The following is a 57,193-nucleotide window of genomic DNA, read 5'->3' as shown; positions in this document are numbered from 1 at the left end:
TTGTCAGACCAGAGCTTGAAGCCGAGGGCGATGAACTTGCCGTTGTCGTCAGGCTTGGCCTCAATGACGGTGTCTGGCTCATCAACGACGGTGCCTTTCTGCGCTTCGATGTCGAGAGGGCCGGGAAGATAGTCGATCACGGCGTCGATCAGATACTGCACGCCTTTGTTTTTGAAGGCTGAACCACCAGCCATCGGGATGATCTTGTTGGCGATCACTGCGCGGCGGAGGCCGGCTTTGAGCTCCACAGGGCCAATGGCCTGTTCTTCGAGGAACATCATGCCCAGCTCTTCGTCAGCGCTGCAGACGGCGTCAAGAAGCTCATCATAGGCAGCCTTCGCGGTGGCCACTTCGTCACCTTCAAGCTCACGCACCGTGTACTTGGAACCGAACTTTTCGTCGTCAGAGTAAATGATGGACTTCTGGTTCACCACGTCGATCTGGCCGATCAGATTTTCTTCAGCGCCGATCGGGATGAGAATCGGGAACGCAGGAGCGCCGAGCTTGGTGCGGACGTCTTTCACCACGTTGGCAAAGTTGGCACCCGTGCGGTCCATCTTGTTCACGAAGGCAATGCGAGGCACACTGTACTTTTCCGCCTGGCGGTAAACCGTTTCAGACTGGGGCTGAACGCCGGCCACGCCGCAGAGCACGAAGATCGCACCGTCAAGCACACGCAGGGAACGTTCCACTTCAGCGGTGAAGTCCACGTGTCCAGGGGTGTCGATGATGTTCACGCGAATGTCTTCCATTTCGCGTGACTTGTAGATGCCGACTTCCTTGAGCTGCTTCCAGCGTGCGGTCACAGCAGCGGAGGTGATGGTGATGCCGCGCTCTTTTTCCTGCTCCATCCAGTCGGTGGTCGCAGCGCCGTCATGCACTTCGCCGATCTTGTGGATCATGCCGGTGTAGAACAGAATGCGCTCGGTCAGGGTCGTCTTGCCCGCGTCAATGTGGGCGCAGATCCCGATGTTACGGGTGCGCTCAAGCGGATATTCGCGGTTGGGGGAGTTGGGGTTCGACATGGGGGGTCGGAAAAACGTGAAGTGGACGGAAAAAGAAAAGTGGGAACGATTAGAAGCGGAAGTGGGCGAAGGCGCGGTTGGCCTGAGCCTGCTTGTGAACGTCGTCACGCTTGCGGACGGCATTCCCCTGCCCCTGTGCGGCATCCTTCAGCTCATTGGCGAGGGCGCGGTGCATGGCCTGACCTTTACGGCCACGGGCGAAACCAACGATCCAGCGCATGGCGAGGGATTCCTGACGGCGAGGAGAAACTTCGAGCGGCACCTGATAGGTGGCACCACCGACACGGCGGGCTTTGACTTCCACACGTGGCTTGGTGTTCTCAATGGCGCGATTGAAGAGCTCAAGAGGATCGACACTGTCGGTCTTGTCGTTGAGCGTCTCAATCGCGGAATAGACGATGCGCTCTGCGAGCGACTTCTTGCCATCAAGCATGATGTTGCTGATGAGCGTTGCAACGAGTTCGCTGTCGTAGCGGCTGTCCTTGCGGGCTTCTTTGGTGTAAACGCGTTTTCTGCGGGCCATGGCTTGATGAGATAAAGAGTGAGATCAGCGGAAATTATTTCTTCTTCGCAGCAGCGGCGGCAGCACCTGCCTTTGGACGCTTTGCACCGTATTTGGAACGGCCACGACGGCGGGCATCAACACCAAGGCAGTCAAGGGTGCCGCGAACGATGTGGTAACGCACACCGGGCAAGTCCTTCACACGTCCACCGCGCACCAGCACGATGCTGTGTTCCTGAAGATTGTGACCTTCACCACCGATGTAGGCGATGACTTCGTAGCCGTTGGTCAGACGCACCTTGGCCACCTTACGCAAAGCGGAGTTGGGCTTTTTAGGTGTGCGAGTCATCACCTGGAGGCAGACGCCACGGCGCTGCGGGCACTTGGCAAGCGCAGGAGACTTCGACTTTACCGCTTTATCTTTGCGGCCGTGTCTGACGAGTTGATTGATGGTGGGCATGGTGTGAAAGAGCTGTAAACCTCGGCTTTGTTCGAAGCCGGTTCCGGGGGACAGCGCGCCATGCTCACAGTGAGCATACGCAGACTTTTCCGGTTCTGGTTCCGATAATGAAGAACCTCCGTGGAGGATCTTGATTTGCCGGTCTCGTTGAAGAGGCCGGGCCTTGGGGAGCGCGCATTCTGGCGAGTCCCCGGCAGCCCGCAAGCACTATTTCACACTTTTTGAAATAATTATTCACATTGCCTCTCAGTTGTTCACAGCATGACGCGTTCATTCTTGCGTCAGGCCGTGCTCAATTCATCGCAATCCGTGCATTTGCGTCAACGCCTCTTTACGCCACACTGTGGGCCATGCGCACGCTCATCTGCCTCCTGCTACTTACGGCCAATCCCCTGCCCGCCCAGCAGCCCGTCGCGCCAGAGCGCAAGCTTGAGTCCCTCCTGCTTATGCCGGAGCCCAAGGCCATGCGTGGCGCCTATTCCATCACTCTGCCAAATGCGCAGCAGACCGTTTTCACGTGTTACAGAGAAAGCACCAGTGCTGTCAGCGGGGTCGAACCACACTCCGCCGATACCTTCACAAAGCTCGGCCTCAGCGTCGAGTCCTTTGCCGCACGCGCCAAGGCCGCCGCAGACAAACGGCTGCTCCAACTCAAGCCCGAACTCATCAAAGGCGGAGACGGCAGAATCGCCTACGCCGTTTATCGCGGGGATTCCCCACTCTACGCCACACTGCTCATCGCCCCTTCACTGCCTAAGATTTTTGCGGAACTTTTCGGCCCGGAGATCTGGGTGGTCACGCCCGACCGCCACTCCCTCTACATCTTCCCCGCCAAGGCCGAACTGCTCGATGAGTTTGCCGCCGACCTCGCCGAGCGCTACACCTCCGACCCCTTTGCCGCGAGCAGCGAAATCTTTGCGCTCAAGGCGGGTGCCGAGCCAAAAGTAATCGCCACATTCACAGGCGAAGTCCCTTAGCCGCTTCACCCAAGGCGGCCGCAGGCCCGGCCAGAGAGCACGTATTCTCCTCTGTGTGCAGTCCAGGCCTTCACGGCCCGTCAAACACCACACGATCGTCAGCCGCCTCTTTGGCCGCCCCTTTTTTATGCTCCAGCCCCTCGGCACGCCGGCGGCGGGCTTCGGCAAAGAACTCCTTCAGGATGCGCACGCAGTCGTCATTGAGGACCCCCGGGGTGATCTCGGTGCGGTGATTGAGATTCGGAGCCTGCAGCAGGTTCCAAAAGCCACCCGCAGCACCGCCTTTGACATCAGGGCAGCCGAAGATGACACGGCGGACACGGCAGTGCATGATGGCGCCGGCGCACATGGGACAGGGCTCCTTGGTGACGTAGAGATCACAATCCGTGAGCCGCCAGTCGCCCAGCGCACTCTCCGCCTGGGTGAGCGCCAGCATTTCGGCGTGGGCCGTGGCATCCTTGAGCGTCTCCACCTGATTCCAGGCACGGCCAATGACGCTGCCCTGATGAACGATCACCGCCCCGATGGGCACTTCGTCCTGCCTGGCGGCCTTGCGCGCCTGGCGCAGCGCATCGCGCATGTAATACTCGTCGTCGAAGGGATTGATGATCAGGGGCTCGTCCACGGCGCTTTATAAACGCAGTCCGCATCAACTCAAACCTTGAACTTTAAACCCTGAACCTTATCTCAGGGCATGGATCACACGACGAACCTCATCCTCCCCTCCCTGCTGGCCTCCGACTGGTCCAAGATCGACGTCGAAGTCAAACGAGCTGCGGCTGCAGGGGCGCAATGGCTGCACCTGGACGTGATGGACGGGAACTTCGTGGACAACATTTCCTTCGGCCCGCAAATGGTGCAGGTGGTGCGCAAATGCACGGCGGACATGTATCTGGACGTGCATCTCATGATCCACCGCCCGGACCACTATCTGGAGCGTTTCATCAAAGCGGGAGCCCAAAACATCACGATCCATGTCGAGGCCAGCTATGACACCAGCGTGCTCGAAACACTGAAGCGCATCCGTGCGGCCGGTTTGCACTGCGGCATCGCCCTGCACCCCAGCACGCCTTTTGAAGCCGCACTCCCCTTTGTGAACGACATCGACCTCCTGCTCGTCATGACCGTCGTCCCCGGCTTCGGCGGGCAGCCCTTCATGGAGAAGGAAACGATGCCAAAGCTCGCCGCCGCACGCGATTACCGCGATGCCCACGGCTTGAAGTTCCACCTCGAAGTGGATGGCGGCATTTACACCCACACGGCCCCCATTGCGAAACAGCACGGCGCCAACCTGTTCGTCTGCGGCACCTCGTCTTTCGGCCCGCCGGACATGAACCAGTCGATGCGCGATCTGGCGGCCTCGGTGGCGTAAAAAGAAAAAAGGGCAGGACTCGCGTCCTGCCCTTCGTGGTGAGTTGAGGTTATTCAGCCGGCGGCGGCGCGGCCTGTACCGGATGCTCGTCATGGTCGTCGCCAAGATGATCATCGTGGTGATCGTCATGAAGGTCGTCGTGCTCATCATGCTTGTCCTCACGCGGATCGTGTCCTTCGTGATGCTCGATGTCCTTGTGTTCAGTGACACCTTTGAGGTGCGTCTTGAACTTGCGCTGGCGCTGGCGCTCCGGCAAGGGACTGAGCTGCATGTTGATGTTACGGCCTGCCATGCGCGGATCCTGATCAACGTGGCCCATGGTCAGCAGGTCTGCCTTGATCTTTTTCGCAAGCAGGTGACCAAGCTCCTGATGCGCCATCTGGCGACCACGGAACTGCAGCTGGATGCGCACCTTGTGGCCTTCCGCGAGGAAGTCTTCAGCATGCGTGATCTTGATCAGGTAATCATGCGGGTCGATGCCGATGCGGAATTTCATTTCCTTCACCTTGCCGCCCTTCTGATGCTTGTGAGCCTCCTTCTTGTGCTTCTCCTGAATGTACTTGTACTTGCCGTAATTGACAATCTTGCACACGGGCGGATCGGCGTTCGGAGCCACCTCCACCAGGTCAAGCCCACGCTCTTTGGCGATGCGAATAGCCTGCGAAGTCGGGATGACGCCAAGCTGATGCTGACCATCTTCCTCGACGACGCGCACCTTCGGCGCACGAATGCGCTCATTGACACGGGTTTGATCTACAAAACGACCGTTGGGCCGGTCACGACCGCCTGGACGATTGCCACCACCACCGGGACGAAACGCTCCACTGGAACCTTGGTAGCCTCCTGCTGGACGGGCCGGTCCTGCGGGCCTCGGTGCTCCTAGGGCGGGTCCGGCGGGTCCTGTGGGACGCGCTCCGGGACCAGGAGCTGAATTGGCGGGGCCGGCTGGACCCGCAGGCCTCGGTGGGCCGCCTGTGCCTTGGTTTTGCTGGGGACGTGGCGCAAAATTGCCACCGCTCAACTGCTGGAATGGATTGCTTATAGGATACCTCCGGGTGTGTTCGAGACTCCAGGCCGCCTTATGGCAGGCACCTGGAAAATGGGTGGGGAGAGGCGCGCTGAAAAAATCATATCAGCACGGACTCGGTTCCGACATGCACGCGCCTGCTCCTGCCCGATCATGCGGGATGTGTGGACGCGACAAAGAAAAAATCATGCGGAGAAAGTCAGAAGAAAAAGCGCTTTCATTAGAAAGCCGCTGGCGGAGCCGTAGACTCAAACGCTGGACATAAGTAACGACTTTCAAGAGATTCAGCAAGCCGATTTATTTTCCTACGTCAAATCTCAGGGAAACACTGATAAAAGCAAGGCTTCGAAAAAAGCTCTTTTCCCACCTCCTCACCGCCCCCTCTGGAATGCGGGTAAATCGGCAGGAAATCAACGAGCCAGCGTCTCAGTTGAGCTCCCACCAGCCGGTGGTTTCATGGTCAGATCAGTGGTCATTTCCACACACCTTGCAGGCAAAGCGGTTTCCACCACCAGGAATTTCGTAGCTTTTCCAGCCGCAGAACGGGCAGCTCACCGCCACGCAGTTCCTCACAAACCGGCGCGTGATCATTCCCACCACCAGCCCTCCCACCAGCATCGTCACCAGCGGGGAGATGTGGTGGCGCTCCAGCCAGCTCCAGAGGAGCAAAATGAACCCGCAAAAGACTCCGCCAGCGACGACAGGCCCAAAAAAGCTGAGAACAAAATGGCGCGAGGAACTCATGCGACCCCGCCCTATCTCACTCCATCACGGCTTTCCGCAAGCCCTCACGCATGACTTCCAGCGGGGCCGGGCGGTCGAACCAGTGCTCAAAAGAGATCGCCCCTTGGTGCAGCAGCAGAGTGAGCCCATCCACGGTGCGTGCCCCAACCTGCCTGGCATCCGCCAGCAATGGGGTCTCCCCACCTGCGCGATAAACCATGTCAAAGACGAGGTGGCTTGCCTGAAGCGCATCCGCTGGCAGCAACTTAGAGTCATTAGGCTTCATGCCTAGTGAAGTAGCATTCACGATCAGGTCGGTGTTCGCCAGAGCATCTCTGAGAGAGTCATCATCCCATAGCACCACGCTCACATCAACATTGCCGCCAAGCGCCTGAATCTCGCTGGCCACGGCTTCAGCCTTGGCCTGGGAACGGTTCACGAGCTGCAGTTTCTGACACCCGCTGAGGGCGCTTTGCACCGCCACCGCACGCCCGGCGCCACCGCCTGCGCCGAGGATGAGCACCCGCAGATCTTGGATGTCTGCTCCAAAAGCCTCCTTCACGCTGCGCAAAAAGCCAGGGCCATCGCTGTTGTAGCCATGCAGTTTCCCATCGCGGATCGCCAGAGTGTTCACCGCACCGAGCTGCCGCGCCAGCGGATCGAGCTCATCCACCGCATCCAGCGCTTCAAACTTGTGCGGGATGGTGATGTTCACGCCGAGAAAGCCGCAGGCGGCAAACTGCCGGAACGCCTCGGCCACACGGCCCACCGGCACCTGCACCCGGATGTACTGCGCGTCGATACCGCAGGCCTGCAGTGCCGGATTGTGCATCTGCGGGCTGCGCGAGTGCCCGATCGGATCACCGATCACCGCCAGCCGCGCAGGCGGCGTGAAGCGCCGGGCCACAGCATCCCAGCCCATCAAATCTTCGAATGATAAAAAATCTCCCACGCCCCAGACATGCCGCAGAACCACGGCCTGTCAAAGCTGCCCGCAATTTTCCCGCTCGACATCCCGTTCCTTCCGCGCTGCAATCAGCACTCTCGTTACAACCACTCACCAACCCCATGCGACTTTTCTTTCCCCTGCTCACCCTCGCCGTTTCTGCGGCCCTCTTCCTTGCCCAGGCCGCCGACACCGCCGTCAAGCCACTGCGCGTCCTCATCGTCGCCGGAGGCTGCTGCCATGAGTATGACAAGCAGCACCTCGTGCTCAAAGAAGGCATCGAGTCCCGCATCAACGCCATCGTGGATGTCGCCTACAACCCCGACAAAACCACAAAGGCCACCTTTGAAATCTACAAGGCCAAGGACTGGGCCAAGGACTTCGACGTCATCATCCACGACGAATGCAGCGCCGATGTGACGGATCCCTCCTACGTCGCCGCCATTCTCGATGCCCACAAGGCCGGCAAGCCCGCCATCAATCTCCACTGCGCCATGCACAGCTACCGCTGGGGCAACTTCCGCGAACCCGTGAAAGCCGGTGCCGACAATGCCGGCTGGTATGAAATGATCGGCCTGCAATCGACCGGCCACGGCCCGCAGCAGCCCATCGCCATCACCTTCACCGACAAAACCCACCCCATCACCCAGGGCCTCGAAAACTGGACCACCATCAACGAAGAGCTCTACAACAACATCCAGGTCCTCACTGGCAAGCCCCTCGCCTCCGGCGTGCAGATCGTGCCACCAAAGGCCAAGAAGGGCGAAACCCTGCCCCCTGACGCCAAAGCCACGGAAGCCACCAGCGTCGTCGCTTGGACGAATGAATACGGCCCGAACAAGACCAAGATCTTCTCCACCACCATCGGCCACAACACCGCCACCGTCGGTGATGCCCGCTACCTTGACCTGATCACCCGCGGCATCCTCTGGACCACCGGCCACATCAACGAGAACGGCAAGGCAGCGCCTGGATACGGCAAATAAGCCTTCTCTCCCTCAACTTCACGAATGCCCGGAGGCTCCCTCCGGGCATTTTTATTTTCCAACTGGACACAGTTTCTCATCCCGATCAGCGTTTGAATCACCTTCCCATGCGCCACTTCATCGCCACCTCCCTTTGTCTTGCCATCGCGTTTCACGCCTTCGGAGACCCTGGCCACTCCGCCAATGGGGAAGCTTTCAACGAAGGCCCACGTCAGGCAGCAGTGTTCATTCCCGGCTGTGGCGATGCGGTGAACTTCCCCATCAGTTCCAAAAAAGCGGACGCGCAGAAATTCTTCACCCAGGGCGTCGGCCAGCTTCATGGCTTCTGGTATTATGAGGCCGAGCGCTCCTTCCGTCAGGTGGCCGCCATCGACCCCGAATGTGCCATGGCCTACTGGGGCATGAGCATGGCCAACGTGAACAACGAGAAACGCGCCAGCGCCTTCATCAAGAAAGCCACCCCGCTCAAATCCAAGGCCACCCCGCGCGAGCAGAAGTGGATCTCCGCCCTCGAAAACCTCTACCGCGACCCCGACAAGCGCGACAAAAAACAGAAGAGCCTCGACTGCATCAAGGAATTCGAGACCCTCGTTCAGGACAACCCCAAGGACATCGAAGCCAAGGCCTTCCTCGTCTGGCGCATCTGGTTCTCACGCGAAGAAGCCCCCATGTCCAGCTTGCTGGCCGTCGATGCCTTGCTGGATCAAATTTTTGCCGCCGTGCCGAATCATCCCGCGCACCACTACCGCATCCATTTGTGGGATCAGACCAAACCCATCTTTGCCCTCAAGTCCGGTGCACTCTGCGGGCAGGCGGCCCCCGGCATCGCCCACATGTGGCACATGCCCGGCCACACGTTCTCCAAATTGAAGCGCCCCGACGACGCCGCATGGCAGCAGGAGGCCAGCACCCGCGTGGACCATGCCTACATGATCCGCACCTACATTTTGCCGGATCAGATCCACAATTACGCGCACAACGAAGAGTGGCTCACCCGCACCTTCAACGACCTCGGCCGCGCCAAAGACGCCGCTGCTCTGGCCCGCAGTCTCATCGCCATTCCTCGCCACCCCACCTACAACACCCTCGACAAGCCCTCCACCTCCGCCAGCTATGGCCGCACCCGCTTGATTGAGACCCTCCTCAAATGGGAAAATTGGAATGAAGTCAAAGCCTTCACCCAGGTTCCCGCAGGTCAGGCGACACATGACATCACGCGTCTCCATGCGCTTGGACTCGCCAGCTTTCAACTCGGTGACATTCCCGCCCTAGCCGCTGCCTTGAAGGACCTCGAAGCTCTCGTCATCCCTGCCAAGACCGCAAAGACGGAGGACAGCAAAACGGCTGCCGAACCCAAAAAATCAGACGTCAAAGAAGCCTCCACGGATACCAAGGCAAAGAAAACTCCAAAACCCGAGGTGAAGGCCAAAGCCAACGCCATCGCCGAACTCAAGGCGCTCTTGGCCCTGGGCACCAAGGATGGGTCCGTCCGCCGCGCTGAAACCCACAAGCTCCTGTCAGACATCAAACCACTCGACATCCCCAAAGAGCGTCTCGCCCGCTACTGGCTCAAATTCGACGACAAAGTCCAGGCCGCCGAACTCACCAAGAACTTCACGCAGGACCTCGTCGGCTACGCCATCAAAACGGAAGTCCTGCAGGCCTGCGGCAAAACCGAAGAGGCTAAAAAGGCCTTCGAGGAAACCCGCAAGCTGGCCTTCGCCATGGATCGCGATCTGCCCATTACCAAGCGCCTCGACACCCTCGCCAAAACCTTCGGCATTCAGGGCGACTGGCCAGCCGCCACCCCCAAGCGTACGGACAGCGGCGTCCGCCCTGAAATCACCTCCCTCGGCCCCCTCCACTGGAGCGCCCCCAAGGCTCCGGTCTTTGAAGCCCTGACGCTTGATGGCAAGTCTGTGAAAAGCACCGACTTCAGCGCGAAGAAACCCACACTCTTCCTATTCTACCTCGGCCACGACTGCGGGCATTGCGTCGAGCAGATCCAGGCCTTCGCCAAAGCCACCGCCGACTTTGAGAAGGCGGGCATTCAGCTCGTGGCCGTCACGCTTGAAACGCCGCAGGTCGCCGAAGGCATCCGCCCCAAGCTCAATCTCAAAGCCGACCAGCCCCTCCCCTTCCCCATCTTGAGCGACGCAAGCCTTGCAGCCTTCAAAAAGGTCCGAGCCCACGACGACTTCGAAAACGAAAACCTGCACGCCACCATCCTTATCGACACCCAGGGCAGGCAGCGCTGGCAGGACATCAGCTGGGAACCCTTCAAGGACGCCAAGTTCGCGTTGGAAGAATCCAAACGCCTGCTGCAGCTCGACACCCCGGCCGCTTCCACCGCCCAGGTCAGCAAGTGAGCGGCACTCCTGATTTCGCTGATCCGTGACGTTGCTGCGTGCGGCATTCGCCGTTATCACTGCGCATGATTTTCCCACGCGCTTTTCTTCGGACCGCTGCTGCATTTGCAGCACTCATTCTAGCATCCTGCCAGCTGCCCGCGCCGCAGCAGACTTACCAGCCCCAGGCTGCTCAGGCAGGGCCGTTCATGCTCGGCATAGACGTGCTGGCTTCACGCAATTTTGATCTCATTCAGGGCAAACGGGTCGGCCTCATCACCAACCAGACCAGCATGACGGGCCGTGGGGAGCGCACGCGCACCGCCATGCAGCGCGCGCTGGGTCGGAATCTCGTCGCGCTGTATGCGCCTGAGCACGGCATCGACGGCACCATCGGTGCTGGAGTGCACGTCAGCACCCGGCGCGACAGCGTGACCGGTCTCATCGTTTATTCGCTTTACGGTCCCACGCGCAAACCGACCCCGGCGATGCTCGCCCCCATCGACGTGCTCGTGTTTGATTTGCAGGACATCGGCTGCCGCAGCTACACCTACATCAGCACCATGATCGTGGCGATGGAAGCCGCCGCCGAATGCGGCAAGCAGTTCGTCGTCCTCGACCGCCCCAATCCCCTCGGTGGCTGGCGCGTGGAAGGACCGCCGCTGGAGTCCAAGTGGAAATCCTTCGTCGGCCAGATCCCCGTCCCTTACGTGCATGGCATGACGGCGGGCGAACTCGCCATGATGGCCGGTGCGCGAGGCTGGATGGCCCGCGTGCCACGCCTCAATGTGGTTAAAATGCAGGGCTGGAACCGTGGCATGGTCTGGCAGGACACCGGGCTGCATTGGTATCAAACATCACCCAACATCCCGCACGCCACCTCCCCCTTCTACTACGTGGCCACGGGCATCCTCGGAGGGGCCACTTCGGTGGATATCGGCATCGGCACCGAGAACCCCTTTGGCTACGCGGGTGGCAGCGGTGTGAATCCGCAGGCGCTCTACGCTTATTGCCAGCGGCTCAACACCCCGGGGGTCAGTTTTTCACCGTATTCCAAGGACGGCTTTGGGGGCGTCCGCATCAACATCTCACCACGTGCCACCGCAGACATCACTGCACTCGATGTTCTGCTCCTCGCTGAAATCAACCGTCTCTCTGGCGGCAAAGTCATCGGTCGCATGGGCGGCTCCAAGCTGAACCTCTTCAACAAGGTCTATGGCAGCGAGTCCCTCTACCACGATCTGCGCCGCGGCATTCCCGCCAACAGCATTGTGGCGCGCTGGCAGAACCACAATCAGAGCTTCCGCACCCAGCGGCAACGCTTCCTGCTTTATCCCTGACCCCGCCAGCGGCAGCCCACGCCGCGCACGGTTTCGATGATCTCCTCGCTCTCGCGCTCGATCTCCGCCTTCTTGTCTTTAACAAAAGGGTCCTTGGGCGGCTCCTGGGCAGCAAGCAGGCTGAAACAGGCGAGAAAGAGGCAGAGGTGCGGTTTCATGGTGCCGGGAGTGTGGCACAGGAGGGGCGGCTTGCGTCAACGCTGCATGATGGGAGTGTAAAAGTTCTGTCAAAAGGTTCAAATACGTGCTTATGACTGCACGTTAGTTTAAAACACCCATGGAAGACCTCGAAATCGCCCGCGCCTGCGCCCTTTACGCCGATGACAAAAAAGCGGAGAACATCCGCATTCTGGACCTGCGCGGACTCTCGCCCATCTCCGACTACTTCGTGCTCGTCACGGCCATGTCCACGCCTCAGCTGCGTGCCGTGCGCGACGAAATCGTCGAACGCATGAAGGAAGAGCATGCCACACCGCCCGATGTCAAAGACGGCAATTTTGAGAGCCAGTGGATCATTCTCGTCTACGGCAGCGTCATGGTTCACATCCTCACGCCGGAGAAGCGCGAGTTTTACGCCCTCGAAGAACTCTGGGGCGACGCCCCGGAAATGGAGCTGAACCTTGAGCCGCCTGCACCGCCACCAGAGCCGAAAGCGGCAAAACCCAAGGCGGCCAAGAAAGCTGCGGTGAAAAAAGTGGCTGCCAAAAAGGCTCCGGCGAAGAAGGCCGCAGCCAAAAAGGCCACGAAAAAGAGCAAGTAGCCCGACCACCCCGGTTGTATTTCCAAACGGCGAGCGGGACGCTTGCGCTACTAGCCCAAATTCGCTAAAACAGCAGGCATGCCCGCCCGCATCCTGCTCGTTCTCGTTTCCTGCGCCCTGAGCGTCGTCACCGGCTTCGTCATCGCCCGCGGGGGCGCTGGCGTCACAGCAGTCCGGCAGAGGCCGCTCATCGGCCTTTCCATGGACACGCTCAAAGAAGAGCGCTGGCAGGTGGATCGCGATCTCTTCACCGCCAAAGCGCAGGCGGCAGGGGCCGATGTACTGGTGCAGTCCGCGAACAGCAATGACGCCATCCAGTTGCAGAATGTGGAGAGCCTCATCACGCAGAAGGTCGATGCTCTCGTCATCATTCCGCACGACGGCGCGGCGATGGCCAAGGCGGTGAATCTCGCCCATCAGGCCGGTATTCCCGTGCTCTCCTACGACCGGCTCATAACAAACTGCGATCTCGACCTCTACCTGACCTTCGACAACGTGAAGGTGGGCGAACTGCAGGCGAAGTTTCTCGCGGAGCGCATCCCCGCAGGCGGCAAGCTGCGCCTCATCCGCATCTACGGAGCAAAGACGGACAACAACGCCAAGCTCTTCAAGCAGGGGCAGGACAACGTGCTGCAGCCGCTCATCTCCGCCGGAAAGGTGGAGGTAATTTTTGAAGACTGGGCTGAGGACTGGAAGCCTGAGAGCGCCAAGAAGATCACCAATGCCGCCATCACCAAAAACGGCCCAAACTTTGACGCCATCCTGGCCAGCAACGACGGCACGGCGGGAGGTGCCATCCAGGCGCTGACGGAAGAAGGGCTGGCCGGAAAGATCATCGTCACCGGTCAGGACGCCGACCTCGCGGCCTGCCAGCGCATTGCGCAGGGCACGCAGGCCATGACGGTGTACAAGCCTATCCAGAGCATCGCCACACAAGCGGCGGAACTCGCGCTGAAACTGGCACGCCGCCAGCCCGTCATCGCGCGTGATGCGGTTGCCAATGGCAAGACTGACGTGCCTTCCGTCCTGCTGGATATTATCTCTGTCACGAAGGAGAACCTGCGCGAGACCGTTGTTAAGGATGGTTTCCGCAAGGAGAACGAAGTGTTCCAATCCTCCCAGCCATGATTTTACGTGCTCAAAACATCACGAAGCGCTTCCCCGGCGTCACCGCCCTCAAGGATGTGTCCTTTGATCTTCGTGAAGGCGAAATCCACGCACTGTGTGGTGAAAACGGCGCGGGCAAAAGCACGCTCATCAAACTCCTCTCCGGCATTCATCCGCATGGAAGTTATGAAGGGCGCTTTGATGTGAACGGCGAAGAGGCGAAATTTGCCGCGATCAAGGATGCGGAGAGCGCGGGCATCGCGGTGATCTACCAAGAGCTCGCACTCGTCGAGGAAATGACCGTGGCGGAGAACATCTTTCTGGGACGCGAGCCACGCCGCTGGGGAGCCTTCATCGACTGGCCGCGCATGTATCAGGAAGCGCAGGTGCTGCTGAACCGTTTCAAGGTCGATCTCGATCCCGCCGCGCCGGTCCGCACGCTTGGCGTGGGGCAGAAGCAGCTCGTGGAGATCATCAAGGCGCTGGCCAAGAACTCGAAGATTCTGATTCTGGATGAACCGACCGCAGCACTGGCCGAGCACGAGGTTTTGATCCTGCTCGACATCCTGCGCGATCTCCGCCAGCGCGGCATCGCGAGCATCTACATCTCCCACAAGCTGGATGAAGTCTTTGGCATCGCCGACCGCATCACGGTGCTGCGAGACGGCTCGACGGTGGGCACCCAAAACGCCGCTGACACGAGCAAGGCCGAGGTGATCCGCCACATGGTGGGGCGCGAGATCGGCGATCTCTTCCCCCGCCGCACCGGCCAGCCGGGAGAAGTGATTCTGCGGGCTGATTCCCTGAGTGTGGCCGATGCAGAAACGGGCAGCCCCCGGCTGCATGACATCAGCTTTGAACTGCGTGCGGGTGAAGTGCTGGGCATTGGTGGCCTCATGGGCGCGGGGCGCACGGAACTGCTCATGCATCTCTTTGGGGCCTGGGGCCGCCACCTGTCAGGCAGCGTGGAATTGAATGGCCAGACTCTCAGCCGCCTCACACCAGAAACGATCATCCAGCGCGGCCTGGTGCTCGCCTCCGAAGATCGCCGCCGCTACGGCCTGCATCTGGAGCAGGAGATCGGGTTCAATCTTTCGCTGTCCTCCATGGCCAGCGTCACGCGGGGCGGCTTCATCCAGCGCAATGCGGAGATCCGGCGCAATCAGGACATCTTCAAATCGCTGCGGGTTAAAGCGACCGGGCTGGAAGCGATTGTCGGCAAGCTCTCCGGGGGAAATCAGCAGAAGGTGGTGCTGGGCAAAGCGCTGCTCACGGAGCCCACGGTCATCATGCTGGACGAGCCCACACGCGGCATCGATGTGGGGGCCAAGCTGGAGATTTACGAGATCATCAACCAGCTCACCGCCGCTGGCAAAGCCGTGATCCTGGTGTCCAGCGAGCTGCCCGAGCTCATCGGCATGAGCGACCGCATTCTCATGCTCAATGCCGGGCGCATCGGCGGTTCGTTCACCCGTGCCGAAGCCACTCAGGAAAAACTCATGGCCGCCGCCATGGGGCATGCGGGGTGATTCTTTTGAAAAGGGATCATCTTTTCCACGTTCGACAGTCAGCATTTCCAACCCACCATGATTCGCTCTCTCCTTGCCTCACTCTTTCTCGCATCCGCCGCGAGTGCCGCGCAGCCGCCCAACATCGTCTTTATCTTCTGCGATGATCTGGCCTACCAGGCGATGAGCTGCTACGGCGACAGCCGCAAGCTGCTCGAAACGCCGAACATGGACCGCATCGCGAAGGAGGGCATGCGTTTCGACCGCTGCCTCGTGACGAACTCCATCTGCGGCCCCAGCCGTGCGGTGATCCAGACCGGCAAATACTCCCACGCCAACGGCTTCTACAACAACAGCAACAGCAAGTTTGACAGCAGCCAGCCCACCTTCCCGAAGGTGATGCAGAAGAGCGGCTACCAAATGGCGATGATCGGCAAATGGCACCTCATGACCGATCCCGTGGGCTACGACTACTGGAACGTGCTTCCCGGCCAGGGCGTGTACTACAACCCGCCGATGATCGACAACGGCAAGCCGGTGAAATACCAGGGCTATGTCTCGGACATCATCGGAGATCTCACGCTCGACTGGCTCAAGCAGCGCGACAAGACCAAGCCCTTCATGATGATGTGCCAGCACAAGGCACCGCATCGCGAATGGGAACCGCCGGTGCGCTACCTCAATTTTGACAAGGACCGTGTGTATGAAGAGCCCGAGACGCTCTTCGACAGCTATTCCGGTCGCAGCAAGGCGGTGAGCGACCACGACATGGGCATCGACCGTACGATGACGGATCGCGACGTAAAACTCGTGACACCCGGTAACTTGACCGAAGAACAGAAGAAAGCCTGGGACGCCTACTATGAGCCACGCAATGCGAAATACCGCGAAGCCGCCCCTGCAGGCCGTGATCTGGTGAAATGGCGCTACCAGCGCTACATGCACGACTACCTCGCCTGCGTGAAGGCGGTGGATGACAACGTGGGCCGCGTGCTCGATTACCTGGACAAAGAAGGCCTCACGAAAGACACCGTCGTCATGCTCAGCAGTGACCAGGGCTTCTACCTCGGCGAACACGGCTGGTTCGACAAACGCTGGATCTTTGAGGAATCACTGCGCACACCGTTCCTCGTGCGCTGGCCCGGCGTCATCAAACCCGGCAGCACGAGCAGCAAAATTGTGAGCCTGATCGACTTCGCCAGCACCTTCCTCGACATCGCAGGAGCGCCGAACCTGCCAGATGTCCATGGCCGCAGCCTCGTGCCGTTGTTCAAAGGTGAAACGCCCGCCGACTGGCGCAAATCGCTCTACTATCACTACTACGAATACCCCGTGCCGCACCATGTGCGCCCGCACTACGGCGTGATCACAGACCGCTACAAGCTCATCCACTACTACAAGCCGGACGTGGATGACTGGGAGCTGATGGACCGCGAGAAGGACCCGCTGGAGACCAAAAGCTTCTACGATGACCCAGCCTACGCCGACACCGTGAAGGAACTCAAAGCCGAAATCCTGCGCCTGCAGTCCGAGGTGAAGGAAACGATGCCGCCACCCCGCTTTGCCTTCGGCAACAAAGCCTTCGAAGGCGAGGTCAATCCGCCTGTGCAACCGCAGGGCAAAGGCAAGGGCGCAGGCAAGAAGAAGGCTGGCGGGAAGAAGGCGGAGTAGTGGGCACTAAATTGCGAAGCAAGGCATCCTTGTTTTCTGCGCAACAAGGATGCGGCTCGCCGTGCACACGCTTCACAATCGTCATACACGGCTGACCGTTGCGGATCGATCCCCTGTTCCGCAGGAACAGGGCAACGTTTCAGCCATATCGGCTCTCTTCTTACACCTTCACCCGCTTCGGCATTGATGGGCACAAGACTGAGGCCTTTGCCGCCGTCTCCGCACTGCCTTTGAGGAAGAAATGCAGCGCTCCTTTTTGGTCGCAGAACCACACCTCCTCAGCACCCGCTGCGAAGTAAAGTTCACGCTTGTTTTCCATCTCCTGCCGGGTGTTCCCCGGCGATATGACTTCGACGCAAATCTCCGGCGCGATGGTCAATACATCGTCCTTCAAGCCACGCTTTACCCGGCTCTCCGAGATCCAGGCTGCATCGACGCCTTTGACGCCATCGCTTGTCAGCACGGCGCATTCAGTGAGCGCACGCCCCCCGTTCATGAGGATCTTGAGGAGATGGCCGATCTCCAATTGAAGATTGGAATGAGTGAATCCAGGTGGCGGCATCATGACGATGTGTCCGTAGCGGTTGGTTTCGATGCGGTCCGGCAGTCGCTGCAGGCTGGGATCAGCGCATACCTTCCGCCAGCGCTCCAGATGGAACGCGGTTGCATTCTTGATGCTGGGGATCTGGAGCAGCGCCGCCATGATGACGAATGGTAGGGGTACGGAGACGTGCCTTCAACCCGAAACTTGTGTGGAAAAATCTCCGGCTCGATACTGTGCCGGGCTCACCGCCACATCGTCTTGCTCACATACCATTCGACCACCTGAGGACCGTAGAAGATCCAGAGTGCGGCGCCCAGGGCCAGGTAGGGGCCGAAGGGGATCTTGGCGCTCCATTCGGCCTTGCCGAGAAGGCGCGGCACCATGGCCGCCAGGGTGCCGATGACGGATGCGGCAAAAATGGTGAAGAGCACCGCCTGCCAGCCGCAGAAGGAGCCAATCATCATGAGAAAGAGGACGTCACCAAACCCCATGGCCTCGCGCGGTATCACCACCTGGGACACCGTGCCATGCAGAGTCTTGACGCCTTCCAGCGGGAACTCCTCACCGGCGTCGTTGGATTTGACGAGCAGCTTTTCCATCCACATGACGGCGGTCACATCGCGCCATGAACGGTCGTTAACTTGAAGCGCCTCACAGGTGATGACCATGTGGTCGGAGTCACGATAACCATAGATGTCCCCCCACTCCATTTTTTTCCGTCCAATGGACACCACCGGCGGCAGTTCTTCATCTTCCTGAACGACGCTCCATTTCACGGGTCCATCCAGCCACTCGCTGCCCATGAGTTTGCCCATCAGCTTGCACATTCCCGGCGAGGCTGATTTCAGGAAGGCGGGCTTTTGCCGGTGATTCACTTTGCCAAAGGCCAGCTTGCCCAGCTCCACCACAATCCACAGTCCGCCGAGGCCCAGAGCGGCGCTGGCCAGAGACATCAGCAGACCTCGCGTATGCGTCGTTTCCGCCATCAGCGCCGGCACCCACCAGGAGGCCAGCACTCCGACCACCGTGCCACCGATGGTGATCCGGTGCGGCAGGATGAAGTGATCGATGTCGATGAAAGTGCCCGAGATCAGCAAACTCATGAACACCCACAGGCAGAGCACGTGCGGCGCCCAGGCCTTGACCATGAACCAGGGATTGCCACCCGCCGCATACTCCCCGCTGACCTTCAGAAAGACCAGGTAAAACATCACGCCCGTCAGCAGCTCCACCAGGAAGTAGCGGATGGAAATCTTGCCGCCGCAGTTGGCGCATTTCCCACGCAGCAGCAGCCAGCTCAGCAGCGGGATGTTCTGCCACATGGGGATCTTGTATTTGCAGGAGGGGCAGAAGCTGCGCTTGGGATTGTTCACCGAGATGCCCAGCGGCAGGCGGTAGATGACCACATTGAGGAAAGATCCGATCCCCGCCCCCATGTAAAAGGCCAGAAAGTGCAGCAGAGCGTTGAGAATTTGAAAGCGCATGAATGTGGGCTGAAGTTTGCAAACTTGGCCTGCCGTGCGTGAATACGGAAGCAAAAATTAAGCATGACTTCAGATTCCTGGTGCAGCCCGCGCCTCATTCTCTTCGGCTTCGCCGCCCTCAGCTCCTGTGCCGGTCCGCAGCCGAGGCACGGCACTTTGTATGCGAGCAGCCCCCTTGATTCCAGCCGCCCCCTTGATTCCAGCCGAACCCTTGAGCTGGCGCGGGAGCGCGGTCTCGTGGAGGTGCGCAAAGTGATTCCGGACATCACCATCGATCTGCGCTATGCCACGGCGGATAACATCACCGGTCAACCCATCTACCCGTCCCACATGCCCTGCCTGCTGCGGACGGAAACGGCGGAAAAGCTGAAGAAGGCCCAGGCGATCCTGCGTGCTCAGGGCTACGGCCTGCGCATCTGGGATGCGTATCGCCCGCCGGAGGCGCAGGAGACGCTGCACAAAGCAGGCGGCAGCACGGGCATGTTTCTCTCTCCGAACGCGGGCTGGAGCCGCCACTGCGGAGGCATAGCGGTCGATCTCACCCTAGTCGATGCGCAAGGCAACCAGCAGCGCATGCCCACCGGATTTGACCAGGACTTCGCTCATGCCGGCATCAATTACCGTGGCAGCGATCCCGCGGTGGCGCAGAACCTCCGAATTCTCCAGACCGCCATGAAGCAGGCCGGATTCATCCAACTGGAGTCTGAGTGGTGGCACTTCGATGACGCCGAATACCTCAACAATCCCCAGCCCATCGTCTACGGCTGGCGGATCGCCCTTCCCGGGATGTCACCACCGTGAGCATTCGCAACAACGCCACCTTCACCGTCATCGACGAGACGGACGGCTACATCGTCGTCAACAAGCCCGCGCCGCTGCAAATCCACCCGGGAGATCCCAAGGGCCCGCCCACGCTCTGGCACCGTGTCTGCGACCTGCTCTCGTATGAAATTGCCAACGGCGGCCAGGTGTCCATCATCAACCGCCTGGACCGGGAAACCAGCGGCGTGGTGCTGATTGCCAAAAATCACGAACTCGCCCGCCTCTTCGGCATGGCCATGCAGGAGCGCAAGATTCACAAGACCTACGTGGCCCTCGTCCATGGCTGGCCGGAGTGGGAGGAGCTGACGCTGGACGCGCCGATCCTGAATGCGCGCGACGTGCAGGCCTTTGACATCTGGGTGAAACAAATCGTCCACCCGCAGGGGGCGGAGTGCCGCACTGCCTTCCGCACGTTGCAGCGTTTTGAGCGTGCGGGCGCACCGTTCGCCCTCATCGAAGCGAAGCCGGAAACCGGTCGCATGCACCAGATCCGCGTCCATCTCCACCATCTCGGCCTGCCCATCGTCGGAGACAAATTGTATGGCCGCGATGACCGCTGCTACTTGGAATTCATCGAGACCGGCTGGACGGAGGCACTGGAGTCCCGGCTTATTTTACCACGGCAGGCACTGCATTCCTCACGGCTGGAGCTGAATCTAGAGGGCTTCCCGGCGGGGTGGGACGCGCCGGTGCCGGAGGAGTTTGCGCTGAATGCCGGGCAGTAGCACGGGCAATCCTGCCCATGTAGAGCGCGTTCTTTGCGGGCAGGATTGCCCGCACTACCCCCGGCGAGCGCAGCTCACATGGAGCGCCGTACACGGCTGTCGAGCTGGAAGACCTGACCGCTCACGTTTTCCATGCTGTGCAGGAAGACGATGAAGCGCGCCACGTCCTGCGCCGTGTTCAGTCGGCCGAGGGTGTGCTGGCGCATCAAGCTCTCGCGCCACGCCGCATCCTCCAGCAGATGGCGCGTCATCTTGGTTTCGAGGAAGCCGGGGAGCACGCAGTTCGCGCGGATGTTTCGTTCGCCATACTCCTTGGCGATGCTTTGCGTGAGGCCGATCAGGCCCGCCTTGGCGGCAGCGTAATTCGCCTGCCCCGCCGGACCGCTCAGCGCCGAGTAGGAGCCGATGTTCACAAGGTGCCCATGGCGTTGTTTGGACATCAGTTTCACGGCCGACTGCGACACAAGAAACGCACCTTTCAGATTCACATCCACGACGTGATCGAAATCGGCCTCGGTCATCTTCGCCACGGAGACATCACGGCAAACACCCGCGTTGTTCACCAGCAGATCAAGCTGCTTCAATCCCGCGAAAAAGGCGCGCACGGAATCGGCGCTCGTCACATCCAGCGCTTCCCGCCCTGGGGCCAGCACCTCAAACCCGGCCTGCCGCAGTTCGGTGGCGATGGCTTGCGCCAAATCCCCGGCACCGCCGGTGATGACGGCGATGCGGGGTGGTGATTCGGACGGACTGGGCATGCAGGGCAAAGTTCTCCAGTTGCGGCGCAAGTGGACAACAATATCACCCCAGCGTGAATGCGGGCAACTTCACAATCTTTCCGCCAGCCATGGCGGACTGATGCGCGCAGAGCCCCACGCAGGTCCAGTTGGCGGATTGCGCCGCGTTCGGGAAGGGCTGGCGTTTTTCAGCGAGGGCGTTGGCAAATTCGTTGGCCAGATGCGGGTGGCTGCCGCCGTGGCCGCTGCCTTGGGTGAAGCTGAGATGCGTCTTCTTGCCAAGATCGTACACGCCCTTCGTGGTGAAGCGCTGGATCGGCTTCGGCAGGCGTTTGGCGAAGTCGGGAGTCTTGATCAGTTTCGGGATCTTGTGCTCGGGCAGTTTGGCGCGGTGCAGGACGAGCGGCTCGTGCTCAATGAGCGGCCATTCGATGGAGGCCTTGTCGCCATAGACATCGATGCTCTCACGATACTGGCGGGCGGTGTCAAACAGGCTGCGGATGATGCGGGCGCTGACATCGGCGCCTTTGAATTTGATGTGCGCGGTCTCGACAGCAAAGGGCGAGCCGTAGCACTTCTGCAATTCTTTGCGCACGGTGCCGGAGCCAAAGCAGCTCACATATTCGGCCGGCTTGCCGATCATGCCAGCCACCGGGCCGACACAGTGCGTGGCGTACCACATCGGCGGCAGGCCGGGCCAGTAGTTCGGCCAGCCGTCCATGTCCTGCTGGTGGGAGGCCTGCACGAATTGCAGCTTGCCCAGCTTGCCCTGATCGAGCTGCTCTTTCATGAACAGATACTCGCGGGCATAGACCACCGTTTCCATCATCATGTATTTGAGGCCGGTTTTCTTGACGAGGTCGCAGATCTTTTTGCAGTCTTCGATGCTGGTGGCCATCGGCACGGTGCAGGCCACGTGCTTGCCCGCCTTCAGCGCCTCGATGCTCATCCATCCGTGGTCAGGGATGGGAGAATTGATATGCACGGCGTCGATGTTCGGGTCCTTGAGCATCGCTTTGAAGTCCGTGTAGCGCACGTCCACGCCGAAGGCATCGCCGATGGTCTTGAGCTTCTTTTCATCGCGCTGGCAGATGGCGTAGCAGGTGGTCAGAGGATGGCGCTGCCAGATGGGGATGAACTCCGCCCCGAAACCGAGGCCGACGACGGCAATGTTGAGCTTTTTGGATGGCATGGTGGTTGAGGTGTGAACGCGGGCTTTATAGGCGGGAATGGAGAGAAAGGGGAAGGACAAAGTTTAGGGGAAATCGGACGGGGGAGGCCGCAGCACGGCGTTTGCGGCTGTTTGCACTGCTTGACGAGGTGGCGACACGAATACGGCAGCGCACCTCCCCCTCTGACAGCCATTGCAAACCATCGCAAACCACTGCAAACAATCGCCCCTCCTCCATGCTCACTTCCGACTTCGACTACCATCTCCCACCTGAACTCATCGCCAGTGAGCCGCTGGCGGATCGTTCGGCGTCGCGGATGATGGTGCTGCATCGCAAAGAAGGCAGGATTGAGCACCGGATGTTCCGGGAGATCGGCGAGTTCATTTCGCGTGAAGTCGGAGACATGCTGGTGCTGAATGACACGCGGGTGGTGCCTGCGCGCTACTTCACGGATCGTGGTCATGAGGTGCTGCGCCTGCAGATTCTCACGCCCACACGCTGGCGCTGCATGGTGAAACCCGGCAAAAAATTCCGCCTTGGTCACACCGCGCAGATCGGCGAGGCCACGGGCACCGTGGTGGAGATCATGGAGGACAACGGCGACCGCATCATCGAGTTCGACCGTGTCGTGGATGAGTCCAAGCACGGGCATCTGGCGCTGCCGCATTACATGGGGCGCGATGACCAGCCCTCGGATCGCGAGCGCTATCAGACCATTTTCTCACGCAGCGAAGGCTCCATCGCCGCGCCGACGGCGGGCCTGCATTTCACGCCGGAAGTCTTGAGCCCCCTGCCCCACACGTTTGTGACGCTGCATGTGGGAGTCGGCACGTTTCAACCGGTGAAGGTGGAGAACATCGCCGATCACAAGATGCACTCGGAGGTGTACGAAGTTTCGGCGGCCACCGCGCAGGCGGTGCAAAGCGCGAAGCGTGTCATTCCCGTCGGCACCACCGCCATGCGCACCCTGGAGACCGTGGCGCGGGATCATGGCCAGGTCATCGCCGCGCAAGGCAGCACGGACATCTTCATCCACCCCGGCTTTGAGTTCAAAGTCGCCGGCGGATTGCTGACGAACTTCCATCTGCCCAAGTCCACACTCATCATGCTGGTGAGCGCCTTTGCGGGCAAAGAGCTGGTGATGCAGGCGTATGAGGAGGCGATCCGGGAGAAGTATCGCTTCTTCAGCTATGGGGATTGCATGATGATCGTTTAAGGCGTCAGAGGAAGCGCGGACTTAAAATGCTTTGCTGCTTCCAACGGCTTTGTCGAGGGCGGCGCAAGCTGCTATGTCTTTGACGCAGAAGAAGTCTTCGTGGCCTGGCCAGAGGTAGGCTTCGAACTTGGGTTTGCCTGTGGCTTCCCAGCGGTTCTGAACGTCGCGATCCATACGCCAGTTGCGCTTTTGCTCTTTGTAGCCTGCGAGAATGTTCTTGATGTCGGCCTCAGGGAACTGCCCTGAAGTGTTTTTCCGCTGATAAATTTCCCAGATGGATTTTCCCTGATCGATAACAACTTCGATCTGAATGTCGTCTTTGCGGTATTTGTAGGTCTTGGCTCCAGGCTGACGTTGCATGTCCGAGAGCTCCCCTGTTCCATATCGCTGAATGATCTCTTGCAGTGTTTCGCCCAGCCGAGCCTGCGCAGCTGAGAAGGCGAAAAGAGTGAGCACGAGCGTGAGAAGGACTGATTTCATGGGAGAAATGGAATGGGTTGATGATCCGTTTGCAGTCAGCCGCAACGTGACCCGCCTTTGTTCCTAAGAATAAAAGCGAGCGAAGTATTGCCACGCGGTAACGTGCGGCAACTGGTTTCCTTGCATGGCGTCACAGCTCTACGTCCCCGCCTTCGCGATCTTCTCGCAGTTCTGCACATCCAGCTTCCCTGACGCCAGCACGGGGATGTCGCTGACACGGATCATCTTTTTCGGAATCCACAGCGGTGGCATGCCTTTGTCGAGAAGGCGGTAGCGGAGGTCGAGAATTTCCTGATGCTCGGGGCCGCCGGGCATGCTGGTGAGGAGGATGAGGGCCTCGCCTTTGTCGATGTCGGGCACGCCGACGACGGCGATCTTGCGCACGGTTTCATTTTCGAGGCCCATGGCTTTCACCAGGGCTTCTTCCACGGTTTCATGCGGCACCATCTCTCCGGCGATCTTGGAGAAGCGGCTGAGGCGGCCTTCGATGTAGAGGAAGCCGTCGAGGTCCACGCGGCCGATGTCGCCGGTGCGGAACCAGCCGTCCTTGAGCACTTCGGCGCTGCGTTTCGGATCGTTGAGGTAGCCTTCAAAGACGTTCGCTCCCTTGAACCAGATCATGCCGCTCTGATGCAGCGGGATGGGCTCGTCCGTGTCCGGATTGGTGATGCGGACTGCCATGCCGGGCACGACGTGACCGACGGAACCCTGCCGATGGCTGGGCAGCCAGGAGTAGCCGCTCTCTTCATCGCCGAGTGATTCAGGATCAGGCAGGTTCAAGTTCGAAGCCGGGGAGGTTTCGGTGAGGCCGTAGCCTTCCAGCACGCGCTTGCCAAAGCGGGCCTCAAAGGCATCCGCCACCGTGCTGGGGAGTTTTTCCGCGCCGGTGACGCAGTACTTGATGGAGGCCAGCGACTCACGATTCACGCCGCGCAGGTAGCTGCGCAGGAAAGTCGGCGTGGAGATCATCAGCGTGATGCGATATTTCTCAATAAGCTGCGCGAGCTTCTTCACCTCCAGCGGGGACGGATAGGTCACCAGGTGCAGCCCGTAGATGATGGGGAACCACAGCGTGACGGTGCAGCCAAAGCTGTGGAAAAGCGGCAGGCAGCCGAGGATGCTGTCGTTGCTCTGCATGCCGAGACGGCTGCCGAACTGCATGACGTTGGCGACCAGATTGCGGTGCGTGAGCGCGACGCCCTTGGGCTCGCCGGAGCTGCCGCTGGTGAAGAGCAGCAGCGCCTCTTTGCGCCCGCCTTTTTTGGAAATGCCCAGCATGGCAGCCAGAATAGCGGCGGGCATGATCTTGCTAAGCACCAGCCATTTGGCGATGGTGACCTTCATCTTCGGCAGGAGGCGCTCGATGAGGATGAGCTGCTTGCTCGGCGGCCAGGGAAAGCTCTGCATCTTGCGCACAAAGATGTCAGCGGTGAGGAAGCGGTCGATCTCGCCACGACGGATGGAGCTTTCAATGGCGGCGCGTCCGGCTGTGAAGTTGAGGTTCACCGGGATCTTCCCGGCCATGACGACAGCCACGTTGCAGATGAGACCGCCCAAACCCGGCGGCAGGATGATGCCCACGCGCGCCTTTTTGGTCTCCTTCTTCACAACCTCTGCCAGCGCAAGTGCGGTGGCGAACACTTTGTCAAACCGCAGGATCTTCTCGTCCTTGCCATCCACCACGCTGTTGCGGGTGCCGTGTTTTTTAAAGCCCAGGATCAGCGCGTAGCCGAGGCTGAGATCGAGAGCAGCGCATTCGTTGATGCTTTGCTCAGAGAGCAGCAGCAGGCTCTCCTGATAGGTGGAGAGATTCGTGTCCCCCCCCTGCAGCAACTTGCCAAAATTGATGATGACCTCGGCCTCGCTGTAGCGCCGCTCGATCGGCAGGGCGGTGTCCTGACGACGGTGCACATGCAGCGGCAGCACCGGGATTCCGGCCTTGAGCAAAAATTCCAGCTTCGTGCCCGGCACGGTGGTCATGGGGGACATCATCGTCGCCGCTTCGGCGGGCAGATAAATGATGACCGCGCCGCTCTTGGCAGCGTCTGCCATGGCGCTGCGGTAGGCGGAGGTCTCGGTCTCACCCGGGGTGAACTCCATGGCGTGGACGTTTTCCCGCTCCAGATGCACCCGCAGCAGCGGGTGCAGGGCCGCGCCCTTTTTCACCACATAAACCACCTCGCGGCCTTCCAGCACGAGTTCGAGTCGCAGCAGATCAAAGTAACCCAACTGGCTGGGCAGGATCAAGAATCCCCCCCCGGAGGGAATGTTCTCTTTGCCGAGGATGGTGAGGTCTTTGAGAGTGACGGGCTTTTCAGAGGCCATGGTGTGAGAGCGGTATGCAGCGTTACCTAAGCGGGGAGCAACGCGCATGCCAGCGGGAAAAGGGGCGGTGGGGAAGTTGGCGGTTGTTTGCTGTGGTTTGCGGTTGTTAGCGGTTGCTGGCTGTGGAAAAGAGTTCTTCAAACCACTGCCAACTTCCCCCATGCCACCTCCCCCGCGCCACCCCCGCCGTGAATCTCCCGCTCCGCCCCCTGCTGGCAGCGGGTCCTGGCTGCGGCCCTGGGCGCAGATGAAGTACTTTTCGTTTCACCCGGCGGTGTATCCGAACATGCTCCGCGCCGTGTCCCCTGACGCCAAAGCGGGCGATCTGGTGAATGTGTATGACAAAGAGGGGCAGCTTTTCGGCAGCGGCTTTTTCAATCCGAATGCCAAGGTGCCGCTGCGGGTGCTCCAGCATGGCGATGAGGTGCTCACCGAAGAGGCGCTGGATGCCCGGGTGGATGCCGCGCTGGATCTGCGCCTGAAGACCCTCCGGCTCAATGAAACCACCGACGCCTGGCGCGTCATCTCTTCGGACGGGGACGGCCTCAGCGGCCTGACGGTCGATCGCTATGCGGATGTGCTTTCCATCGAAGTCACCACGCTAGGCGTGTGGCGTCGCCTGTCCCGCTGGCTGCCCAAACTCCACGCCGCCCTGGGCACCAAGCAGCATCTCATCGAAGTCGATCCGGACATCGCCCGCATCGAAGGCATGCGCTACTCGGAGGTGCCCGAAGCGGATGCTCCCGCCCCACGCGGAGCGCGCATCCGTGAGAACGGCGTGCGCTACCAGGTCAGCTTCGAAGACGGTCACAAGACCGGCTTCTTCTGCGATCAGCGTGACAACCGCCTGAAGTTCGGCCATCTGGCCCGTGGGCGGCGCGTGCTGGACCTGTGCAGCTACACCGGCGGCTTTTCCCTCAGCGCACGCATCCACGGGGGCTGCGAAGACGTGACCGCCGTGGATCTCGATGAAAAAGCCATCGCCCAAGCGAAAAAAAACGCCGATTTGAATCAGGTCCGCATCGACTGGGTGCATGCCGACACCTTCACCTGGGGCCGTCAGATGCAGCAAAACGGCGCCCTCTGGGACGCCGTGGTGCTCGATCCGCCAAAGCTCGTTTTCTCCCGCGATCCCGAGGAAGGCCAGCTCGGCCGCAACAAATACTACGACATGAACGCCGTGGCCCTGGGCCTGCTGAAGCGCGGCGGACTCTTCGTCACCTGCTCCTGCTCCGGCCTGCTGGATGTCGCTGAATTTGAGGAAATTGTCATGCGCGCCGCGCACAGGAACAAGCGCCGCCTGCAGATCATTGACCGCACCGGAGCCGGGGCAGACCACCCGGTCATGTCCAACTGCCCCGAAAGCCGCTACCTGAAGGTACTCTGGTGCATCGCATGGTAAATCCGGGAAAAGGGTGCATGAATCGTTACAGGTTTCCTTTGCTACCTTATTCTGACTGTTTACTCTTAGCGTCCCATGAATCCAGAGGTGCAAAACATTGTGGCCGCAGGCAAACTCCCTGCAGCTGACGGCGAGAAACTTTCCAAACTTGAACCCGGAACTTTCGTTCTTCACAAAAGCTGGGGCGTCGGCAGGATCGCTGAATGGGACTTGCTGGGCGACCGCCTGCTCATCGACTTTGAAGGCAAGCCAGGCCATCCCCTCAAGCTCACCTTTGCGATCAGTTCGCTGGAAATCATCTCCCCGGACCACCTCTTGGCCCGCCGTCTGGCAGACCTTGACTCGCTGAAGGAAATGGCCGCCAAGAATCCGCCGGCACTGGTGGAGCTGGCCCTCAAGAGCAGCGGCAATACCCTGCACCTGGACGACCTCGAAAAGCTGCTCAAGGGCCGCATCGTTCCTGACGCCGACTACAAGAAGTGGTGGGAAGCCGCCAAGCGCGCGCTCAAGACGCACCGCCACGTGGTGGTACCCGCCAAACGTTCCGAAAAACTGGTGCTGCGTGACCAGGCGGAGAACGCCGGCACCCAGATGGTGAAGTCCTTCCTCGCCGCACGCGATTTGAAGACCAAGCTCGCCACCCTGGCCAGCATCCAGAAGGACATCGACCTCTTCTCTGATCCGAAGTCCGAACTGCTCCCCGTCTTCCAGGACATCTCCGACTCCGCCCGCAAGAGCGTGAAGCTCAATCTCAAGGAGTGCCTGCAACTTCTGCTTGCCCGGGACGAACTCATTGAAAGCCTTAGCAGCACCGCGCCAATGGGCTCCATGAAGATCTCCGATCTCATCACCGAGACGAAGGAAGTACTCGCGGACTCCATCAAAGGCCTTTCCGCCAGCCTGCTGGGCCGCATCTACCGCGCCTTCCCCGAAGCTTTTCCTGACCGTGGCTGGGTGCCTGAGATCCTGCACCATCTCACCAAGACGGGCGGCCGCGCCGTGGCAGAAATCGCCACCGTGCTGGATGCCAACGACGAACTCGATGTGCTGGCCGACGCTTTGAAGAAATCCCTGCGCAACCGCATGCTCTCCGCCGATCTGCTGATCTGGATGGCCCGCGAGCGCAAAGGCTTGGCGGAGTCCGTGTTCGACATCGATCTCGGTCATGCGATCCTCGGCGTCATTGAAAGCGACCACATGGAAGGCGGGCCCAAGCGCACCGGCCGACTCCAGGATCTGCTTTCAGATGACAAGACCCTGCTGGGTGAAATGGTGGCCGAAGCCGAGGACGAAGACGTCCGCCTGCTGGCCAAGCGCCTGATCAACGGCTCCCTCTTTGACGAACTGACCCGCCGCTCCCTCATGGCCCGCATCATCAAGGTGCGCCCTGAAATGGAAGCCATGATGGATGAAAACGCCGGCTCCCATAAAGATGACTCCCTCATCGTTTCCTGGGAAAGCTTGGAAAAGAAAAAGCAGGAGCTGGAAGACCTCGTCAACGTCAAGATCCCGGAGAACAAGCGTGAGATCCAGATCGCCCGTGACGAAGGTGACTTGCGCGAAAACGGTGGCTACAAGGCCGCCCGCGACCAGCAGTCTGTGCTCCTCCGCATGCAGGGCAAGATGGAGCGCGAACTGCGCAACGCCCGTGGCACGGACTTCGCGAACGTCCCCACGGACAAAGTCGGCATCGGCACCATCGTCGATGTCGAAGACATTCCTTCCGGTGAAAAGGAAACCTTCACCATCCTGGGAGCCTGGGATGGCGATCTGGACAAGAACATCATCAGCTACCTCTCGGAATCCGCCAAAGCCCTGATCGGCAAGGCCGTCGGCGAGGAACTGGAGCTGCCCACCGACAGCCACCACATCACCCGCAAAGCGAAAGTTACGGCAGTTCGTGCTTTCAAACCGTAACCAGCGGCCGACTCGACAAAACTCTCCGTTGCCAGCGGAGAGTTTTTTTATGGCTGCTGATTCAGCGTGAACTTTTTCGATTCAATGGCACGTTTGTTACCCAATCCCCTCAGTCATGGGGATTTTTTCATGATGTGCAAGCAGCCGCTGCTTGCATGCACGCCTCAACCCAATGCCTCCAGCCCCCCTCTCTATTTGCTTCTTCAGGAGCCTTCGAGAAAACTTCTTCACTACTCGTAAAGCCGGTCTTAGCTTTCTGGCTGCCGTCGTTTCGGGAATGTCACTTCCGGTGGGTGCTGAGGCCCAAATTACCCGTGCTGAAAATCTCAGCGTCATCCTCAGCGGCACAGGGCTTAATCAGCCCCAGGCAGCTCCCATCCCCGACCCCTCCGTTTTTAATACCGCTTCCGGTGCTTGGGGACAATTGCAGTGTGCCTATATTTATTTGGAGGCACCCGCCAGCCTCATTGAGGAGTTTCCCCTCCCTAGTCCGATCCCACGCTGGACCTTCCCTGCTTCCTCACTCTACAGCTTGCCTGCCTTTTTTACGAAAGCCGGCCTTTCAGAGTCGTTGATCACCACCCTCCTCGCCCCGAAAAATCTGATCAAAGAAGGGGCTTTTGTTCATTTGCTGCCTCCCCTGGCTGAACTGGAAGGCATGACTGAGAAAACGCGGGCGGTGATTTACGCAGAACTGGCAAAATACCCTGAGAATGAATACCAGGCGGATCCCGTCCTCATCATCGGCACCACGGTGGAGGAGTGGTACAAAGGCAGCAGGCTGCGGCCTGAAATCATCAGCAAAATCAAACAGCTCTGCTACACACGTGGTGAGGCCACTGCGTTCAGTGACATTCCTGTCCTGCTGAATTACGCCCAGTCGGATTCCGAGGCCCGGGCCATCTTCAAGGCCTGCACCCGCACGCGCACCCTGATGATCCGCCTCAAGCTCGACAAGAACTCCAATGCCGAGGAAATCATCCGCTACTGGAGTTTTGGCACCGGCATCCGCCGCAAGGACCTGGAGCCCATGGTCCGCTCCGTCATCGAACTCGACGGCGTGGATGACCTTGGAATCGTGCACATCCTGCCCGCACTCGCCCGCAAGCTGCTCTACACCTATCCCGGGCTGGACATGGCCAAACATGGCGTCATGCCGGACTGCCACTGGACTTCGCTGAACTTTTTCAACTACGAACCCCATGAATACCTGCTGGACGCCCGGCTGGCCACCAGCCAGGTGCTGGAGCAGTTCGTCCCGGTGGAGCCTCCCTATCAGTTCGCCGACGTGCTCTTCTTTCTCGACAACACCACCGGTGACGCCTTTCACTCCTGCGTGCATCTGGCGGACAACCTCGTCTATACCAAGAACGGACGAAACATCCTCTCCCCATGGGTGATCATGCGGCTCGACGATGTCAAAAAAATCTACCTCCACAAGGGCGACGGACGCGTGCAGGGATTCCGCCGCAAGGACATCGCTGCTGAGAAAAAGGCGGCGGACGAAGTGCGCTGAGGCTGTTGGTTTTGACAGGCGGCTGCAATGAGTCGCCGGTGGCAGGCGTTTACACCCACCACCATGTCCTCCCGCCGCCACTTTCTCCACACCGTCCTCGGCACCAGTGCCGCCGCAGCCTTCGCCGCTGACGCCAAGCTTTCCTACAAGGGGGAGAACATCCAGTTTGGCCTCGTGACCTACATGTGGGGTGCTGACTGGGATCTGCCCACCCTGCTCAAAAACTGCGACGCCGCCAAGGTGCTGGCCGTGGAGCTGCGCATCGAACACGCGCACAAAGTCAGCACCGATCTCACCCCCGAGCAGCGCGCTGCGGTGCGGAAGCAGTTTGAAGACTCCCCCGTGGACCTCCTGGGCATGGGCACCAATTTTGAATTTCACTCCCCCAAGGAGGACGAACTGAAGAAGAACATCGAAGGGGCCAAGCAGTACATCAAGCTCAGCCATGACCTCGGCGCCAGCGGCGTCAAAGTGAAGCCCAATGGCCTCCCAAAAGACGTCCCCGTGGAGAAAACGCTCGCGCAGATTGGCAAGGCTCTGGCGGAGCTGGGAGACTACGCCGTCGGCTTTGGCCAGGAAATCCGGCTTGAGGTTCACGGCAAGGACACTTCTGAGCTGCCCCACATCAAGACCATCATGGACGCCGCCGACCGCGACAATGTGCGCGTCTGCTGGAACTCGAATGACACCGACCTCATCGGCGCCGGCATTGCCGCCAATTTTGCCCTCGTCAAAGAGCGCCTGGGCCACACCGTCCACATCCGGGGTGTCAATCAGAGCAACTATCCGCTCGACCAGCTCGCCAAGCTGCTGGTGGAAGCCGATTACCAGGGCCACGTCTGCCTCGAAGCCCACAAGCTGCCCGCCGGAGACCGCGTCGCCGCCCTGGCCGAGCAGCGTGAGCTTTTTATGCACCTCGTGACCGAGGCGCGCAAATCGGTGAAGGATTGAGGGAGCGACCTTCCTCATCCCCGTTTGGAAAAGCGCCGGGCGAGGCGGAGCGTATGGGATCAGGATGATCCCTCTCCTGCCGGAGGCGCTGGATGGATTGGAAGGAGTGGGACCATCCTGGTCCCACACGCTCCGCACTTGCCCTCCGTTCCACGCTGGCAGGACGCGTCGCTCCTATTGACTTCGTCAGTCCCAAAATCCCCATCCTCGGCTCCGTCCTACTCGTACGACCAGTACACCCCCTTGACACTCCCGCCCCTTTCTGCCATCTCAGATGTTAGAATTCTGATTTCGCCCCCTTTCCCCCATGGCCACCCCTGCCCCTGCACACGGTTACACTGAAGATTCCATCAAGTCCCTCGACTGGCGCGAGCACATCCGTCTGCGCCCCGGCATGTACATTGGCAAGCTCGGAGACGGCTCCCTGCCTGAGGACGGCATCTACGTCCTGCTCAAGGAGGTGCTGGACAACTGCATCGACGAGCACGTCATGGGCTTTGGCAATTCCATCGAGATCACCATCGCGGAAGATCAGACCGTCACCGTACGCGACTACGGCCGTGGCATTCCGCTGGGCAAGCTGCTGGAATGCGCCGCGCAGATCAACACGGGTGCCAAATACGACAGCGAGGTCTTCAAGCGCTCCGTCGGTCTGAACGGCGTCGGCATCAAGGCGGTGAACGCCCTGTCCGAGTTCTTTGAGATCCAGGCCATCCGCGAAAACCAGACGCGCTCCATCGAGTTCAGCCAGGGGATCGTGGTTTATGACATGGGCAAGCCTCAGGCCTCCACCGAGCCCAACGGCACCCGCATCGCCTTCCGCGCGGATACCGAAAGCTTCGCGGAAGACACGCATTACCGCCTCGACTTCGTGCGCGAGATGCTGCGCTTCTATGCCTGGCTCAATCCCGGCCTCACGCTGCTGCTGCGCTCGCCTTCCGGCGAGGAGAAGTTCAAGTCCAAGGACGGCCTCATGGACCTCATCCGTGCGAAGCTCACCGAAGAGCCGCAGTACCCCATCATCCACCTGGAGGGCAAGGACGTGGAAGTCGCCTTCACCCACGGCACCGGCTACGGGGAGGAGTACTACAGCTTCGTCAACGGCCAGCACACCACGCAGGGCGGCACCCATCTGGCCGCCTTCCGCGAGGCCATCGTGCAGGAGTGCCGCGAGTTTTACAAAAAGCAGTTCGATCCCGCCGACGTGCGCGGCAGCCTCATCGCCGCCGTCAGCGTGAAGGTGCAGGAGCCCATCTTCGAGTCCCAGACCAAGACCAAGCTCGGCTCCACCCACATGGAAACGAACGGGCGGAATCTGCGCGGCCACATCACCAGCGTCATCACCGCCCAGCTCGACAACTTCCTCCACAAGCACGCCGACATCGCCAAGTCGCTGCAGGAAAAGATCAACTCCAACGAACGCGAGCGCAAAGAGATCAGCGGCATCCAGAAGGCCGCCCGTGAAAACGCCCGCAAGGCCAAGGTCTGCAACAAGAAGCTGCGCGACTGCCGTGTGCACTTCGACACCAAGGACAAGCGCCGCGAGGACAGCACCCTCTTCATCACCGAAGGCGACAGCGCCTCCGGCAGCATCACCAAGAGCCGCGATGTGGAGACGCAGGCCGTCTTCAGCCTGCGCGGCAAGCCGCTCAACTGCTTCGGCCTCACCCGCAAAATCGTGTATGAAAACGAGGAGTTTTATCTTCTCGCCAACGCCCTGCAGATTGAGGAAGACCTCGAAGAGCTGCGCTTCAACCGCGTCGTGCTCGCCACCGATGCGGATGTGGACGGCATGCACATCCGCCTGCTGATGATCACCTATTTCCTGCAGTTCTTCCCCGAACTCGTGCGCAAAGGCCACCTCTACATCTTGCAGACGCCGCTCTTCCGCGTGCGCAACAAAAAGGAAACCTACTACTGCTACAGCGACGACGAGCGCCAGCGCGCCATCCACCGCTGCGGCAAGACCGCCGAGATCACCCGCTTCAAGGGCCTCGGCGAAATCAGCCCGGATGAGTTCAAGCATTTCATCGGACCGCACATGCGTCTGGAGCCCGTGAAAGTGCGCGACCACGAAGTGGATGCCGAAGGCAAGGCCATCCCGTCTGAACACCGCAGCGTGAAGGAGATGCTCTCCTTCTACATGGGCAAAAACACCCCCGAACGCCAGGCCTACATCGTGGAAAACCTGCGCATCGAAGAAGAGCTGGAGTTCAAGGAAACCACCGAGCCCGCAGCGCTGCCGGAGGCGGCGTGAAACCTGATCCGAAACGGTAAATTATATGCGCTTTTTCATTCCATTAGCTGAATGCTCTGAACAAGCCGAAAATATTCTTACAGCCATTGCCAAGTTCACTGGATTTTCTATCCCATCGCCGCGAATTTATTCTCTCACTTATCCCCATAATGGACAGAATATGGTTGCTACCGTCGGAAAAGAGGCAGATCCTTATTATCACGTGGTAGGACCGATTATTGCAATCCTCGCTACAGATTCCTGTTATGCGATTTGTACTAGGGACCGGGGTGTGGCACGAGGCGAGCCAATTTATGTTGGCCGCGGCCCAGAAACATACTCGACACATTTTGACGAGTAATTGGACATTGCTGTCCGTCAAGTTTACGCCGTCGAAAGTGGACGAGACGCCAAGGTATTCCCCTCAGAGCACCGTAGCTCCGCAAGGCTATAGCAGTGTTTGACCAAACTATAATATAAAATATAGTCTTAACTCCAAGACACGAATTCACTATCAAACATAAACATTAAAAGAATATTTTTATGATTTACCTGACAATTGCGGCAGTAGAAACAGTGCATGCAGCAGCCGAGCCGGTCACCACAACCGCTCCACTTCTCTCGTCCGAACACGTTTACAACCTACTCGTTTACGCGATTGGTGGTTCTCTTGGTGCACTCGGCCTTCTGCTCGGCCTGGACAAGGTTATCATCATGCTTTTTCGCAAAGGAGACGGTGACGCAATCCAGAAGTATTCCTCCGAGAGCGTTGCTCGCATCCTTCCAATCGTCATCGAGGGTATCACCGTCATTCTTGTCGTCCTCACCATCATCATACTTGGCATCCTCCGTATCATCACAGCCGAAGGTACTTTGGGCATTCTCGGCTCGGTCGTCGGATACGTTCTGGGCAAAGGCAACCGTAAGTTACCGTCTGCAAAAAGTGAGGCCAGCAATGGATAACCATTCGTCACAGCAATCGACTATCATCTTCTAACTCCACAAAAAACCCGCCAGACCTCTCGGCCTGACGGGTTTTTCAAACTCTGCTCCTGGGATCTCTCGGCGCTTACTTCTGCTTCACCTTGAAGCTGCGGAACACCACGGGATCGCTGTGTCCGGCAAAGCCGATGAAGCCCTTGGTGTGATCCAATCCCTTCGGCGGATGAGCGATCAGGCTGCGGTCGAGCTTGTCGATGTCCACGTCGAGGATCTTGGTGCCGTTGAGGATGACTTTGATCTTCTGGCCATCGACCTGGATTTCTTCGAAGTTCCATTCACCCACGGGGCGGAGGTAGCCGTGCTTGGCACCAGCCGTGTGGTAGAGGGAGCCGTGGTACTGATAGGGCTCCAGGCCCTTCTTGCCGGCGGCGGCCTGCTTGGCGTTGTAGCCGTCGCTGTCGATGACCTGAAGCTCCAGGCCATCGGAGGCGGAGTGACCACCCAGCGGGGTGCGCAGGGCGATGCCGTTGTTGCCAGCAGGTGGGAGCTTGAATTCCACGCGGATGGTGCCGTTTTCAAATTCGTCCTTGGTCAGCAGATCGCCGCCTTTGCCGGGCTTGCAGGTGATCGCGCCGTCCACCACTTCGTAGCTGTCCACGGCACCCTGCCAGTTGCTGAGGTCCTTGCCGTTGACGTATTCCTTGAAGCCGTCTTCGGCCCAGTTGCCTGCGAGTTCCTTGTTGGCTTCTTCAGCGGGGATCTCGCGGATATAAACGTTCTTCCAGCGAATTTCGCTGCCGTGGGTCTGGAGCTGGATGGGGCCTTTGGCAAAGGCGGGATCGGGGAACCAGCCGTTGGGCATTTTCTCCGCTGGCTTGTCCGCAGCCTTGGCGTCTTTTTTGCCGTAGGCGAGGTAGCCGGCTTTGCGATTGGCAAAGAAGTTTTCCAGCACGGCGTTCTTCACCACGACTTCACCATTGAAGGTCACCGTCGCGCGCTCGCCCACCATGCGGATGAGGAAGGTGTTCCATTCGCCCAGGGGCTTGTCCATGAGCTTGGTGGGGTTCTTGCCCTCAGGGCTCTTGTTGTTCCAGAGACCGCCGGAGCCGAAGGGCTTGCCCAGTGCCACGGCTTTTTCGTCCTTCTCCGTGAAGTCCCAGATCTGCACCTGCGGGATGCCGCGCAGGTAGATGCCGCTGTCGCCGAGGGGGAGCATCTTGTAGTCCACCATGAGCTCGAAGTCGCCGTAGTCCTTGTCGGTGGTGAGGTACAATCCTTTGCCGTCATTGACGAGCTGGCCGTCCTCCACTTTCCAGTGCGCGTTGACGTGGTCGCCCTTGTCATTGCCCTTCGCATCCACGAGGCCGCCCTCGATGGATTTCTTCTTATACGCGGCCTGCTCCTCAGGCGTCATCTTCGCCAGGTCGGTGGGGTCCTGGGTGCCCCAGCCATACCATCCGGAAAGGTCCTTGCCGTTGAAGAGTGCGGTAAAACCTTGCGGCGGGGTGTTGTCCGCAGCGCGGCAAAACGCGGCTGTGGCGAGGAGGAGTGTCAGGGTCAGTGTGAGTTTCATGGAATGAAGAGACTCAGGAGTCGCACCCTGTGTGAGGCATCTTTCATTCCTTCCGAGGATGGTCACTTTCTGCTCGACTTTGGTCACAAAAATGGGGACGCTTTCCAAGCCATGAAACCCGCCCTTTGTGTTTTTTTCCTCTGCTGCGCCCAGTTCTCTCTGCATGCCCAGGCCCCTGCCACCCGGGAGCCTGCGGGCGATGTCCAGACGCTGGTGAAGCGGCTCTTCGCCCAGGATACATCTGAGGAAGACCTGCTGAAGCTCGCCAAGGAGGCCAACAAAGCCGGGGTGCTGCGCCAGCAGATCATTGAGGCGAAGCTCGTCTGGGGCCTGCGGCAGCAAAACACCGCCTTCCTCGTCAAGATTCTGCCGGAAGTGGAGATCCTCGCGGGCAGTTTTGATCCGGCCAGCGCCGCCGCAGTGCCAAACGCCGAAGCGGTGAAATCTTTCGTCGCCTACATCAAGGCCCTGAAGGCAGACGAGGCCAGCGACGCCGCCGGTTTCAAAGCGAACATCCTCGAAGCCATCTGGCTCAGCCCGCAGCAGGCGCCGGTCTTCATCCAGGCCATCGAGAAGTTTCGCCTGGAAGAAAAGATGGCGGCGCTGCTCATCGATCTGAAAGCCCCGCTGATCACCTCCACGGGAGAGGCCACCACGCTGAACGATGTGCTGGGCGGCAGGAAGGCCCTGCTGCTGGACTTCTGGGCCTCCTGGTGCGGCCCCTGCATGAACCTGATGCCTGCGCTCAAAACGAAGGCGGCGGCGCTGTCCTCCCATGGCATCGTCGTGGCGGCGATGAACAAGGACGATGAAAACGCCGAGGCCACCGCCGAGCGCATCCGCCAGGAGCAAAACGCGAAGCTGCCCTGGCTCGTGGAGCCCGCTGAGCGCCCCTACAGCAAGGCCCTCGACATCGCCACCATCCCCCGCATGGTCCTGCTCTCCCCGGAGGGCAAGGTGCTCTTCAACGGCCATCCGGAAGACCCTGCGCTGTGGGTCGCGCTGAAGAAGATTGATCCTGCCATCGAGCCGGTGAAGGCGGAGCAGTGAGCGCATGCTCATCGTGGAGAATGGTCTGCCTCATCGCGAGCGGCTGAAACCAAAAAGCATGCCCGCTGTTTTGTGCCGGTAAATTTATGAAAAGCATCCTTCTCAATCTGACGGGGCAGATTCTGTTTGGTCTTGCTCTCCTGCTTTGCATTCCACCCGTGAGCTCGGGCCCAGAATCATCACCGCTGTCTTTCATGCCACCATGGGTCATGCTGGCTTTGTTCGCATCATCGCAAGCATGCATCAAGCTTGCTGGAATTGACAAGGGATGGTCCTACGCCATGCAGGGGGGCATTTTCACCGTTTTTGTCTTGGCGCTTCAGCACAGGCTAGGTGGGGCTTGAAAACGCCCCCAAGGAGCGCGGGCCTCCGAGCCCGCAGCAGGTGGCAAGCACGTCAGCATGTGATCGTTCACGCCAAGAGTTCTTAGCGGACAAAGCACCGCAACCCCTGACTTGAAGCTGAAAGTAAACGTGGTGCCTCCCATGCTTCGCGGAGAGCTGCGGGCTCGAACCGAGTGAAGCGAGATAGCCAGCCGCAGGCTGCCCGGAGGGCGAGCAAATCGAGGCAACGCCCGCGCTCCACCAGAAGTGCTGGCGCAGACCAGTCTACGCAGCGGTTTTCAAACACGGCCTAAGTCTTGGCATTTGATCAACTGCCTGCCTTGCGGGAAATATTTTGTCCAAATGAAGGCCGCAGGCGACTGTACCAGTCATACGGCGGCTCATAGGCCGCCCCACGCCCATGTCCTCCCCCGACCGCACCCAGGAATTCCTCGAACTGCTCACGAGTCATGATCGTGCCCTGGGCGTGTACGTTCACAGCATGGTGCCCGCGCCGCATGACGCGGATGACATCCTGCAGCAGACGAAGATGATCCTGTGGCGCTGCTTTGACCAGTATGAGAGCGGCACCAATTTCCTGGCCTGGGCGCGCAAGACCGCCTTCCATCAGGTGCTCACGCATCGACGCCAGAAGAAGCGCGAGGCCACTCCGCTGAGCGACGAGATGCTGGAGCTGCTGCACGATGAAGTCTCCAAGCTCAGCGACAGCGGCGACCGCCGGGGCGATGCCCTGCGCGCCTGCGTGGCCAAGCTGCCCGCCGCGCACCGCCAGCTCGTCACCCTGCGCTACTACGAAGACCTGGAGATCGATGGCGTGGCCGAGCGCATCCGCAGCACCGTCGGCGCGGTGTATCGCGCCCTGAGCCGCATCCGCATGAGCCTCATGACCTGCGTGGAAAACGAACTCAAACTGGAGGGAGCCGAATCATGAGCCTGAAATCCGCCGACCAATTTCGCCTGATCGAACTCTCCGAGCGCTACGCCGATGAAAAACTCAGCGCCGCCGAAGTGGCCGCGCTGGAGGCCGAACTGCGTGACAATGCCGAAGCGCGCGCCTTCTTTGCCAAAGCCCTGCATCAGCGTGCCGAGCTGTGCTTCGACGACTCTTGGCACACCCAGGCCGCTCCCGCAGCACGCCCGACCGCCAGGCCGGTGTGGTGGCGGCATGCCATCACCGCCGCAGCGGCGGCCTGCGTGACCTTTGGCTTCGTCTGGCTGAATGGCACGCGCGATGGCACGGTGGCCACGCTGGTGCGTGCGCAGCAGTGCCAGTGGGCCGGCAGCAGCCTGCCCACGGTGGAGGGCGCACGCCTGAAGCCCGGCATGCTGGATCTCATCGAAGGCCTGGCCGTGCTGCGCTTTGACAGCGGCGCGGAGCTGGTGCTCGAGGCCCCCGCCACCGTGGAGGTGCTGGACGGCATGAACTGCAAGCTGCGCCGGGGCACCCTCGTGGCCGAAGTCCCGCCTCAGGCGAAGGGTTTCAGCATCGACACCAAGAACGCCAAGGTGATCGACTGGGGCACCAAGTTCGGCCTCAGTGCCGGAGAAGATGGCAAGTATCTTGTGCAGGTGATGGAAGGCCTCGTGGAGGTGGACGACAAAACCGGCGCCGCCACCAAGAAACTGGAAAAAGGCCAGCGCGTGGACCGTGGCTGGTCGCAGAAGCAGATGCACCCCTCCGCCGGCGATGACGCCGATGCCGAGCCCAGCCGCTGGCAGCCCTCCATCGTCATGGATGCCGGAGACGGCTGGCAGGCCGTCACCACCGCCTTTGGCCATGGCAAGGACAGCTACATCCAGTCTTCCGACAAAGCGCCGCACGACTTCGGCAGCCACCCCTTCTTCCGTGTGAAGCGCAGCAAGGACACCAAGCCCGACCTCAACCGCAAAGGCTACATCGCCTTTGACCTCAGCAAGTTTCGCGGTCGCGCCATCGAGGATGCGGAGCTCGTGCTCACCATCGAGCCCAGCGAGCTCGGCTTCGCCAGCTTCGTGCCGGACAGCACCTTCGCCGTTTACGGCGTGCTGGATGAAAGCGCCGACGCCTGGGAAGAAGCCGGCCTGACCTGGCAGCAGGCCCCCGCCCACGACCCCGCCCAGCCGGAGCGGAACCTCCCCGTGGCCGCCAAAGTCAAACTCCTCGGCAAATTCGAGATCGCTCAGGGCATCAATCGCGGCACCCGCAAACTGCGCGGCAAAGACCTCGCCGAATTCCTCAGCGCCGACACCAACCAGATCGCCACCCTCATCATCTGCCGCGAGACCAACGAAGACCAGGAAAGCGGCCTCGTGCATGCCTTCGCGACGAAGGAAAACGGCACACGATCCGCGCCCATGCTGCGGGTGAAGCTGCGGTAGGGGGCTGCACCTCCGACAGGAGAGGGATCATCCTGATCCCTCAAAGCGCCGCGTCTATCCAGCGCTCTTCCAAACCAAGGCTCTGGATGCCCCTCGTTGCGCTTTCCGCCCAGCCATCCCTCCTTTCGTGCTTTTCGCCTGGAGTGTCTCCGATTACGCTTTTCACTCAGATCCCTCCTCCGATCCACGGCCATGAACACCCCCAGGTTTTTAAACCGCCACATCGACGTGGAAAAGACCACCCACCATCTGCCCCACTGGGAGCAGCCGGGCCGATGCTATTTCGTCACCTTTCGTATGGCGGATTCCATTCCCGCAAAGCTGCGCAACGAATGGATGGCGGAGCGGGAACAATGGCTCGAAGCCCACCCCAAACCACACTCCCCTGAGGAAACCGGCGAGTACCAGCAGAAGTTCACCGCGCGCATCGAACGCTGGCTGGATTCCGCTCAGGGTTCCTGTGTCTTGCGCCAGTCGGAATGCCGGGAAATCATCGCAGGTGCGTTGCAGGTCTTCGAGGCCAGGCGGTACCATCTTCACTCGTGGGTCATCATGCCCAATCACGTCCATGTGCTGCTGTCGCTTCAAGAATCGGAGCAGCTTGGCAAAATTCTATCAAGCTGGAAGAGTTACACTGCCAATCGATTGAATGATCTGCTCGGTCTCGATGGACCTTTCTGGCAGGAAGATTATTTTGACCGCCTCGTTCGTGATGAAGAGCACTTCGTCCGCTGCGTTCGCTATATCCGTCGCAATCCCATCAAAGCCCACCTGCCGCCAGAAGCCTATTCCATCTGGGAGGATGCCCTCTCCCGCCAATGGGCACCCCCAGGAGAGGGATCATCCTGATCCCTCAACGCCCCGCGTTTACCCAGCGCCCTTCCCACGCCGGGACCAAGATGGCCCAGCTCCTTCCAAACCGCCCAGCGCGTAACGCAAGGCGCGAGCGGAGCGTGTGGGACCAGGATGGTCCCGCTCCTTCCAAACCACCCAGCGCCTCCCGCTCACCGGATCCTAATCGGCTTCGCGATGGGATACCGCTTCTGAATCCACACCAGCATGAAGAACAGCCGCAGGCGCCACCAGGTGCCAAACGTCATCCGCGTGCGGCCGGCCAGGGCGCAGTTGATGGCGCAGAGGATGCGGTGCTTGTTGGTGGGCTGGAAGAAAAGCTGCGCGAAGTGCTTGGTGTAAAAATTTTCAATGAACTGCCAGAAGCGGCCCACCTTGCGGCGTGTGGCCCACTCGTAGCGCTTCATGCCCAAGGTCCACGCCTTGCCCGCCGCGATGGCCGCATGCACCACCTGCGCCCCCTGCCGGCCGCCGCCCATCGCCAGCATCACACCGCTGGAAAACACCGGATCAATGAACCCTGCGGCATCCCCCACGCGCACGATGCGGTCGGAGACGAGCCTGCGGTTCGTGTAGGAGAAATCGGTGAGCACATGCCCCTGCGTGATCGCCTTCGCATTGATCATGCGCTCATGCACGGCCCGCGTGTTTTGCACCGCATCGTCAAACACCTCCAGCGGGTCCTTCTTCAGCGCCTTGAACTGCGCCTGATCCAGCACCAGGCCCACGCTCACCTTGTCATCGGCCAGCGGGATCATCCAGAACCAGGAGTTTTCGCGGCGGATGATGAGGATGTCCCCCTTCTCCTCCCCGGTGGTCATCTGCACGCCGCTGTAGTGGCCGAAGATGGAGATCTTTTTGTGGTCGGGGTAGTACTCGCGCAGATTCTCGCGGTTCGCGGTGAAGTTTCCCAGGCCGCTGGCATCCATGAGAAACGCCGCCTGCACCTCGTGCTCCGCGCCGTCCTGGGCGCGATACTTCACCGTCACGCGGTCTTTTTCCACGCGGTGCTCAATGACGAGCGCCTCCTCCCGCACCTCCGCGCCCAGCTCCTCCGCATGGCGCAGCAGGATGTCGTCAAACTTCGCGCGCTCGACCTGGAAGGACTCTGGAAACTCGGTGAACGAGCCCTGGGAAAAATTCATCCGCGTGTGGATCGAGCCGTCGCCCATCCAGAACTGCGCGCCGCGCTTCACCATGAATCCGGCGGCTTCGATCTTCGGCCACACGCCCAGTTCATCAAAGATCTCGCGATTGTACGGCAGCAGCGACTCGCCGATGTGGAAGCGGGGGAACTTGGACTTTTCCAGCACCAGCACGCTACGGCCGGCCTGACGCAACGTGGCCGCAGCCGTGGCCCCTGCAGGCCCGCCGCCGATGACAATGACATCCCAGGTTTGTTGACTCATGAGGATCGATTCATGGAATGTCTCTACGCCAGTCGCAAGAAAAAGTCCGTCTTTCATTGAAGTCACAACCAACTATTTCCCCAGATGTGGCGGAGGAAATATAGACAGCGGCGGCAGAAAGAATCGCAGCCCTGTTGTAGCCAGACATGTTTGCTGAGGTCGCAGGGAGAGATTCACGCGGGAACAGCCATCTTCAGGCATGAGTACCCTTGTCAAGCACCCGCTCCTTTTCTAAAATCGCGAGGCTGGTTTTCAGCACGGTGTCGGGGTTCAGTGAGATGCTGTCGATTCCTTGTTCGACGAGGAACTGGGCAAACTCGGGGTAGTCACTCGGAGCCTGGCCGCAGATGCCGATTTTGCGGCGCTTCTCGCGACAGACCTTGATGACCTGAGCGATCATGGTTTTCACAGCGGCGTTCCGTTCGTTGAAGATGGGTGCCACGATCTCGCTGTCGCGATCCACGCCGAGGATAAGCTGGGTGAGGTCGTTGGAGCCGATGCTGAAGCCGTCAAATATTTCGGCGAACTCAGCGGCGAGAATGACGTTGCTCGGGATCTCGCACATGACGTAGATCTCCAGGCCGTTGACTCCGCGCTTGAGGCCATGCTTCTCCATCTCCGCCTGCACGCTCTGCCCTTCTTCGATGGTGCGGCAGAAGGGGATCATCACTTTGAGATTGGTCAGTCCCATGTCCTCGCGTACGCGGCGCACCGCCTGGCATTCGAGGGCGAAGCCCGCCTGATAACGCGGGTGATAATATCGCGAGGCACCGCGGAAGCCTATCATGGGGTTCTCCTCCACGGGTTCATAAGCCTTGCCGCCGATGAGATTGGCATACTCATTGGATTTAAAGTCGCTGAGCCGCAGGATCACATCCTTTGGATAAAACGCCGCCGCGAGCATGGCGACTCCTTGCGCGAGGCGGTCAACGAAATACTGCGGTTTGTGGGCGTAGGTTCTGGTGAGTTTTTCGATCTCGGCTTTGGCATCCTGGTCAGCAAGCTTGTCGAAGTCCAGCAGAGCGAGCGGATGGACCTTGATGTAGGTGTTGATGATGAACTCCATGCGTGCCAGACCGACGCCGTCGTTCGGAAGAAACGAGAGCGCGAATGCCTCCTCGGGATTGGCAAGGTTCATCATCACCTTGGTGCGCGGGCGTTGCAGGTCTTTGAGGTTGGTCTGCTGCACCTCGAATGGGAGATTGCCTTCATAAACAAAGCCTGTGTCTCCTTCCGCGCAGGAGATGGTGACGACCTGGCCTTCCTGCAGCAGCTCGGTGCCGTGCTCGGTGCCGACGATGGCAGGCACGCCGAGCTCGCGGCTGACGATGGCTGCATGGCAGGTGCGCCCCCCCCGATTGGTGACAATCGCGGAGGCTTTCTTCATCACCGGTTCCCAGTCAGGATCGGTCTTGTCGGCCACGAGGATGTCGCCTTCGCGGAACTCACGCAGATACTCCACGCTCTTCACCACGCGCACGGGGCCGGATGCGATCTTTTCTCCCACGCTGCGTCCGGTGATGAGCACCTTGCCGCTCGCCTTGAGCTTGAAGGTCTGTATGACGTCGCGGTTTTTCTGCGCCTGCACCGTCTCAGGCCTGGCTTGAACGATGAAAAGCTCGCCGGTGCGGCCATCCTTCGCCCACTCGATGTCCATCGGCGTCGGCTGGCCGCGTTTGGCGGAGTAGTGGTCTTCGATGATGCAGGCCCAGCGGGCGAGCTGGAGGATGTCGTCATCACTGAGAGCGAACCGCGCCCGGTCACCGGGGGAGACGGGCACATTCTTCACCATGCGGCTGCCCCCGGTGTCATAGATGAGCTTGAACTCCTTCGATCCGACACGCCTCTGCAGGATGGGCCGGAAACCCTGTTTCAACGTGGGCTTGAAGACATGGTATTCGTCTGGATTCACCGAGCCGAGCACCACATTTTCACCCAGACCATAGGCTGCATTGATGAGGACCGCGTCGCGGAAGCCGGTCTCGGTGTCGATGGTGAACATGACGCCCGCAGAGCCAAGATCAGACCTCACCATGCGCTGCACGCCGATGGAAAGCGCAATGGCCGTGTGCTCGAATCCTTGATCCACGCGATAGGAAATGGCGCGATCCGTGAACAGTGAGGCAAACGAACGCCGGCAGTGCTCCAGCAGCGAGGCATTGCCCTGCACATTAAGATAGGTCTCCTGCTGGCCCGCAAAGCTCGCATCCGGCAGATCCTCCGCCGTGGCGCTGCTGCGCACAGCGACATCCAGCGGCACCCCGCCAGCACCTCCAAGCTCCTGATAGGCTTCCAGAATTTCATCTTCAAGATCCGAGGGGAGCGCCGTGGCGAGAATGGCCTGGCGCACCTTGCCGCCGCGTTGCTGCAGGTTGTCCATGTCGCCGGTGTTCAGACCGCCGAGTATTTCCCGAATGCGGCTGTCCAGCCCCGTGCTGTGAAGGAAATACCGGTAGCCTTCTGCGGTGACGGCAAAGCCATCAGGCACTTTCACGCCTTGAGAACTAAGCTCATGGAACATTTCGCCCAAAGAAGCATTCTTGCCGCCGACGGATGGAATGTCTCCAATCGAGATGTCGGTGAACCAACGGATGAAACGAGGTTTTGTTTTCATGGTGCAAAATTTCACATCAAGGCACACTTGCTCAGCCGTCATTGGCGAACACTGGGCCGATCATGTGAACAGCGTGATTGCGCCAGGTTCAAGCAGCTTCCTCCCAGTCGGCGGATTTGCCCATATGGCGGTTGAACCAATGCGTGCTGAGCTGCGCCACCTGATCCAGTTTGCCAGGTTCTTCAAAATGATGCGTGGCACAGGGGATGACGCGGAAATCTTTTTTGCAGCACAGCTTTCCATAGGCCTCATCATTCAAACAGAGCACCAAATCATCGTAACCGCCCACGACAAAAAGCGTTGGAGAGCGCACCTCCTGGAGAACGTTGCCAACGAGATCTGGACGACCACCCCGCGAGACCACGGCCGCAATGCGATCACCGAGTTCCGCAGCGGCAATGAGCGTGGCGGCGCCATCGGTGCTAGCACCAAAATATCCTATTTTGAGACCGCGCGCAGCCTTCTGCTTTTCCAGCCATCGTGTGACGCTGATCAGGCGCAGCGCCAGCAGGTCAATTTCAACGCGCAAGGCGCTGGTTCTTGCATCCTGCTGCATCTCTTTTTTTGTGAGCAGGTCCAGTTGCAATGTGCCGAGACCTGCCTCCCGCATCACCGACGCCAGGTATTGATCGTGCGCTTTGCCCAGGCCGCTGCCATGCGCGAAGAGCACCACGCCCGGCGCGTAGGGCGGCAGTTCCAGTTCACCTTCGAGATCAACATATCCAGCGGGAATTTTAACGGTGGTGGGCAACGTGTTTGGGGGAGGGACTGCGAGTGTTTTCATAGGTTGCTCATTCCTTGCAGCTAGAAAAGGCCTGCAGAAAAATGTGGGCCATGGAGTTCACGAAAGATCATCAGTAGGCACCCTCCCAACCCCGCCGCTTCCGCGCCATGGCCCCGGCATTCATGGTTCGTGCGGGCAACGGCTACTGCACCTTGACCTCGATGCTCTTGGGTTTGGCCTTTTCGTCCTTGGGCAGATGCACGCTGAGCACGCCATCTTTGAATTCGGCGCTGACCTTGTCGGCATTGACAGATTCAGGCAGGGTGAAACTGCGGATGAAACTGCCATAGGAGCGCTCGATGCGGTGGAACTTCTTGTCTTTTTCCTCCTTCTCGCTTTTGCGCTCGCCGGAGATGGTGAGCTCACCGTTTTCGACGCTTACTTTCACCTCCTCCTTTTTCAATTCAGGGAGCTCGGCTTTGACAAGGTATTCATTGCTGTCTTCAATGATGTCCACCAGCGGCGTCCACTGTGAGACGGTCATGGCTTCTTTCCCCCCGTTGCGTGTCAGCGATGTCAATCCGAAGAGACGGTCGAGACGGCTCTCCAGGCTGCCGAGTTCACGCAGGGGATTCCAGGATGTTAAGGCACTCATGATGTTTATAATTTTTGGTTTCTTGGGTGGTGATGGTTCGGCCTGTGCTGTCTGTTTCCACCCTGGCAGACTGCACCGGAAATTTATCGGGATTTGGTCTGCGGTTTTGCGGACTTTGGCTGGCTCCTGACCAGTCTTTTGCCAGCTGCCACCGTGGCAGACTTGGCCATGGTCTTCGCCGGCCCTGATGCTTTGGCAGCGGACTGCCGCGCCTTTTTGCCAAACAGCTGTTCCTCGGCTTGCAGCCAGAATTTGAGATCCTCACCAGGAGGACAATGAGCCTGCTGCCAAAGATGATAGGCCAGCAGGTTGGTTTCTTCTTCACGATTTTCAGTTCGGTGGTTTGGCATGGAGTTCATGGGGGGGATGGAAAAAACAAAAGACCCGCTTCTAGCCATTGATGCCCCAGAAGCGTGGAGCAGGTTGGAACTCCCCGCCGAAGGGCTTGGACCTGTTGAGTGAAGCAGGGCTTTTGCGGCGGATGCACTGCGTCGCAAAGTCGCAGTCCAGGCGCCGGTTAAAATCTTCCTTGCACATGAATTCAGTGCCCCAGGAGTCGGCCACTTGCTTCAGGTTGACGCTCAGCGGTCCCTGAGTGCTGTTGAATTCAAAATCCTCATCCTGAAGGGCGACGATGATTGGACGAGCCGGCTTATCCTGCAGGTGAATTGATTCAAACCACTGCCTCATATGATCTGGCAGCGGACTCTCGTCCGCAGCGGAGACCAAGAGCAAATCTGCTGATGCCGCCACACGAATCGACTTGGTGCGAGTGTCCTGCAATGCCAGCTTGTCAAAGCTCCAGGAAACAGAATAGACCTGCAGGGCGGGAAGCAGATTGAACTTGAGCCATTCGAGGGCCTCCATCGCGCGAATGCTTGTGAAAAAGCCATCATAAATGGCCATGACCGAAAAAGCAGGCTTGGGGGCCGTGGTGTTCGGTCTGCGCATCGCGGGTGGAGGTGCGGTGTGTTGCATGACCGCGAGAATGCGGAGTTTCGTCAAATCTGACAATGAGCAGAGTCCCTCCGCGTTCCTCAGTAAACGGCTTAGCCTTCATCATCAGAATCCGAGGGGAGAATTTTCGCCTCATGAAAGGGGGGGGATCTCATCAACTCTGGGCCAGTCATCATAGCCCGCCCTGAGGTGTTGGCGCTCTTCAACGTCGGTCATGCGGGAGCGGGATTATTCACGCCTGGGCAGATGGACGACCAGAAGATCGCCCTTGAACTCCAGGCTCGCCGCCTCGCTGGCCACATCCTCCGGCAGGGTGAAGTTCAGCAGAAAACTGCTGTGCTGACTCGTGAGGCGGTGATAATGCTTGTCCTTGTTGTTCTCCTCGAATTCGCTGCTGAGTTCAGCAAATATGGTCAGCAAATTGCCGTTCACCATCGCGATGACTTGATCCTGCCCGACATCGGCCAGACGGGCTGTCACCAAGTATTCGTGAGGACATTCAAGAAAGTCACAGGCCGGGTTTAAAGCCGGTTGCGCATGCAATTTGCGCTGGCTGCCAAGGCCTGCCAGCCAGCGGTGATTGAAGAGTGAGTCGATCCGACGGGCGAGATGGGCCAGGTTCAGATCGTGGGACAGGGGACAGTTTCCTCCTTTTGAATCTTCACCGTGAGACAAAACGGGCCGGAGATGCCGGGAGTGAGCTGACGTGCATCCACCGGAAATTTCACTTAGAATTTCCTGCCTAAGATGCCGGCCGTTCACGGCAGCTGGTGTCTCCTGCTGAAATTTTCCATTTCTCACGCGCCGATGCTAAATTATGGCCGGTCATGGACAATGAGGAGACCCTCTCGATGCATCTCAGCCAATGACTGAGATGATCACGGCCAGGCGGCGGAATGACCGCATCAATTCCGCACCACGTGCACGGCGCTGCCGTTGTCGATCCACTCGTAAATGAACCTGGCGGGATTACCGCCGTCCAATGGGACGCGTATGCAGCCATGGGAGGCGGGGTAGTTGGGCACGGAGGTGAAGCCGTGGATGAAGATGTTGCCGTTGATCTGAACGCTCCATGGCATGGGCGCGTTGTTGAAAAGCTTGGAATAATGCATCCGCTGGCGGAAAGGACCGGCAGTGAAGCTGCCGGCGGGAGTGCGGCCATTGCGGCCGGAGCTGATGCGGGTTTGCAGCACCAGGCGGCTGCCCTGCCATGCGCGGAGCTGCTGTGTGGCGAGGCTGACTTCCACACGTTTGGGGCTGACGATCAGGGTGAAGCGGTGAAAGCCCCACCGGATCATCATGCTGCCATCTTCTTCACGGATATTCACTCTGGCGCCAGCCAGTTCCAGATCGGTGGTGCGGATGAGTTCGGTGCCGTCGATGAAACGGCGCAGCGAGGAGTCGGGCACTGCAAAATCATGCAGCAGGATGCAACGGCCTGCCTCATCACGCTGCACCTTCCAGCGCAGCTGCCACGCAGCTTCATTCAGAGGCACGTAGATCACGCCGGGCTGCAGTGCAAAAGTGACGGCTTCGACGGGTGATTCGGCCTTTGAGTGTGTCGGATTCAGCAAGATCAGGGCTGCTGCGCCCAGCAGGAGGATGCAGTTTTTCATAACTGCTCCCCCACCCAGCGGACGGCGTAGTGGATGAGTTCGGTGCCGTTTTTCAGTCCGAGTTTTTCTTTGATGTGCCCCCGGTGGGTGTCCACGGTCTTGAGGCTGATGTGGAGTTCCTGGGCGATGGCGCGGTTGTCCTTGCCCTGACCGGTGAGGCGCAGGATTTCGAGTTCGCGGTCGGTGAGTTTGCCAATGGTCGAGGTGCTGGCTGAGGAGTGCGGACGGGAGAGGGCGTCGAGGATGGCTGCCGCGGTGCGCTCGCTGGCATAGACCTGCCCGCTTAAAATTTTGGTGATGGCCTCCCGCATCTTGTCGGGGCCTTCCTGCTTCATGATGTAGCCGCGCCCGCCGGCGCGCAGCACGCGTTCGGCATAGAGCTGCTCGTCATGCATGGAGATCATCAGCACGGGCAGTTCAGGCCGCATGGCATGAACGTCCTGAAGGAGCTCAAGACCACTTTTTCCGGGGAGGTTGATGTCCATGAGCACAAGGTCCGGCTTGAGATTTGAGATGGCGTCAAAAGCGTCGCGGGCGTTGTCTGCCTCACCGCAGACGACGAGGCCGGGGATGGCTGCGACGATGCGGACAAGGCCGTCGCGGAACACGGGATGGTCGTCGACGATGAAAACTTTTTTGGCGGGTGGGCCGGATATTGTTTTAGCCATGGGTGGGAATGGTACAGAGAACGGTGGTGCCGATGCCGGATTGATTGCGTTTTATGTCAAGAATACCACCTATGATGTCTGCGCGGTAATGCATGATGCGCAGGCCCATACCCCGGCGTTCAGGGGCAGACCAGGAAAAGCCCCCGCCCTGCCCCTGATCCTTCACGGAAAGCACGGTGCGGAGGGAATTGCAGGAGAGTTCAATGTCGATTTCCTTGGCCAGGCCATGTTTGACGGCGTTGGTCACGGCTTCCTGCGCAATGCGGTAGAGATGCGTGCCGGTGGTGTTGTCCGTATTGATGACCTCAGGGCATTTGCAACGGCAGCGGATGCGGAACATGCTGCTGGTGCGTGCGGCGAGTTCATCGAGAGCGGAGACGAGGCCGCCCGTCTGCACCGCCACGGGGTAGAGTCCTCGTGCAAGTGAGCGCGTCAGCGAGAGTGCGTCTTTGAGCAGGCTGGTGATCCTTTCCGCGCTTTCAATCTCAGGCGAGCCCGCCTTGATCAGGCTCGATTTCAGCAGGTCGCTCAGCAACCAGATGCCGGCGAGCTGCTGGCCAAGATCATCGTGCAAATCCTGGCCGATGCTCTGTTTTTCGTGTTCGCTGATGTGCAGGATTTCCTTCTCCAGCTTTTTGCGTGCGGCGATCTGCTGCTCCAGCTCGGCATTGAGGTGCTGAAGCTGCCGGGTGCGTTCTTCCACTCGTTTCTCAAGCTCCTCATTCAGCCGGCGGATCACCTGTTCGGCGCGCTTGCGCTCGCTGACATCCACATGGGCGATGACGACGGAACGGGGGCCGTTGCCAGTGAAGGGTGTGACGTAGCCGACGAACCAGCGCTGCGGGGTGAGCGAGAGGCAGGCGTATTCCATGCTGAAGCGCCTGACCTCGCCGCACATGACCCCGCGGATGCCGGCGGCAAAGCGCGCTGCTTCTTCGGCGCCTTCACCAGCGGCGGCAGCACACGCGGCCAAGTAGTTGCAGCCCACGTCCCCGGTGCAGATGGCGCCGCCACCGGCCTTTGCAAAATCAGTCCATGACTGGTTCGCGCTGATGATCCTGCCGTGGGAATCCAACACCACGATGCTTGCGGGAATGGCCTCCAGCGTGGACTCGGCGAGGCATCTTGCCTTTAAAATCTCATCTTCTGCCTGCACGCGGTCATTGATGATTTCGGCAAAGAGAATGATGCCTCCGATCCCGCCTTTCGCATCGTGCCACGGGCGGATCTCCCACTTGACCCAATCGAGCATGCCGTCGGCACGCAGGAACTGGTCGCGCTGACAGCTCTCAGTGGCACCGGCCAGACAACGCTGGTGGATCTGCCTCCAGTGTTCGGGGATTTCCGGAAAGATTTCGTAGTGGGAGCGGCCGATGAGATCGCCGATATTGAGACGAAAATCCTTGGCCCAACGATCGCTGACCGCGAGGTAGCGCATTTCGAGGTCAAACATCACCACGGGAGCTGGCGTGTGTTTGATGAAGAGGCGCAGCCGCTCTTCGCTTGCAATCAGGGCCTGCTCGATCTGCTTGCGGTTGGTGATGTCTTCCACGACGCCCACGATGCAGCGTACGGTGCCGTCGTCATGGTACAAGGTCGTAGCCGTGCCGCTGACCCAGATCATGGCGCCGTCCTTGCGAAGATAGCGGCGTTCCGCCTCATAAATGGTCACTTCACCCCGCAGGATTTGCTCCACGCAATGGTGGCTGATCTCCCTGTCGTCCGGATGGGTGAGATCTGGGGGGGACATGCCGCCGAGGAGTTCCCCGCGGCTGTAGCCGGTGATGGAGCAGAAGCGATCGTTGACGCGGGTGAAGAGTCCACGGGCATCCAGCTCGATGGAGCCAATGCCGACATTCTCAAAGAAGCCGCGGAAACGCGCCTCGCTGTCCTGCAGCGTCGCCTGGGCATGCTCGGTCTTTTCGCGGGCGGTGATGGCCTCTTTCACCAGGTGGAGCGCCGCCAGACGGGACTCTTGCAACGATTGATTCGCCAGGGTGAGTTCCGCCGTGCGTTCGGCGACACGGCGCTCCAGTTCGGCATGGGAGCGGGCCAGTTCCTGCTCAGCGGCAGCGAGACGCGCGTGCTCCTGCAGCCGCGCCAGCGCGCGCTGAACCACGGTGGGCACCAAGGTGATGAAGTTCACATCCTTGACGAGGTAGTCGAGCGCGCCACGCTTCATCATTTCGACCGCCACGCGCTCGTCCCCCTGGCCGGTGATGATGATGAAGGGCAGGTGGTCGTGGAACCCGTCCAGGCTGTCAAGCAGGTCGTTGCCCGCCAATCCCGGCAGTTTCAGATCCAGCAAGACCAAGTCCGCCACGTTGTCATTCAGCCAGGAGACGGCCTCCTCGCCGGAAGATACGCAGACGGTGTGATGACCGTCCCGCTCCAACTCAAGCGCGATGAGACGGGAGATCCCGGGATCGTCATCCACCACCAGGATGGTTGCGTGCGTGTGAAGGGTGGGCATGAGCTGTCAAGGGTGTTCGTGGATCTCAGGTATTTGAACAACAGTGTCGTACACGCCGAACTGAGCGATGGTTTCCGCAAAAATTGTCGTTGTCCGCGGGTCGGACAAAGTGGCTGGTGCAGGCCCGAAGGCGGCAGGGCGCGGTCTCTCCCGTGGGGGGTGAGCATGCTGATGGCCGCCTGCGCAGGAAGGGGGATCCCTTGATGTGCTGCAGTGCTTCAGATTTCATGGTCTAAATTCACAGGCATCCCCCGAATTTGCCGGATGAGGGGCTGGCTTTGAAGCAGCGCTGGAGTGGAGGCTGGGAATGACGGATGCGAGCTTGAACTCTGAGCGTGCATGGAAATGCAGGGGCCGCGGCGCCCTGCCACGGGGCGCAGTCCCACCTCGTCCGTGCGGCCCGTTCTTTTTCTCCGCCATGGCGGCTCGGCAGCACAGCCCATGGGATGGCTGTGTTCAAAATTCATGGTGCATGAATGAGCCGCCCAGACCACCGCGACAACGGGGCATGGGCCGTTCAAGTCTCAGCCAATGGCTGAGACTGTCTGCGAGTTTTCTCTGAGAGGGCGCTTCCTCTTTGCATTGATTCAAGGCGGCACTTGGCGGGGTCATTGCGCAGCGTGTCGATTGGATTTGAAACCCGGACATCCTGGCACGAAGCCAAGGGTCCGGCTCAGCCGCCGCTGGCAACTTCAGAGCCTGTTTTAACCACCTGCCGGACCGCCTGAAGGGGCTCTCCAGTGATTATGAGGCTGCCGCCGAAGCCGACTCTCTGGGCAGGCTGCAGGTGACCTGGGTGCCGCTGCCGGGCTGCTTTTCGATGGCGAGACGGCCACCGATCATGCCCGCACGATAATGCATGATACGCAGGCCCATGCCCTGCTGCTGCGGATCCGGCGCGCCGATGCCGATGCCGTCATCCTTGATGGTGAGAGAGAGGGTTTCCACGTCAGAGGACAAGATGATGCGTACGTGCCGGGCATGGCCATGCTTGACGCCATTGCTCACCGATTCCTGAGCGATGCGGTAGAGGTGGGTGGCGGCGGTGTTGTCATTCATCTGAACCGCCCGGGGGCATTCGAACTGGCAGTCTATATGGAACATGCTGGTCATGCGTGCGGCAAGATCATGCAAGGCAGACATGAGGCCGTCAGGCTCAGCGGCCACGGGGTGGAGTCCGCGGGCGAGGCTGCGAGTCATGGCGACGGTTTTTTTCAGGAGGTCTGTGATCCTGGCGGCTTCAGGCGCTTCGGGAGCGTCGCGGGCGGCAAGGCTGCGGCCCAGGATGGTGGCCATGATGCTGAGGCCTGCGAGCTGCTGGCCGAGATCATCATGGAGATCCCGGCCGATGCGCTGCTGCTCAAGCTCGCTGATCTGGAGGATTTCCTGCTCCAGACGCTGGCGGTCGGCTTCGGCGGCGGCGAGGCGCTGCTCCTTTTCCAACTGTGAGAGCGCACGGCGGACCACGGTGGGCACGAATTCGATGAAGTTCACATCCTTGACGAGGTAGTCGAGAGCGCCGCGCTTCATCATGTCAACGGCCACGCGTTCGTCGCCCTGACCAGTGATGATGATGAAGGGCACGGAGAGTCCAATGGACACCAGCGACTCAACCAGCGCCGGTCCTTCCATGTCCGGCAGTTTGAGGTCGAGGAGCATCAGGTCTGCGCTGTGGTGTTTCAGCCATTGAGTGGCTTCCAGCCCTGAGCCGGCTGTGGCGGTTTGAAACCCCTCCCGCTGGAGTGCGCGGCCGATCAAGCGGGTCAGCCCCGGATCGTCATCCACCACAAGGATCGTGATTGGCGGCTGGGCGGCGGACATGACGGGATCAGGGCTTGCCGTTGATCTCCGGCACCTGCACGAGGGAGACGAACAGTCCGAGCTGCTTGATGGCCTCGACAAACTTGTCGTAGTCCACCGGTTTGACGATGTAGCTGTTGCAGCCCAACAGGTGGCAGCGCTCGATTTCGCGCGGGTCATCCGTGGTGGTGAGCATGATGACGGGGAGCTTGCGCAGGAAAGGGTCTTCCTTGATCTGGCGAAGGGCTTCGACGCCGTCCACCTTGGGCATGCGGATGTCCAGCATCAGCAGGTAGGCAGTGTCACTCTTGCGATGGGGTCCGAGCCCGCGGCGGAAGAGGAAATCGAGCACTTCCTGGCCGTTCTCGAAGAACTGAACAGGGTTGTGAAGGCCCACGCGGCCCAGATTTTTTTGGATGAGCCGCGCGTGGCCGGCGTCATCTTCGGCGATGATTATTACTACCTCCTCTGTCATGCTCAACGATTAGACTTGGCGGGCAAAGCTGGCAAGCTGACAAAAAAGGTGCTGCCTTGATCCGGGCTGGACTCGACCCAGATCCTGCCATCCAACCGTTCCAGAATGCGCTGGGCGATCGTGAGGCCAAGCCCCTCCCCGTTGCTGTGCGCGGGGTTCAGCCGATGAAAAATTTCGAACGCTTTCTGCTGGTGCGCGGGCGCGATGCCGATGCCGTTGTCCCTGACCTTGTAGGTGACGTGAGAGCCCTCGACCTGGCCGCTGAGGCTGATGAGGCCGGCACGCGCGGGATCGAGATATTTGATGGCGTTGTCGAGGAGGTTGGAGAAGACCTGATTGATCTGCATGGCGTCACCAAGGCAGTCAGGCAGATCACCGATGTCCAGCCGGGCACCGGCCTGCTGGAGCTGAAACTCCATGGCGTGGGCGATCTGCTGGATCATTTCGCGCATGGAGAGCCTCTCGACGGTGAGGGCCGCACGGCCAAGCCGTGAGAAGCGCAGCAGGCCTTTGAGCAGGGAGTCGATTTTTGACACTCCGGCCTGGATGAACCCCAGGGACTCCGGGATGTCTTCTTCAATGGCCAGCCGCAGGTCCGCCTTCGGCACGGCAGCTCCTGATGCTGCAGCCATGGTCTTTTGCAGGTCCTCGCAGGTGCGTGCCAGCTCCCGGCTGAAGCCCTGGATGTTTACCAAGGGAGAGCGCAGATCATGAGAGGCCACGTAGACGATGGCCTCGAGCTCCTTGTTTTTTTCCGCGAGGGACTGGGCAAGCTCTGCGAGCTTCTCTTCGTCGCGCTTGCGCTGGGTGATGTCTGTGCGGATGGCGATGTACTGCTGGGGTTTGCCGCTGGCGTCCACAAACGGAAAGATGGTGGTATGCACCCAGTAGATGCTGCCGTCTTTGGCGCGGTTGCGGATTTCCCCCTTCCACGTTTTGCCGTGGCCGATGGTGCTCCACAGGTCATGGAAAAAATCTTTGGGATGATGGCCGGAATTGATGATGCGGTGGTCCTGGCCGAGAAGCTCGCTGCGGCTGTATTTGGAGATTTCGCAGAATTTGTCGTTCACGTAGGTGATGATCCCGCGTGCATCGGTGGTGGCGACAATGGAGTGGGCGTCGAGCGCCGCCTTGAGATCGATCAACTCTTTCACCAGCACGAGCTGCCCGTCATCTGTGAGGCCATCCCCAGACAGGTGGTCCGCCGCCGGAGGGGTGGTTTCGAGGAGCCTGAGCTTCTCAATGAGCTCAGCCTTGGTCATGCCGGAGTAATCAGTCATTCGCAGACCAATGTGGCGGGGGGCAATGCCAAAGCGCAATGAAAAAATAGGCAGGTGCAGGTCCTGGCTGCTACTTCATCTTTGACTTCAGTTTGAGCGTTTCTCCGGCCACCATGAAACTGCCGCAGCCGCGATGATGGAGGGTGCGGGGATTTTTGACGGCGGGGTCGATCCAAGCGTGCACCACTTCAAGGACGAACAGCGAGTATTTGGACACCATCCGGGTGTCCACCACGCGGCACTCCAGACTGGCATGGCACTCGGCGATGAGCGGTGCGCCGACTTTGCTGGCCGGCAGCGGTGTGAGGTGGAAGCGCTTGAATTTGTCGATCTTTGCCCCCGAGGTATTGCCGCAGCCGACGACCTTTTCCGCCAGCTCCACGGTGGGGATGTTGATGACGCATTCCCTGCTGGCTGTGAGCAGGTCGAAGGAGTGATTGCGGTCACTCATGACGATGGCCGCCAGCGGGGGTTCAAAGTCGAGCATCATGTGCCACGACAGGGTCATGATGTCGCGGCGGTCCTTGTGGGCCGTCGTCACGAGAACGACCGGCCCGGGTTCAAGCAGGCGGTAAACCCTGGACAAGGGACAGGACCTGCGTGCGGCCATGGGGGTCAGCTGTGGTTTTTCTTCCAGTGCTGCGGGGGCACCAGACGAACGCCCTCCGGCCAGGTGGCGCCTTGTTGGATCCAGTCGTGCAGCAGCTGCGCGCCTTCCTGCTCCATGCCTTCTGGTGTCGGCGGCATGGCCACCGGACTTTCGTGCCCCAGCAGGAGCACTTTGTAGAGGAGGCTTTGATGCGGCGAGCCGGGCAGGATCACCGCACCGCTGCGCCCCCCCTTCATGGCGAGCTTCCGTGTTTCGAGGTTCAGCCCCGCGCAGACATACTGGTGCTGATGGCACTCCAGGCAGCGTGTTTCGAGCAGAGGCTTCACCTCGGTCACAAAGTCCACCGCCTGCGGCTTATTCACCTGCATGCAGGAGGCCAGTCCAAGCAAGGCCGTGATGGCGGAGAACAGCTTGATTTTCATAGGGGTGGAGCGGGAAGGGTGGCGATGAATCAGGCGGAGAAGCCGAAGCGATGCTTCACCTGCACCGAGTCCAGATCGAGAGATCTGCCCAG

At 59.9% G+C, this 57,193-nt stretch carries 54 protein-coding genes (2 of these 54 running past the window's edge); 23 read left to right on the top strand and 31 right to left on the bottom strand.

Annotated elements, in window-relative coordinates; translation table 11 throughout:
• The 3 genes in view from fusA to rpsL are tightly spaced (at most 49 nt apart) and all read right to left on the bottom strand, a layout consistent with a single transcriptional unit that may run on beyond the window.
• On the bottom strand, positions 1-1,025 hold the 5' portion of the coding sequence (gene fusA, locus ACILSL_RS03680; RefSeq protein ID WP_395730646.1) for an elongation factor G. It extends 1,126 nt beyond the left edge of the window; only the first 1,025 of its 2,151 coding nucleotides appear in the window; its start codon is at positions 1,023-1,025; the stop codon falls past the left edge of the window.
• 49 nt (positions 1,026-1,074) lie between these two features.
• Positions 1,075-1,548 carry a 30S ribosomal protein S7 gene (gene rpsG, locus ACILSL_RS03675; RefSeq protein WP_377166914.1) on the bottom strand — a complete coding sequence of 158 codons (474 nt, stop codon included), beginning with the start codon at positions 1,546-1,548 and terminating at the stop codon, positions 1,075-1,077.
• A 34-nt stretch (positions 1,549-1,582) separates the two neighbouring features.
• On the bottom strand, positions 1,583-1,987 hold the full coding sequence (gene rpsL / locus ACILSL_RS03670; RefSeq protein ID WP_395730645.1) for a 30S ribosomal protein S12: 405 nt from the start codon (positions 1,985-1,987) through the stop codon (positions 1,583-1,585).
• Positions 1,988-2,337: 350 nt separating this feature from the next.
• On the opposite strand from rpsL, the gene ACILSL_RS03665 reads away from it, so the two are divergent.
• Positions 2,338-2,964, top strand: a complete 627-nt coding sequence (locus ACILSL_RS03665; protein WP_395730644.1) for a hypothetical protein — start codon at positions 2,338-2,340, stop codon at positions 2,962-2,964.
• A gap of 70 nt (positions 2,965-3,034) precedes the next feature.
• Here ACILSL_RS03665 and tadA read toward each other — a convergent pair whose 3' ends face one another.
• Positions 3,035-3,589, bottom strand: a complete 555-nt coding sequence (tadA, locus tag ACILSL_RS03660; protein ID WP_395730643.1) for a tRNA adenosine(34) deaminase TadA — start codon at positions 3,587-3,589, stop codon at positions 3,035-3,037.
• A gap of 69 nt (positions 3,590-3,658) precedes the next feature.
• Here tadA and rpe point away from each other — a divergent pair, with 69 nt between their 5' ends.
• Complete coding sequence (gene rpe / locus ACILSL_RS03655) at positions 3,659-4,336, top strand: ribulose-phosphate 3-epimerase (protein ID WP_395730642.1); 678 nt, start codon at positions 3,659-3,661, stop codon at positions 4,334-4,336.
• 49 nt (positions 4,337-4,385) lie between these two features.
• Here rpe and infC read toward each other — a convergent pair whose 3' ends face one another.
• The 3 genes from infC to aroE all read right to left on the bottom strand — a co-directional run bounded on the left by infC (position 4,386) and on the right by aroE (position 7,008).
• Entirely contained in the window at positions 4,386-5,357 is a 972-nt protein-coding gene (infC, locus tag ACILSL_RS03650) for a translation initiation factor IF-3 (protein ID WP_395730641.1), read from the bottom strand.
• Positions 5,358-5,828: 471 nt separating this feature from the next.
• Complete coding sequence (locus ACILSL_RS03645; protein WP_395730640.1) at positions 5,829-6,107, bottom strand: hypothetical protein; 279 nt, start codon at positions 6,105-6,107, stop codon at positions 5,829-5,831.
• 16 nt (positions 6,108-6,123) lie between these two features.
• Positions 6,124-7,008, bottom strand: a complete 885-nt coding sequence (aroE, locus tag ACILSL_RS03640; RefSeq protein ID WP_395730639.1) for a shikimate dehydrogenase — start codon at positions 7,006-7,008, stop codon at positions 6,124-6,126.
• 146 nt (positions 7,009-7,154) lie between these two features.
• Between aroE and ACILSL_RS03635 the strand changes: the two genes are divergently transcribed.
• The 3 genes from ACILSL_RS03635 (at position 7,155) to ACILSL_RS03625 (ending at position 11,706) form a co-directional block, all read left to right on the top strand.
• A complete protein-coding gene (locus ACILSL_RS03635; RefSeq protein ID WP_395730638.1) occupies positions 7,155-8,018 on the top strand; it encodes a ThuA domain-containing protein in 864 nt (287 codons plus the stop codon).
• A gap of 107 nt (positions 8,019-8,125) precedes the next feature.
• Positions 8,126-10,387, top strand: a complete 2,262-nt coding sequence (locus ACILSL_RS03630; RefSeq protein WP_395730637.1) for a peroxiredoxin family protein — start codon at positions 8,126-8,128, stop codon at positions 10,385-10,387.
• Between the two features lie 65 nt (positions 10,388-10,452).
• Complete coding sequence (locus ACILSL_RS03625; protein WP_395730636.1) at positions 10,453-11,706, top strand: exo-beta-N-acetylmuramidase NamZ domain-containing protein; 1,254 nt, start codon at positions 10,453-10,455, stop codon at positions 11,704-11,706.
• Here the strand turns inward: ACILSL_RS03625 and ACILSL_RS03620 are convergent.
• On the bottom strand, positions 11,697-11,864 hold the full coding sequence (locus ACILSL_RS03620) for a hypothetical protein (RefSeq protein ID WP_395730635.1): 168 nt from the start codon (positions 11,862-11,864) through the stop codon (positions 11,697-11,699). The two genes, ACILSL_RS03625 and ACILSL_RS03620, sit on opposite strands and share 10 nt — an antisense overlap.
• 119 nt (positions 11,865-11,983) lie before the next feature.
• Here ACILSL_RS03620 and rsfS point away from each other — a divergent pair, with 119 nt between their 5' ends.
• From rsfS to ACILSL_RS03600, 4 genes are all read left to right on the top strand, one after another.
• On the top strand, positions 11,984-12,466 hold the full coding sequence (gene rsfS / locus ACILSL_RS03615; RefSeq protein WP_395730634.1) for a ribosome silencing factor: 483 nt from the start codon (positions 11,984-11,986) through the stop codon (positions 12,464-12,466).
• 78 nt (positions 12,467-12,544) lie between these two features.
• On the top strand, positions 12,545-13,594 hold the full coding sequence (locus ACILSL_RS03610; RefSeq protein ID WP_395730633.1) for a sugar ABC transporter substrate-binding protein: 1,050 nt from the start codon (positions 12,545-12,547) through the stop codon (positions 13,592-13,594).
• On the top strand, positions 13,591-15,102 hold the full coding sequence (locus ACILSL_RS03605) for a sugar ABC transporter ATP-binding protein (protein WP_395730632.1): 1,512 nt from the start codon (positions 13,591-13,593) through the stop codon (positions 15,100-15,102). The genes ACILSL_RS03610 and ACILSL_RS03605 overlap by 4 nt, the downstream gene beginning before the upstream one ends.
• A gap of 57 nt (positions 15,103-15,159) precedes the next feature.
• Positions 15,160-16,752, top strand: a complete 1,593-nt coding sequence (locus ACILSL_RS03600; RefSeq protein ID WP_395730631.1) for a sulfatase — start codon at positions 15,160-15,162, stop codon at positions 16,750-16,752.
• A 160-nt stretch (positions 16,753-16,912) separates the two neighbouring features.
• Here the strand turns inward: ACILSL_RS03600 and ACILSL_RS03595 are convergent, their stop codons facing one another.
• A complete protein-coding gene (locus tag ACILSL_RS03595) occupies positions 16,913-17,455 on the bottom strand; it encodes a Uma2 family endonuclease (RefSeq protein ID WP_395730630.1) in 543 nt (180 codons plus the stop codon).
• Between the two features lie 83 nt (positions 17,456-17,538).
• Positions 17,539-18,780, bottom strand: a complete 1,242-nt coding sequence (locus ACILSL_RS03590) for a prepilin peptidase (RefSeq protein ID WP_395730629.1) — start codon at positions 18,778-18,780, stop codon at positions 17,539-17,541.
• Positions 18,781-18,843: 63 nt separating this feature from the next.
• On the opposite strand from ACILSL_RS03590, the gene ACILSL_RS03585 reads away from it, so the two are divergent.
• Together ACILSL_RS03585 and ACILSL_RS03580 are read left to right on the top strand one after the other, a co-directional pair.
• Positions 18,844-19,581 carry a M15 family metallopeptidase gene (locus ACILSL_RS03585; RefSeq protein ID WP_395730628.1) on the top strand — a complete coding sequence of 246 codons (738 nt, stop codon included), beginning with the start codon at positions 18,844-18,846 and terminating at the stop codon, positions 19,579-19,581.
• Positions 19,578-20,327 carry an RluA family pseudouridine synthase gene (locus tag ACILSL_RS03580; RefSeq protein WP_395730627.1) on the top strand — a complete coding sequence of 250 codons (750 nt, stop codon included), beginning with the start codon at positions 19,578-19,580 and terminating at the stop codon, positions 20,325-20,327. The genes ACILSL_RS03585 and ACILSL_RS03580 overlap by 4 nt, the downstream gene beginning before the upstream one ends.
• Before the next feature lie 74 nt (positions 20,328-20,401).
• Here ACILSL_RS03580 and ACILSL_RS03575 read toward each other — a convergent pair whose 3' ends face one another.
• Both ACILSL_RS03575 and ACILSL_RS03570 read right to left on the bottom strand, forming a co-directional pair.
• Entirely contained in the window at positions 20,402-21,085 is a 684-nt protein-coding gene (locus ACILSL_RS03575; protein WP_395730626.1) for an SDR family oxidoreductase, read from the bottom strand.
• 43 nt (positions 21,086-21,128) lie between these two features.
• Complete coding sequence (locus ACILSL_RS03570) at positions 21,129-22,256, bottom strand: Gfo/Idh/MocA family protein (RefSeq protein ID WP_395730625.1); 1,128 nt, start codon at positions 22,254-22,256, stop codon at positions 21,129-21,131.
• 215 nt (positions 22,257-22,471) lie between these two features.
• Between ACILSL_RS03570 and queA the strand changes: the two genes are divergently transcribed.
• The gene (gene queA, locus ACILSL_RS03565; protein ID WP_395730624.1) at positions 22,472-23,452 is read left to right on the top strand and encodes a tRNA preQ1(34) S-adenosylmethionine ribosyltransferase-isomerase QueA; all 981 of its coding nucleotides are present in this window, start codon (positions 22,472-22,474) and stop codon (positions 23,450-23,452) included.
• Between the two features lie 21 nt (positions 23,453-23,473).
• Here the strand turns inward: queA and ACILSL_RS03560 are convergent, their stop codons facing one another.
• Positions 23,474-23,932, bottom strand: a complete 459-nt coding sequence (locus tag ACILSL_RS03560; protein ID WP_395730623.1) for a hypothetical protein — start codon at positions 23,930-23,932, stop codon at positions 23,474-23,476.
• A gap of 138 nt (positions 23,933-24,070) precedes the next feature.
• Positions 24,071-26,257 (bottom strand): AMP-binding protein, encoded by a 2,187-nt coding sequence (locus ACILSL_RS03555; protein ID WP_395730622.1) that lies wholly within the window; start codon positions 26,255-26,257, stop codon positions 24,071-24,073.
• 160 nt (positions 26,258-26,417) lie between these two features.
• Here ACILSL_RS03555 and ACILSL_RS03550 point away from each other — a divergent pair, with 160 nt between their 5' ends.
• From ACILSL_RS03550 to ACILSL_RS03525, 6 genes are all read left to right on the top strand, one after another.
• A complete protein-coding gene (locus tag ACILSL_RS03550) occupies positions 26,418-27,659 on the top strand; it encodes a class I SAM-dependent rRNA methyltransferase (protein ID WP_395730621.1) in 1,242 nt (413 codons plus the stop codon).
• A gap of 75 nt (positions 27,660-27,734) precedes the next feature.
• The gene (locus ACILSL_RS03545) at positions 27,735-29,576 is read left to right on the top strand and encodes a GreA/GreB family elongation factor (protein ID WP_395730620.1); all 1,842 of its coding nucleotides are present in this window, start codon (positions 27,735-27,737) and stop codon (positions 29,574-29,576) included.
• Positions 29,577-30,234: 658 nt separating this feature from the next.
• Positions 30,235-31,092, top strand: a complete 858-nt coding sequence (locus tag ACILSL_RS03540; RefSeq protein WP_395730619.1) for a hypothetical protein — start codon at positions 30,235-30,237, stop codon at positions 31,090-31,092.
• A gap of 63 nt (positions 31,093-31,155) precedes the next feature.
• Positions 31,156-32,043: a sugar phosphate isomerase/epimerase family protein gene (locus ACILSL_RS03535; RefSeq protein WP_395730618.1), complete on the top strand. Its 888-nt coding sequence runs from the start codon at positions 31,156-31,158 to the stop codon at positions 32,041-32,043.
• Positions 32,044-32,350: 307 nt separating this feature from the next.
• A complete protein-coding gene (locus ACILSL_RS03530) occupies positions 32,351-34,300 on the top strand; it encodes a DNA topoisomerase IV subunit B (protein ID WP_395730617.1) in 1,950 nt (649 codons plus the stop codon).
• Between the two features lie 522 nt (positions 34,301-34,822).
• Positions 34,823-35,242: a hypothetical protein gene (locus ACILSL_RS03525; protein ID WP_395730616.1), complete on the top strand. Its 420-nt coding sequence runs from the start codon at positions 34,823-34,825 to the stop codon at positions 35,240-35,242.
• 106 nt (positions 35,243-35,348) lie between these two features.
• Here ACILSL_RS03525 and ACILSL_RS03520 read toward each other — a convergent pair whose 3' ends face one another.
• Positions 35,349-36,794, bottom strand: coding sequence for a DUF1080 domain-containing protein (locus tag ACILSL_RS03520; RefSeq protein ID WP_395730615.1), 1,446 nt, complete (start codon positions 36,792-36,794; stop codon positions 35,349-35,351).
• A 111-nt stretch (positions 36,795-36,905) separates the two neighbouring features.
• Between ACILSL_RS03520 and ACILSL_RS03515 the strand changes: the two genes are divergently transcribed.
• The 5 genes from ACILSL_RS03515 (at position 36,906) to ACILSL_RS03495 (ending at position 41,395) form a co-directional block, all read left to right on the top strand.
• The gene (locus ACILSL_RS03515; RefSeq protein ID WP_395730614.1) at positions 36,906-37,844 is read left to right on the top strand and encodes a TlpA family protein disulfide reductase; all 939 of its coding nucleotides are present in this window, start codon (positions 36,906-36,908) and stop codon (positions 37,842-37,844) included.
• Between the two features lie 86 nt (positions 37,845-37,930).
• Positions 37,931-38,188, top strand: a complete 258-nt coding sequence (locus ACILSL_RS03510) for a hypothetical protein (RefSeq protein ID WP_395730613.1) — start codon at positions 37,931-37,933, stop codon at positions 38,186-38,188.
• A 400-nt stretch (positions 38,189-38,588) separates the two neighbouring features.
• Complete coding sequence (locus tag ACILSL_RS03505; RefSeq protein WP_395730612.1) at positions 38,589-39,119, top strand: sigma-70 family RNA polymerase sigma factor; 531 nt, start codon at positions 38,589-38,591, stop codon at positions 39,117-39,119.
• Complete coding sequence (locus ACILSL_RS03500; RefSeq protein WP_395730611.1) at positions 39,116-40,546, top strand: DNRLRE domain-containing protein; 1,431 nt, start codon at positions 39,116-39,118, stop codon at positions 40,544-40,546. Before ACILSL_RS03505 ends, ACILSL_RS03500 begins: the two co-directional genes overlap by 4 nt.
• Before the next feature lie 192 nt (positions 40,547-40,738).
• The gene (locus ACILSL_RS03495; protein WP_395730610.1) at positions 40,739-41,395 is read left to right on the top strand and encodes an REP-associated tyrosine transposase; all 657 of its coding nucleotides are present in this window, start codon (positions 40,739-40,741) and stop codon (positions 41,393-41,395) included.
• A gap of 155 nt (positions 41,396-41,550) precedes the next feature.
• Here the strand turns inward: ACILSL_RS03495 and ACILSL_RS03490 are convergent, their stop codons facing one another.
• The 16 genes from ACILSL_RS03490 to ACILSL_RS03415 all read right to left on the bottom strand — a co-directional run.
• Complete coding sequence (locus ACILSL_RS03490; RefSeq protein WP_395730609.1) at positions 41,551-42,807, bottom strand: NAD(P)/FAD-dependent oxidoreductase; 1,257 nt, start codon at positions 42,805-42,807, stop codon at positions 41,551-41,553.
• Between the two features lie 193 nt (positions 42,808-43,000).
• A complete protein-coding gene (gene ppsA, locus ACILSL_RS03485; RefSeq protein ID WP_395730608.1) occupies positions 43,001-45,421 on the bottom strand; it encodes a phosphoenolpyruvate synthase in 2,421 nt (806 codons plus the stop codon).
• Between the two features lie 88 nt (positions 45,422-45,509).
• Positions 45,510-46,205, bottom strand: a complete 696-nt coding sequence (locus tag ACILSL_RS03480; RefSeq protein ID WP_395730607.1) for a dienelactone hydrolase family protein — start codon at positions 46,203-46,205, stop codon at positions 45,510-45,512.
• A 142-nt stretch (positions 46,206-46,347) separates the two neighbouring features.
• Positions 46,348-46,800, bottom strand: coding sequence for an Hsp20/alpha crystallin family protein (locus ACILSL_RS03475; RefSeq protein ID WP_395730606.1), 453 nt, complete (start codon positions 46,798-46,800; stop codon positions 46,348-46,350).
• An 83-nt stretch (positions 46,801-46,883) separates the two neighbouring features.
• A complete protein-coding gene (locus tag ACILSL_RS03470) occupies positions 46,884-47,150 on the bottom strand; it encodes a DUF2934 domain-containing protein (RefSeq protein ID WP_395730605.1) in 267 nt (88 codons plus the stop codon).
• Positions 47,151-47,190: 40 nt separating this feature from the next.
• Entirely contained in the window at positions 47,191-47,778 is a 588-nt protein-coding gene (locus ACILSL_RS03465; protein ID WP_395730604.1) for a hypothetical protein, read from the bottom strand.
• A gap of 207 nt (positions 47,779-47,985) precedes the next feature.
• A complete protein-coding gene (locus tag ACILSL_RS03460) occupies positions 47,986-48,558 on the bottom strand; it encodes an Hsp20/alpha crystallin family protein (RefSeq protein ID WP_395730603.1) in 573 nt (190 codons plus the stop codon).
• Between the two features lie 104 nt (positions 48,559-48,662).
• Positions 48,663-49,373, bottom strand: coding sequence for a L,D-transpeptidase (locus ACILSL_RS03455; RefSeq protein WP_395730602.1), 711 nt, complete (start codon positions 49,371-49,373; stop codon positions 48,663-48,665).
• Positions 49,370-50,041 (bottom strand): response regulator, encoded by a 672-nt coding sequence (locus ACILSL_RS03450; RefSeq protein ID WP_395730601.1) that lies wholly within the window; start codon positions 50,039-50,041, stop codon positions 49,370-49,372. Before ACILSL_RS03450 ends, ACILSL_RS03455 begins: the two co-directional genes overlap by 4 nt.
• Positions 50,034-52,514: a PAS domain S-box protein gene (locus ACILSL_RS03445; protein WP_395730600.1), complete on the bottom strand. Its 2,481-nt coding sequence runs from the start codon at positions 52,512-52,514 to the stop codon at positions 50,034-50,036. Before ACILSL_RS03445 ends, ACILSL_RS03450 begins: the two co-directional genes overlap by 8 nt.
• Before the next feature lie 744 nt (positions 52,515-53,258).
• Positions 53,259-54,335, bottom strand: coding sequence for a response regulator (locus ACILSL_RS03440; protein ID WP_395730599.1), 1,077 nt, complete (start codon positions 54,333-54,335; stop codon positions 53,259-53,261).
• A gap of 7 nt (positions 54,336-54,342) precedes the next feature.
• Positions 54,343-54,789, bottom strand: a complete 447-nt coding sequence (locus tag ACILSL_RS03435; protein WP_395730598.1) for a response regulator — start codon at positions 54,787-54,789, stop codon at positions 54,343-54,345.
• A gap of 2 nt (positions 54,790-54,791) precedes the next feature.
• Entirely contained in the window at positions 54,792-56,069 is a 1,278-nt protein-coding gene (locus ACILSL_RS03430) for an ATP-binding protein (RefSeq protein WP_395730597.1), read from the bottom strand.
• 70 nt (positions 56,070-56,139) lie between these two features.
• Positions 56,140-56,679, bottom strand: a complete 540-nt coding sequence (locus ACILSL_RS03425) for a flavin reductase family protein (RefSeq protein WP_395730596.1) — start codon at positions 56,677-56,679, stop codon at positions 56,140-56,142.
• A 5-nt stretch (positions 56,680-56,684) separates the two neighbouring features.
• The gene (locus tag ACILSL_RS03420; protein ID WP_395730595.1) at positions 56,685-57,101 is read right to left on the bottom strand and encodes a c-type cytochrome domain-containing protein; all 417 of its coding nucleotides are present in this window, start codon (positions 57,099-57,101) and stop codon (positions 56,685-56,687) included.
• A 29-nt stretch (positions 57,102-57,130) separates the two neighbouring features.
• Positions 57,131-57,193: the 3' end of a hypothetical protein gene (locus tag ACILSL_RS03415; protein ID WP_395730594.1), read on the bottom strand. The gene runs 222 nt beyond the window's last position; only the last 63 of its 285 coding nucleotides appear in the window; the start codon falls outside the window, past its right edge; it ends in the stop codon at positions 57,131-57,133.

Source organism: Prosthecobacter sp. (assembly GCF_044222345.1).
GTDB lineage: Bacteria > Verrucomicrobiota > Verrucomicrobiia > Verrucomicrobiales > Verrucomicrobiaceae > Prosthecobacter.
This window is presented reverse-complemented; position numbering and strand designations above follow the sequence as displayed.

Coding starts and splice junctions, on each gene's coding strand:
- rpsG (WP_377166914.1), bottom strand. CDS start 1,548: ATGGCCCGCAGAAAACGCGTTTACACCAAAGAAGCCCGCAAGGACAGC.
- rpsL (WP_395730645.1), bottom strand. CDS start 1,987: ATGCCCACCATCAATCAACTCGTCAGACACGGCCGCAAAGATAAAGCG.
- ACILSL_RS03665 (WP_395730644.1), top strand. CDS start 2,338: ATGCGCACGCTCATCTGCCTCCTGCTACTTACGGCCAATCCCCTGCCC.
- rpe (WP_395730642.1), top strand. CDS start 3,659: ATGGATCACACGACGAACCTCATCCTCCCCTCCCTGCTGGCCTCCGAC.
- ACILSL_RS03645 (WP_395730640.1), bottom strand. CDS start 6,107: ATGAGTTCCTCGCGCCATTTTGTTCTCAGCTTTTTTGGGCCTGTCGTC.
- aroE (WP_395730639.1), bottom strand. CDS start 7,008: ATGGGCTGGGATGCTGTGGCCCGGCGCTTCACGCCGCCTGCGCGGCTG.
- ACILSL_RS03635 (WP_395730638.1), top strand. CDS start 7,155: ATGCGACTTTTCTTTCCCCTGCTCACCCTCGCCGTTTCTGCGGCCCTC.
- ACILSL_RS03630 (WP_395730637.1), top strand. CDS start 8,126: ATGCGCCACTTCATCGCCACCTCCCTTTGTCTTGCCATCGCGTTTCAC.
- ACILSL_RS03625 (WP_395730636.1), top strand. CDS start 10,453: ATGATTTTCCCACGCGCTTTTCTTCGGACCGCTGCTGCATTTGCAGCA.
- ACILSL_RS03620 (WP_395730635.1), bottom strand. CDS start 11,864: ATGAAACCGCACCTCTGCCTCTTTCTCGCCTGTTTCAGCCTGCTTGCT.
- rsfS (WP_395730634.1), top strand. CDS start 11,984: ATGGAAGACCTCGAAATCGCCCGCGCCTGCGCCCTTTACGCCGATGAC.
- ACILSL_RS03610 (WP_395730633.1), top strand. CDS start 12,545: ATGCCCGCCCGCATCCTGCTCGTTCTCGTTTCCTGCGCCCTGAGCGTC.
- ACILSL_RS03605 (WP_395730632.1), top strand. CDS start 13,591: ATGATTTTACGTGCTCAAAACATCACGAAGCGCTTCCCCGGCGTCACC.
- ACILSL_RS03600 (WP_395730631.1), top strand. CDS start 15,160: ATGATTCGCTCTCTCCTTGCCTCACTCTTTCTCGCATCCGCCGCGAGT.
- ACILSL_RS03595 (WP_395730630.1), bottom strand. CDS start 17,455: ATGGCGGCGCTGCTCCAGATCCCCAGCATCAAGAATGCAACCGCGTTC.
- ACILSL_RS03590 (WP_395730629.1), bottom strand. CDS start 18,780: ATGCGCTTTCAAATTCTCAACGCTCTGCTGCACTTTCTGGCCTTTTAC.
- ACILSL_RS03585 (WP_395730628.1), top strand. CDS start 18,844: ATGACTTCAGATTCCTGGTGCAGCCCGCGCCTCATTCTCTTCGGCTTC.
- ACILSL_RS03575 (WP_395730626.1), bottom strand. CDS start 21,085: ATGCCCAGTCCGTCCGAATCACCACCCCGCATCGCCGTCATCACCGGC.
- ACILSL_RS03570 (WP_395730625.1), bottom strand. CDS start 22,256: ATGCCATCCAAAAAGCTCAACATTGCCGTCGTCGGCCTCGGTTTCGGG.
- queA (WP_395730624.1), top strand. CDS start 22,472: ATGCTCACTTCCGACTTCGACTACCATCTCCCACCTGAACTCATCGCC.
- ACILSL_RS03560 (WP_395730623.1), bottom strand. CDS start 23,932: ATGAAATCAGTCCTTCTCACGCTCGTGCTCACTCTTTTCGCCTTCTCA.
- ACILSL_RS03555 (WP_395730622.1), bottom strand. CDS start 26,257: ATGGCCTCTGAAAAGCCCGTCACTCTCAAAGACCTCACCATCCTCGGC.
- ACILSL_RS03550 (WP_395730621.1), top strand. CDS start 26,418: ATGCCACCTCCCCCGCGCCACCCCCGCCGTGAATCTCCCGCTCCGCCC.
- ACILSL_RS03545 (WP_395730620.1), top strand. CDS start 27,735: ATGAATCCAGAGGTGCAAAACATTGTGGCCGCAGGCAAACTCCCTGCA.
- ACILSL_RS03540 (WP_395730619.1), top strand. CDS start 30,235: ATGACTGAGAAAACGCGGGCGGTGATTTACGCAGAACTGGCAAAATAC.
- ACILSL_RS03535 (WP_395730618.1), top strand. CDS start 31,156: ATGTCCTCCCGCCGCCACTTTCTCCACACCGTCCTCGGCACCAGTGCC.
- ACILSL_RS03530 (WP_395730617.1), top strand. CDS start 32,351: ATGGCCACCCCTGCCCCTGCACACGGTTACACTGAAGATTCCATCAAG.
- ACILSL_RS03525 (WP_395730616.1), top strand. CDS start 34,823: ATGATTTACCTGACAATTGCGGCAGTAGAAACAGTGCATGCAGCAGCC.
- ACILSL_RS03520 (WP_395730615.1), bottom strand. CDS start 36,794: ATGAAACTCACACTGACCCTGACACTCCTCCTCGCCACAGCCGCGTTT.
- ACILSL_RS03515 (WP_395730614.1), top strand. CDS start 36,906: ATGAAACCCGCCCTTTGTGTTTTTTTCCTCTGCTGCGCCCAGTTCTCT.
- ACILSL_RS03510 (WP_395730613.1), top strand. CDS start 37,931: ATGAAAAGCATCCTTCTCAATCTGACGGGGCAGATTCTGTTTGGTCTT.
- ACILSL_RS03505 (WP_395730612.1), top strand. CDS start 38,589: ATGTCCTCCCCCGACCGCACCCAGGAATTCCTCGAACTGCTCACGAGT.
- ACILSL_RS03500 (WP_395730611.1), top strand. CDS start 39,116: ATGAGCCTGAAATCCGCCGACCAATTTCGCCTGATCGAACTCTCCGAG.
- ACILSL_RS03495 (WP_395730610.1), top strand. CDS start 40,739: ATGAACACCCCCAGGTTTTTAAACCGCCACATCGACGTGGAAAAGACC.
- ACILSL_RS03490 (WP_395730609.1), bottom strand. CDS start 42,807: ATGAGTCAACAAACCTGGGATGTCATTGTCATCGGCGGCGGGCCTGCA.
- ppsA (WP_395730608.1), bottom strand. CDS start 45,421: ATGAAAACAAAACCTCGTTTCATCCGTTGGTTCACCGACATCTCGATT.
- ACILSL_RS03480 (WP_395730607.1), bottom strand. CDS start 46,205: ATGAAAACACTCGCAGTCCCTCCCCCAAACACGTTGCCCACCACCGTT.
- ACILSL_RS03475 (WP_395730606.1), bottom strand. CDS start 46,800: ATGAGTGCCTTAACATCCTGGAATCCCCTGCGTGAACTCGGCAGCCTG.
- ACILSL_RS03470 (WP_395730605.1), bottom strand. CDS start 47,150: ATGCCAAACCACCGAACTGAAAATCGTGAAGAAGAAACCAACCTGCTG.
- ACILSL_RS03465 (WP_395730604.1), bottom strand. CDS start 47,778: ATGCAACACACCGCACCTCCACCCGCGATGCGCAGACCGAACACCACG.
- ACILSL_RS03455 (WP_395730602.1), bottom strand. CDS start 49,373: ATGAAAAACTGCATCCTCCTGCTGGGCGCAGCAGCCCTGATCTTGCTG.
- ACILSL_RS03450 (WP_395730601.1), bottom strand. CDS start 50,041: ATGGCTAAAACAATATCCGGCCCACCCGCCAAAAAAGTTTTCATCGTC.
- ACILSL_RS03445 (WP_395730600.1), bottom strand. CDS start 52,514: ATGCCCACCCTTCACACGCACGCAACCATCCTGGTGGTGGATGACGAT.
- ACILSL_RS03440 (WP_395730599.1), bottom strand. CDS start 54,335: ATGTCCGCCGCCCAGCCGCCAATCACGATCCTTGTGGTGGATGACGAT.
- ACILSL_RS03435 (WP_395730598.1), bottom strand. CDS start 54,789: ATGACAGAGGAGGTAGTAATAATCATCGCCGAAGATGACGCCGGCCAC.
- ACILSL_RS03430 (WP_395730597.1), bottom strand. CDS start 56,069: ATGACTGATTACTCCGGCATGACCAAGGCTGAGCTCATTGAGAAGCTC.
- ACILSL_RS03425 (WP_395730596.1), bottom strand. CDS start 56,679: ATGGCCGCACGCAGGTCCTGTCCCTTGTCCAGGGTTTACCGCCTGCTT.
- ACILSL_RS03420 (WP_395730595.1), bottom strand. CDS start 57,101: ATGAAAATCAAGCTGTTCTCCGCCATCACGGCCTTGCTTGGACTGGCC.